The sequence below is a fragment of the Lachnoclostridium sp. An14 genome, assembly GCF_002160755.1.
Lineage (GTDB): Bacteria > Bacillota > Clostridia > Lachnospirales > Lachnospiraceae > Lachnoclostridium_A.
In genome coordinates, this window is the sequence record NZ_NFLE01000010.1 from 1 (window position 1) to 56240 (window position 56240).

The following is a 56240-nucleotide window of genomic DNA, read 5'->3' on the forward strand; positions in this document are numbered from 1 at the left end:
ATCCGTCACCGTACTTACAAAATCTAACACTTCTTTCATAACATCCCATCCTTTTTTCTTTTAGTATACCAGAAAAAAGACGGATGTTCATAATTTGTTCATTCGTGCGTTTGTCGTGTACCACAAAACGAATCTCCTCCCAGCCAAACCTACAGGGCCGAATCCCTCATTCCTTTCCCGTCCAGAGGAAAAATGCCGTCTCCTACCATCTGTACGAATCCTTTCACATAGTCCGCGGCGCCGTCCACATCCTGGTACAGAAAATAGGTGGCTCGGCGGACTGCCTGGCCCTGTCCATCCAGCATAGGACATCTCCAGAGCTCCAGCCCTTCCACCATCTCCTCTGACAAGAAACAGATGGTGTACCCCAATCCTTCCCGGACCATCTGCCAGGCACTGTCTATAAAGGACGTGGTCATAGTGATCCGCGCAGGCCGGTCATAGTGCAGGTTCCACCACTCCTCAATCCGCTGCTGGCTGGAGGTTCCGATGTCGTAGGCGATCTGCCCCAGCTCCGGCAGCCGTTTTAAATCCACCGGTTCCCGGCAGAGCACATACCCGATTTCATCGCTCAGTTTCATCCGCTCCGCCTCCCCCTCGTACTCTCCCCGCACAAAGGCCACGTCCACCTGCCCCACCTCCACCATATGGGCCAGCTTGTTGCTTTTTACGCACACCATTTCGATCTCCACCTCGGGAAACAGCTTTCGGTACTGTTTTAACAGCACCGGCAGCTGAAACCGGCTGAACGAGTAGGAAGTGCCCACGATGAGCGTTCCCTTTTGACTGTTTTGCAGGTAGTCCAGCTTATGGCGGATCTCATCCATAAACTGCACCTGTTTCTCGGCGCACTTTGCCAGGTACTCTCCCGCCGAGGTGAAAATAACGCCGTATTTTCCCCGCATGACGATCTGCACCCCAAATTCCTGTTCCATGATCTGAATGCGCTTGGTCAACGCCGGCTGGGTGATGTAAAGGGCTGATGCCGCCTTTGTGATGTTCCGGTAGTGGTACAGCTCATGCAGAATTCTCCAGTCCGTGTCTTTCATGGCAATCCTCCTTTTCCCCATGGGGGATCTCATAGTATGGCAGGCCGCCGGCGTCTCCGGTCTCGCCCATGCCGGAGCGCTGCGGCAGCCGGTTCTTCCGCGCACGGTATCATCCGCCGAAAAGTTTTGTGCCGCGGGAGACGCAATTTCCTACAGCGGAAAAAGAGCGCCAAAGCAAGCGCCCTTTTGTATCCGCTAAGCCCGGGGATCGTCCTCCCTCCAGGTTTCTCTTAAAAATCCGAAAATCAGCCGTTCTGCCTCCTCAAAACCGGGACGTCTGCGAACCACAAACCCGTGATCCGCCCCCTTTACCTGTCTGGCAGTGACCGTAACCCCCGCTTCGATGAGACGGAAGGCGAAAAACTCCGCCTCCTCTCCCAGCACATCCACCTCCGCTGTGATAATCAGAGTGGGGGGCAGCTTGGACAGCTCCTCGTCGCTGGCATATACCGGAGATGCCGTGCTCTCCTTTCTCCGCTCGGGATCAATATACCAGTCCATATACATCCGCTGATCCTTCAGAGGCGGACGCACATCCGGACGGTCCGCGTACCGCTTTTTCCCCGGATCCTTAAACAAATCCACCGGCGGATAGTCGCAGATAATCCCTGACAGCTCAAACCCGCCGTCCCTGCCGGCCAAAATCGCCGCCCCCAGGGCCAGGTTGCCTCCGGCGCTGTGCCCGCCAGCCACAAACCGGCGGTCCAGGCGCATCTCCTCCGCGTGATCCCACAGATACCGAATGGCGTCATAGACCTCGTGGAGAGCGTAGGGGTACTTTTTCTCCGGAGCGGTGTGATAATCCACATCAAAGATCACCGCTCCCGCATTCTGGCAGAGGTTCCGGCAGAATACCACGTCCTGTTCCCTGTGCCCTTTTACAAACCCGCCTCCGTGGAGATTGATAAACACCGGATACAGCTCCCGTTCTTCCTTTGGCCAGTAAGCAAATACGTGGATGTCTCCCTCCCGGCCGGGCAGGTAAAGCTCCTCCTCCCGGCCCGCTGAAAACAGCTCCAGCATCTCCTGTCCCACGGAAAGCCCTACTGCCTGGGTGCGGACCCGTTCCAATTCATTCATATCCATCCCTCTCTCCTATTGATTCAATTACCGGTTAATACAAGATTCCAAATACCACGCTGGCGATGACCAGCACGATCGCTCCTCCGATTCGGGAGGAAATGGCGGCGTAGCTCATCAGCTCCATGCGGTTGGCAGCTCCCAGAACCACCACATCCCCGCCGCCTCCGCGGTTTGCCATACAAAGGCCTGCGGTAATAGCCGCGTCAATGGGATAAAAGCCAAATACGTAGCCTGCCAGAGCCGTGGCCAGGATGGCTCCAATTACCGTTGCCAGACAGATTATCAGGGTATCTATGTTGATCACGCTGACAAACTCCGCGAAATCTGTGAGGGCAATTCCAATGCCGGCGAATACCACTCCGGCCCAGTGCCTGGTAAACATATCCGTCACCGTCTTGATTCCCGCGCGGACGCTGAGCGGTACCGCTCCCGTCACATTTAAGATGACCAGCAGAAGAACGAACCACGCGTACTCGTGGATCTGCGCCCCGCAGATTTTAGGAAATACCGGTCCGATCAGACAGGCAGCCGCATAGATGGCACCCACCCAGAGAAAGCCGTTTCCACAGTCCTTCAGCGTAGCTTTCGGCAGTTCTGCCTTCTTATCTCCGGATATGGTTTTGGATGTATCCCGCATCAGCGTGCTCCCGTCCCCGGTAAGTTTCGGCATCTGCTTGCCAAGGCCGTTTAAGAGAGCTCCGAACACGATGCAGAGGATGTTGGCAAAGGTCAGGATGGCAATGGCTTTGGCGTAATAGCTGTCCTTTCCCATTCCGGTCACCTGCTCAAAGATCTGGCTCATGGGTACAGCCCCCGCTCCGTTTCCGCCGCCCATAATGGGAAGGACGTAGTTGCAGATCAGATCCGCCGGAGTGTACCCCATGACTACGCCGCCAATCACTCCGAAAACAGCCGCTCCCGCCACGCCGGCCAGAATGGTAGGAATGTACCGGGTGACGCTGCGCACCAGGGCCTTGCTGTCAATGATCAACAGGCTGCCTGCCATCAAAAAGCAGATAAACATAGTCTGGAAACTGATGCCGTCGTAAAAGTTGGCCACCGCGTCTACATAGGGCTGGGGGATCCAGCCTCTGTACACCATGTAGGACGGGACCATCATGGCCAGCATACTTCCGCCGCCCACCCATTTGTTGAACACGGGAATCCGGTTTCCGATTTCAAACAGCAAACCTCCCATCGCCAGCAACAGAGCGATGGTGGACAGCACGTCCGTTCCCAGAACGCCTGTGTACATCCCCAGCATTACAAATACAAACATGACCAGAAACTGAGGCACTGCCGTGCCCTGAATGTCGAATAGTTTTTTCATACCCTCTCCCATAGTTTTCCTCCTGTAAAATATGAAATCAACTGTGCTGCAAGCTGTAAACCGGTTTTTGCTTTGTTGACTCTATTTTATCAGGGGCGCTTATGGGATGTAAAATAACGAAATGGAGGCCACGTATGTAAAAATGGAATGGTAGAAATCCCCTTTTATTTCCTTTCCCCCTGCTCCTCCCCATACTCCCTGGCAATGGCCATGAAGGCCTTCATATTGGACGTCAGGTACTTGCTTTTGTGGTAGACGATGTTTAGGCCGTGCCAGATGGGGGTGTGGAGAGGAATTCTGGCGATTTCTCCCCGTTCCAGGCTGTCCCGCACCAAAAGGTAAGGGAGGATCGCCACTCCCAGCCCCTTCTCCACCCCCCGGACGATGGCCTGGCTGCTGGTGCTCTCCCAGGCTGGGGAAAACCGCAGCTGGCTCATGGCAAAGTAGGCATCCATAATGTCCCGGCCGGCGCTCCCCTTTTCCCTCATTAAAATGGGGTACTGAACCAGCTGGGCCAGCTGGACCTGCCCTTCCCTGGTCAAAGGGTGCCCCACCGGCGCGATGGCGCAGAGCTCATCATCCATAAACTGCTCCGCCACGATGCCCTCCAGCTCCGGCACATTTTCAATGAGGCCGATGTCCACCAGGTTGTCCGCCAGCTCCTGCTCCACCATCCGGGAGCTGTTCACCACCGTTTTTACCACCAGCTCCGGATACAGGTTTTTTAGGCGGACCAGCAGGGTGGGGAGAATGTGGGTGCCGATGGCGATGCTGGAGCCGATGCGCAGGGTGCCGATGGCGTCCCAGTCGCGGATGCGTTTTTCCATCTCGTCAAACATCCCGTCGATGTGAACGGCATACCGGTAAAATTCCCGGCCGCAGTCTGTGGGGGAAATGGTCCGCCCGATCCGCTCAAACAGGCAGACCCCGTAGTAATCCTCCAGTTCCCGGATGGCCAGGCTCACAGAAGGCTGGGCCAGATGGAGCTCCTTGGATGCCTTTGTCACGCTTCCGTTCTGAAATACGGCCACAAAAATCCGCATATGGCGAAGGGTCATTGTTTACCTCCTTAATATATAATGAATTTATTATATTTCTTATATAATAATACTATTTTACATATATTTCAACCGTTACTATAATGAGGCACAGAGGAGGTAAGTAACTTATGGAAAACAAAAAACAAGTGCTGATCAAGCTGTTCTTCTCCACCCTGTATCTCAGCGCCTTTACCTTTGGAGGAGGATACGTGATCGTCACCCTGATGAAGAAGAAATTCGTGGATCAGTATCACTGGATCGACGAAGATGAAATGCTGGACCTGGTGGCCATCGCCCAATCCGCTCCGGGGGCCATCGCCGTCAACGGGGCCATTGTGGTGGGATACAAGCTGGCGGGCCTTGTGGGGGCCATCACCGCCATCACCGCCACCATTCTGCCGCCCTTTGTGATCATTTCTCTCATTTCCTTTGTCTACACTGCCGTGCGGGACAACGTGATTGTCAGCCAGGTGTTGGCGGGAATGCAGGCCGGAGTGGGAGCCGTGATCGCCTCTGTGGTCTTTGAGATGGGCCGCGGCATCTACCACGGGAAAAATCCCATGTCCATTCTCATTCTCATCGGTGCCTTCATCGCCTGCACCGCCGGAGTCAGCGTGATCTACGTGGTCATTGTCTGCGGCCTCATCGGGCTGATCCGCACCTGTTTCCATAATAAGAAGGAGGCCCACTCATGATTTACTTCCAGCTGTTTCTCAGCTTTTTACAGATCGGACTGTTTAGTTTCGGAGGCGGATACGCTGCCATGCCCCTGATCCAGGAGCAGGTGACGGAGCTCCACTCCTGGCTCAGTATGTCGGAGTTTACGGACCTGATCACCATTTCCCAGATGACCCCAGGTCCCATTGCCGTCAACTCCGCCACCTTTGTGGGCATCAAGATCGCAGGCGTTCCCGGCGCCCTTCTGGCCACCTTTGGCTGCATCCTGCCCTCCTGCGTCATCGTCACCCTGATCGCGAAACTCTATTTGAAGTACCGGAATATGTCCCTGCTCCAGGGCGTGTTAAACTCCCTGCGGCCAGCGGTGGTGGCCATGATTGCCTCCGCGGGCATTTCCATCCTCATCACCGCCTTCTGGGGCAGCGAAACCGCCATCTCCCTCTCCGGGACGGACTGGATCATGGTGGCCCTCTTTGGCCTGGCGGTGGTGCTCATTCAGAAAGTACAGATGAACCCCATCCTGGTCATGACGCTCATGGGCGTGGCCAAGGCAGTGCTCTATGTGGTGGGAATCTGACCGGACGGGAACCCCAAAAAATGTGCCTCCTTGCGGAGCATTCCTATGAAACAAGAACGAAGAACGTGGAAACGGTTTCAGGCAGCCGCGCCTGTAGCCGTTTTTTTATCCCCATTGACATCCCCTTCCTTTCGTGTTATCTTATAGTCAAATATTTGACTATCCAAAATCTGTCAATTTGAAATTCCCATAACAGGAGGAAATCCCATGGAACGAGAAGACGTGCGAGAGCAGGTAAACCGGTACTGCCTGCTACGGGATCAGCAGTTCGCGGCCTACGAGCTATACGCCAGAAAACACCGGCTGACGGCCAGGGAGCTGTTTGTGCTGGACATCCTTTGGTTTGCGCCGGAGGGGTGTTTGCAGTCGGACATCTGCGCCCGGCTCTCCGCTACCAGGCAGACCATCAGCGCCATCATGAAAAAATTTATGAAACTGGGCTACGTATCCCTCACCGAATCGGAGACGGACCGGCGCAACAAGATCGTCCGTTTCACCGAGGCCGGACTGGCCTACGCGGAAACCATCATCCCCCCTGCCGCCGCGGCGGAAATCGACGCCATGGGCGAGCTTTCCGGGGAGGACATCGCCCAGCTGGTGCGGCTCACCACCCTGTTTTCCAGCGCCATGGAGCGGCGGTTGGGAGAGCTGCCTTAAGGACACACGAAAAACAAAGGAAGCTGGCCCTGTTCCAGCGCACATACAAGGAGAATCTCTATGATCATCAATACAGGAGGACGGACGGACACCGTCCAGTATTACACCGCATGGCTGTTAAACCGTTTCCGCGAGGGCTATGTCCTGACCCGCAATCCCCTCTTTCCCCACAAGATCAACCGCTACGAGCTGACGCCGGAGAAGGTGGACTGCGTGGTGTTCTGTTCCAAAAACTACAGGCCCATTCTGCCGCGGCTGGAGGAGATCACCAGCCGTTTTCCCACCTATTTCCACTATACCATCACCGCCTACGGGACGGATGTGGAGCCGGGCGTCCCTTCCACCGGCGAGAGCATGGCCACTTTAAAGGAGTTTTCCCGGCTGGTGGGGAAACAGCGGATCGCCTGGCGCTACGATCCGGTCCTTCTCACGGACACCTACACCGTCCAGCGCCATCTGGAAACCTTTGAAACCATGGCGGCGGAGCTGGCCCCTTACATCGACCGCTGCATTTTCAGCTTTGTGGAAATGTACAAACGGCTGGAAACCCATATGCCGGAGCTGATTCCCCTCACCGAACAGGACCGGGACGAGCTGGCAAAGGGGTTTGGAGCCATCGCTCAGTCCCACGGGATATTCCTTCAGACCTGCGGCACCAACGGGGACTACAGCCCTTACGGCATCCACTCCTCCGGCTGCATGACCCTGGAGATATTAGGGCAGGCAAACGGCATCCAGTTCCGCTCCCTGAAACACAAGGGAATGCGGGAGGGCTGCCACTGCATGGAAAGCCGGGACATCGGCGCCTATGACACCTGCCTGAACGGCTGCAAATACTGCTACGCGAACAAACATCCTCAGAAGGCCGCGGAGAATTTCAAGCTCCACGACCCGGACTCCCCTCTGCTGCTGGGCCACGTGGGGCCGGAGGACACCATCATTCAGGGAGCGCAGAAGTCGTTCCGGAAAGGAAATTATGTCTGAACCATTGATCAAGCAAATTCCCGTGCGGAGCATTCTGTCGAAATCCAATCTGCCGGTGTGTGAATACTCCGTCAACCCTTACGTGGGCTGCACCCACGGCTGCCGGTACTGCTACGCCTCTTTCATGAAACGGTTTACCGGCCACACCGAGCCCTGGGGAACCTTTCTGGATGTGAAGCTCTGGCCGGTGATCCGCCGCCCGGAACGGTACGCGGGAAAAGAGCTGTTTATCGGCTCCGTCACCGATCCCTATCTGCCCCAGGAGGAGCAGTACGGGCGTACCAGGGAGCTGCTGACGCAGCTAAGGGGCAGCGGCGCGAAACTGAGCATCGCCACAAAAAGCGCTCTGATCCTGCGGGATTTAGACCTGATAAAGAGCTTTCCCGACGCCCGCGTCTCCTGGTCCATCAACACCCTGGACGAAGAATTCCGCCGGGACATGGATCACGCCGCCTCCATCCAGGAGCGGCTGGCGGCCATGGAGGAATTTCACCGGGCCGGCATCCGCACTACCTGCTTTATCTCCCCCATCTTTCCCGGCATCACCGACGCGGAGGCCATTATCCGCCGGGCAAAGGAGCACTGCAACTTGATCTGGCTGGAAAACCTGAACCTGCGGGGGAGCTACAAAACCGTTATCCTGGACTATATCCGGGAGCGCCATCCGCAGCTGGTTCCCCTGTACCAGGACATTTACGGGCGGGGAAACCGGGCCTACTGGGAGGCGCTGGATACCCGGCTGCGGGCCTTCACCGCAGAGCTGGGCCTGGACTACGTCACCAACGACGACAGCATGAACCGGCCCTTTGAGGCCCCGCCGGTGGTGGTCAACTATTTCTATCATGAGCAGATCAAAAAATCCGCGAAAAAATGTACACAATAGCGCACACCCGCGCCGGAGCGCGGCTGCGGCAGCAGCCAGTTTCCTCCGCGCGGAGCCCACATCAGAAAGGGGGAAGAATCCCATGCCGGAACTGCCGGAAGTAGAAACCATGAAACGGGTGCTGGAGCCTCAGCTGACGGGGCGTACCATCCGGGACGTCACCGTAAACCGCCCGGAGGTGATCGCCCATCCCGCCACGGAGACGTTCTCTGAAATCCTCGCGGGACAGACCTTTTCCGCCATGGAGCGCCGCGGGAAATTCCTTTTGTTTCTCCTGGAAAGCGGGGACCGTATCGTCCTCCATCTGCGGATGACCGGCTGCATTCTGCTGGCGCCAAACGAATTTCCCATGGAAGCGCACACCCATGCCGTTTTTCATCTGGACGGCGGCCTGGAGCTGCGGTTTTCCGACACCCGCCGGTTTGGGCGGCTGTGGCTGATCCGGGCCGGGGAGACGGACGCATTCAGCGGGATCGCGAAACTGGGGCCGGAGCCCTTTGACTCCGTCCTTTCCGGCCCGTACCTGAAAGCCCGCTTAGGAACCAGGAAAAAAGCGGTGAAGGAATGCCTGATGGACCAGGGCGTCCTCGCCGGCATCGGAAATATCTACTCCGACGAGATCCTCTTTGCCGCCCGCATCCACCCGGCCCGGCCCGCCAGGGACTTAAGCCCCGGGGAGTGGGAACGGCTGGCGGCGGCCATCCCGGAGCGCCTCTCCTATTTTATCGAGAAAGACCGGCTTACGGCGGAGGAATATCTGGAAACCAAAGGAAAGGAGTACCGAAACGGCCCTTACCTTCAGGTTTACGGCCACGAGGGCGATCCCTGTCCCCTTTGCGGAGAACGGCTCTGCCGCCGGGTGATCGGCGGGAGAAGCAGCGTGTTTTGTCCTGGCTGTCAGAAGGAATAGGAACGACAGTTTCACCAGAGCAAACGCGTATGCGGCGGGAACCCTCTGTCATTTCCCACAGGGATTCCCGCCGCATACGCTTATGTTTCACAGCATTTTTCTATCGAAGGCCTGCGCCCTCACGCCTATTTTACTTCTGTTCCCCGGACTCCCTGTTTTCACAGGCCGCCCTGGCTACGGCGCCGGCCACCACGTCGGCCACCTTTTTATTTAAGGGAGACGGAATGATGTACTCCCGGCTCAACTCCTCCTCCGGGATCATGCCCGCGATGGCGTAGGCCGCCTGGCGTTTCATCTCCTCCGTGATCTCCTTTGCCCTCACGGAAAGGGCTCCCTTGAAGATGCCCGGAAATACCAGCACATTGTTGATCTGGTTGGGATAGTCAGAGCGCCCTGTGCCCACCACGGCTGCCCCGGCCTCCAGGGCCTCCTCCGGCATGATCTCCGGCACGGGATTGGCCATGGCAAAGACGATGCCGTCCTTCATGGAGCTTACCATCTCTCCGGTCACCAGGCCGGGACGGGACACGCCGATAAAGACGTCCGCCCCCTTCATGGCATCCTTCAGACTTCCGTGCTCTCTGTGGAGATTGCTGATGTGGGAGATCTCCTCCTGTCCCGGATTCAGCCCCTCATCTCCCTCGCAGATGATTCCGTGAATGTCGCACATGATCACGTTTCCAAAGCCCATACCAAGCAGCAGCTTTCCGATGGCGATTCCCGCCGCCCCGGCCCCGTTGATCACGATCCGCAGCTCTCCCATCTTCTTTTTGGTCACCTTTATGGCGTTTAGCAGGGCCGCGGCCACCACAATGGCGGTGCCGTGCTGGTCGTCGTGAAAGACCGGGATGTCGCACAGCTCCTTTAACCGCCGTTCGATCTCAAAGCAGCGGGGGGCGGCGATGTCCTCCAGATTAATGCCTCCAAAGCTTTTGGAAATCAGGAAAATGGTCTGCACCAGGGTGTCCACATCCTTGGAATCAATGCAGATGGGGAAGGCGTCCACTCCCGCGAACTCCTTAAAGAGCACGCATTTTCCCTCCATCACCGGCATTCCCGCCGCCGGCCCGATGTCTCCAAGCCCCAGCACTGCCGTTCCGTCGGTGATGACCGCCACCAGGTTGTTCCGCCGGGTCAGCTCAAACGACTTGCTGTAGTCCGCGGCGATCTGGCGGCAGGGCTCTGCCACACCGGGGGTATAGAGCAGGGATAAATCCTCGCTGGTCTCCACCGGTTTCCGGGATACCACCTCGATTTTTCCTCCCAATTCATAATGAAGCTCCAATGATTTCTGATTTACGTCCATGTTTGTCCTCCCTTGTTCCTAAGCCATCTGTTCCGGATGAAAGACCTGGTCGAAGGTTTCCTCATCCAGAAATCCCAGGGCCACACAGGCCTCTTTCAGGGAAATGTCCTCCTGGTACGCCTTTTTGGCGGTGACTGCCGCGCGGTCGTATCCGATGTAGGGGGCCAGCGCCGTCACTAACATCAACGAACGCCGCAGGTTCTCATCCATCTTCTTCCGGTTCGCCCGGATCCCCCTCACGCAGTGGAGCTCAAAGGACCGCATGGAATCCGCCAGCAGGCTCACAGACTGGAGGAAATTGTAGATGATCACCGGCATGAACACATTCAGCTGAAAATTTCCCTGGGAGGCCGCAAACCCTATGGCGCTGTCGTTTCCCATCACCTGCACGGCCACCATGGTCACCGACTCACACTGAGTGGGGTTTACTTTTCCCGGCATGATGGAGCTGCCCGGCTCATTTTCCGGAATGGTGATCTCTCCTAAGCCGCACCGGGGGCCGCTGGCCAGCCAGCGGACGTCGTTGGCGATTTTCATCAGATCCGCTGCCAGGGCTTTCAGCGCCCCGTGGGCAAAGACGATGGCGTCCTTGCTGGTCAGGGCGTGGAATTTATTTTCCGCCGTCCGAAACTCTGCTCCCGTGATGGCGGAAACCTCCGCTGCCGCGGCCTGGTCAAACCCTTTCGGGGCGTTTAAGCCGGTGCCCACCGCCGTCCCGCCTAAGGCCAGCTCCTCCAGGCCGGAAAGGGAGGCCAGAATCATCCCACGGCTCTTTTCCAACATCCCTCTCCACCCGCTGATTTCCTGGGAAAAGCGGATGGGAGTGGCGTCCTGGAGATGGGTGCGCCCGCTCTTTACGATTCCTTCATTGTCCTTTTCCAGCTGCCGAAACCGGTCCGTCAGGCGGTCCAGCTCCGGCAGAAGGCGCTCCCTCACCTCCAGCACCGCCGCGATGTGCATGGCGGTGGGGAAGGTGTCATTGGAGCTCTGGGACATATTGACGTGGTCGTTGGGGTGGAGCAGTTTCTTTCCCGCCAGGAGATTTCCCCGGTTGGCGATCACCTCGTTCACATTCATGTTGGACTGGGTGCCGCTGCCCGTCTGCCAGACTGCCAGCGGGAAATGGCCCTCCAGCTTTCCCTCCAGGATCTCGTCACACACCTGGGAGATGTATCCCAGCCGCTCCTCATCCAGCTTTCCCAGCCGGTTGTTGGCGATGGCCGCCGCCTTCTTTAACACGGCGAAGGCACGGATCACCTCTCTGGGGATCTTTTCCGTCCCGATCTCAAAATTTTGCAGGCTCCTCTGGGTCTGGGCGCCCCAGTAGCGGTCAGCGGGCACCCGGACCTCTCCCATGGAATCCCGTTCCGTCCTGTATTCCACCTTACAGACCTCCCATCTTCTTCATCTGCTCGATTCCGGAGATGCCCGGTTCCGTCATGGAAAACGGGTCCAGGATGGCATCCAGCTGCTCCTTGGTCAGAAGCTGGCTCTTGATCACCAGCTCTCTCACCGGCGTTCCGGAGCGGATGGCTTCCTTGGCCATATCCGCCGCCTTCTCGTAGCCCACATAGGGGCAGATGGCGGTGATGATTCCCACGCTGTTTTCCACCATGTTCCGGCAGCGCTCCTCATTTGCCGTGATCCCGGCAATGCAGTTGTCCACCAGGGTGCGCACGGAGCAGGCGATGGTCTCAATGGACTGGAACAGCTTGTAGAAGATAATGGGCTCGAAGGCGTTTAACTCCAGCTGCCCCGCTTCCGCCGCCATGGCCACCGTCATGTCGTTTCCGATCACGTGGAAGGCCACCTGGTTCACCACTTCCGGGATGACCGGATTGATCTTTCCCGGCATGATGGAGGAGCCGTTCTGTTTCGCGGGAAGGTTGATCTCTCCCAGGCCCGTTCTGGGGCCGGAGGACATAAGACGCAGGTCGTTGCACATTTTGGACAGATTTACGGCACAGGATTTGGTGATTCCGGAGCAGGCCACATATCCGTCCAGGTTCTGGGTGGCGTCGATGAGGTCGTATGCCTGCACCAGCTCCAGACCGGAAATGAGGGCAATGTTTTTCACCACCCGTCTCAGATACTGCACGTCCGCGTTGAGGCCCGTGCCGATGGCCGTCCCGCCCAGATTCAGGCTCCGCATCTCCTCTTTGGCCCGGTCAAACCGGTTGATGTCCCTGCGGATGGCGGTGGCGTAGGCGTGGAATTCCTGGCCGAGGCGGATGGGCACCGCGTCCTGAAGCTGGGTTCTGCCCATTTTGATCACGTGGTCGAACTCGCTGGCCTTTTCCATCAGCGCCTTATAGAGCCGCTCCAGCTCCGCCTGGGCCTTGTACAGCAGTTTCAGGGTCGTCAGCCTTCCGCAGGAGGGAAACACGTCGTTGGTGGACTGGCCGTAGTTTACGTGGTCGTTGGGGTTGACAATGGTATAGTCCCCCTTTTCCCCTCCCAGGATCTCAATGGCCCGGTTGGCGATGACCTCGTTGGCGTTCATGTTCAGGGACGTGCCCGCGCCTCCCTGGATCGGGTCCACGATAAACTGGTCGTGGAGATTTCCCGCGATAATCTCGTCGCAGGCCTGCACGATGGCGTCCGCCCGCTTTTTGTCCAGCTGTCCCACCTCAAAGTTGGTGATGGCCGCCGCCTTTTTGATCTGGGCGAAACTGTTGATAAATTCCGGATGGATATTTAATCCGGTGATGGAAAAGTTTTCCGCTGCCCGCAGCGTCTGCACCCCGTAATAGGCGTCCTTGGGGATTTCCTTCTCCCCGATGGAATCGTGTTCCCTGCGGTATGTAATCTCTTTCGACATGGCTGATCCCCTCCTATAAGATCCCTCTGATCTCCGAAATATTGGCAATGTGATTTTCTTCCAGATAGCGCTCCATCCCGTCAATGATGTCCATGGCAATGGCAGGATTCATAAACGATGCGGCTCCCACCTGGATGACGGTGGCCCCTGCCATGATAAACTCGATGGCGTCCTGCCAGGTGGAAATCCCGCCGATGCCCATGACGGGAATCTGCACCGCGTGGGCCACCTGGTGAACCATGCGCAGGGCGATGGGCTTGATGGCCGGGCCGGAAAGGCCGGCGTAAACATTGTCAAACACCGGTTTTCTTCTGCGGATGTCAATGGCCATGGCCAAAAATGTGTTGGTGAGGGACACGCCGTCGGCTCCCTCCTCCTCGCAGGCCCTGGCCAGCCCCACGATGTCCTCCGCGTTGGGGGAGAGTTTCACCACCAGCTTGTGGCGGCACGCCTTGCGGATCTCCCGGACCACCTGTCTGGCCATCTCCGTCTTTACGCCGAAGTTCATGCCTCCCGCCTTCACGTTGGGACAGGAGATGTTCAACTCCAAAAGATCCAGGTCGCAGCCGTTTAACAGCTCCACCGCCTCCAGATAGTCCTCCATGGAATGGCCGCCCAGGTTCACGATGTTTACCAGGTCCAGGCGGTTCATCCGGTCACAGTCGCACTCCATAAAGTGCTTCACTCCCGGATTTTCCAGGCCCACGCTGTTCATCACCCCGCTGGGAGTCTCCCAGACACGGATCCCGTCGTTTCCTCCCCTCGGATGAAGGGTCAGCCCCTTGGAGCAAAGCCCGCCCAGGCGCTGTATGTCAAAGTATTCTCCCATCTCTTTTCCGAACCCGCAGGTACCGGACGCCAGCGCCACCGGATTTTTAAAATGAACGCCTGCGTAGTCGATTTCCAGCCTTTTACTCATCCCCAAACACCTCACTTCCCAGCATTACTGGCCCGTCCTTGCAGGCCCTTTTGTTTCCGGCCGTCGTTTTGCACGTGCACACCAGGCACGCTCCGATGCCGCAGGCCATCCTGTTTTCCATGGAGACGTACAGAGGCGCCTTCGCTCCCACGGATCTGCACTTTTTATAGAGCACCTTCATCATGATCTCCGGTCCGCAGGTCATGATGACGTCGTACTGCAGGGGGTCAATGTCGTCTGTCACAAAGCCGCCTACGTTTAAGGTCACCTGATCCGCCACCTTTTCGTAGGAATCCACCAGGATGGCCTGGTCACTGAATCCCAGATAAATGTCCACCTTCGAGGCGGGATTTAATTTCTTTAAGGTTTTCGCCGTCAGGTACAGAGGGGCGATGCCCACGCCTCCCCCTACCAGGGCGATCTTTCCCTCCGCCTCCGGGAATCCGTTTCCGTGGGGGCCGTCCAGCTTGATCTCCGCTCCGGCCTTCAGCCCGGCAAATATCTCTGTGCCCTTTCCCACTACCTTATACAGGAAGGAAACACTGTGCTCATCGGCGTCAAATACGCTGATGGGCCGGGAGAGCAGGGGGTATTCCCCCCACGCCCGCAGCATATAGAACTGGCCCATGACCGCGTGATTTTCCTCCTCTACCTTCATCAGGAAAAAATCCTTTGACAATCTCTCATTTGATATAATCTTTGCCATCTTCTCCTCCTCAAGCGCGCTCGCCGTTCCCCTTGGATGTCACCAGGGAGATCAGCACCGTCAGCAGAATGTTTGTAAAGAAACCCCACATAAATCCAGGCCATCCAAGGGGCTGGACGTTTAAAATTCTCGTGGCGAACAGGATCACGATTCCCGCCGTCATACCGCAGGCCGCTCCCATCCTGGTGCACTTCTTCCAGTACAGTCCTAACAAAAAGGCGGGAGCCAGCTGCGCCAGTCCGGTGTAGGCCACGTCCTGAACGATCTGAACCAGAGTCTCCGGCGGGTTCAGGGCGATGACTCCGCACACGGCGGCGATCACCAGCACAATGGTACGGGAAAGGAGCATATTTTTCTTCTCGGAAATCATGCCCTTCTTGTTTAACAGGATCAGGTCCTGGGATACGATCTGGGAAGATACCAGCAGCATGGCGTTGATGGTGGAAATTCCCGCCGCGATGGCCGCCGCCATGACTAAGGCCGCGATAAACCACTTGGAATGAATGGTCATCATCACCGGCAGCACGTTGTCCGCCGCCCCGATCTGTTCCGGAGTCAGCAGCAGATGGCCTGCGAAACCGATAAACAGGGTGGCAAAGCCGTAGATCAGGATCTGGGATACGGGAATGCTGATGGCGGATTTTGCCAGGGCATTCTCATCCTTTGCCATCAGGGACTTCATCCACACATGGGGACAGAGCCAGATGCCGAAGGGAAGGACGATAAACTGCATGAACCAGTATTTTCCCGTGTATGTACCTTTTGGGCCGGGCCGGGAGAGCAGCTCCGGAGCCGTCTCCGCCACCTGATGAAAGAGCTCCTGGATCCCTCCCACGGGAACCAGGGCAATCCAGGCGGCCACCACGATTCCCAAAAGGAGGATGATCGCCTGCACTGCGTCTAAGAGCACGACACCGCCGGCGCCGCCGATCAGCACGTAAAGCAGGGAGAAAATCACTGACACCAGAATTGCCCACTGGTAGGAAATGGCATCTCCGCTGACAATGCTCATGGCCCTCGCGTTTCCCACGTACTGCATGGCCAGGAACACCATGGTCATGAGCACGGAAACACAGGAGGCAAACACCTTGATGTATTTGCTGTCATAGCGGTCCTGGAAATAATCTCCCAGGGACATATAGCCGTTTTTGATGGCCAGCTTGCGGATCTTATTTCCAAAGTAAACCACCATCAGGGCCACCCATACCTGGCTCAGCACAATGGCAATGTAGGAAACTCCGTGGGTGTAGTACATCCCCGGCGCGCCGAGAAAGGCAAAGGTACTCTGCATCGCGGCGATCATGGTCAGGGGAAGAAGGACGGAGCTTACGCCCCGGTTGGCCAGGAAAAAGCCCTCCGCGCTTTTCTGTTTCTTTTTCCTGCCGTTTAACACCGTGATCACCAGCATGGCGATCAGGTAGAACATAATAATTCCCAAGCTTAAGATTCCCGTATTCATTCTTCTTCCTCCTCTTTGCTGGACTCCACAAACCGCTTGCATACCCACAGCACAAATATCAGATTTACGATCATCAGCACCCACCAGTAGGCCAGCGAAAGCGGCAGCCAGCCAAACAGATAGGCCTGGGCCCCTTCCGTAAACGCAAAGGGCACTGCGCCCAGCAAATACAGGATCACGAAAATAATGCCGATTAACTTATGATTCATTCCAATCCTCCTCATCTGTATATACCACTCTGCCCCGGCTGATGGTATATTTCACTTTTCCATACAATTCCATTCCGGTAAACGGGGAGTTCTCCGATTTTGAGTGGAATGTTTCCACCTTCCACTTTTCCCTCTCGTCAAAGACCACCAGGTCCGCCCTGCCGCCCACTTTGATGGACCCGCAGTCCAGATGGTAAAGGTTCGCCGGGTTTACCGTCATCTTTTCCAACAGGTGGGGCAGGGTCATATGGCCTTTCCGGACCAGGTTGGTAACGCCAAGGGCCAGGGCCGTCTCCAGACCGATCATGCCGCTGGGCGCCTCCCCGATGGGCCTCTGTTTCTCCTCCCTGCTGTGAGGGGCGTGATCTGTGGCGATCACGTCGATAACATCCTCCTTCAGCCCCAGAATGAGGGCATACCGGTCTCCCTCCGTGCGCAGAGGCGGGTTCACCTTCGCCAGGGCCCCTCGTTCCAGCACAGCCTCCTCCGTCAGGGAGAAATGCTGAGGCGTCACCTCCGCCCACACCTTGACTCCCAGTTTCTTCATCATCCGGATCAGCTCCACGGAAACCCGGCTGCTGATATGCTGGATGTTGATCGTAGCCCCGGTCTTCCTGGCCAGAAGGCAGTCTCTGGCTATGAGCGTCTCCTCTGCCAGGCTGGAGGCTCCGGCCACCCCCACCGCCTGGGAAACCGCTCCCTCATTGACACCGGCGCTTCCCAGCAGGTTGGCGTCCTCCTCGTGGAAACTGATGGGCACCCCCAGCTCCCTCGCCTGCTTCATGGCCTCCAGCACCAGTTTCACGTCGCCGATGGGCATTCCGTCATCGGTGAAACCAATGGCTCCCGCCGCCTTCAGCGTTTCCATGTCCGTCAGTTCTTTGCCTTTAAGCCCCACCGTGACCGCTGCCGTATTGAATACCTGGACGGGAAGGCTCTCCTCCCGCCGGATCAAGTCCTCCAGCACCTCTTTGCTGTCCACCACCGGGTTGGTGTTTGCCATGCAGACCACGGTGGTGTAGCCGCCGGCCGCCGCGGCCCGGGCGCCGCTTTCAATGTCTTCCTTATAGGTGTAGCCCGGATCCCGGAAATGTACGTGGATGTCCACCAGGCCGGGAGCTACAATTTTCCCTTTGGCGTCGATCACCTTCTCGTACTCGTCGCCCTTGGGGAATTTTCCCATATCCGCGATCAGGCCGTCCTTGATGATAATGTCCAGCTTTTCGTCTGTACCGGACTTGGGGTCAATGACGCGGCCGTCTTTAATCAGAATCATACCTCTCCTCCTTTCAGATACTCGTACATCACCCTGGCTCCGTCACAGATGTGGAGAATGGAGGCGAATTCCTTCCGGTTGTGAGAAATTCCCTTCATACAGGGGATGAACACCATCCCGGTATCGCAGATCGCGGCGAAGGACATGGCGTCGTGACCGGCCCCGCTGACCATCCGGCGGCTGCTGATCCCCAGCCGTCTGGCGGCCTGTTCCAGCCCGTTCTGCACCTGAGCGCTCATGTCGATGGGGGGAATGTCGCTGAGTTTCTCCTCCAGATATTCGATTCCCCGCTTTTCACAGATCTGTTTCGCCCGCTCCCGCAGGGTTTTCTCCATACGGTCCAGGCTGGCGTTTTCAATGCCCCGGATGTCCACGCCCAGCTCCACTTCCCCGGGGATTACGTTCAGGGCGTTGGGATAGTTGTTCACCACGCCTACGGTGGCCACAGACTGGTAAGCCGCCTCCTTGTTGCCGATCCGCTCCAGCTCCAGAATGATCTCCGAGGCCGCGCACATGGCATCGTTTCTCATTCCCATGGGCGTCGCTCCGGAGTGCTCCGCCATGCCCCGCAGGTACAGCTTAAACCGTCTCGGGCCGGCGATGGTCTGGACAATGCCCACGGAGGTTCCCGACTCCTCCAGCACCTTTCCCTGCTCGATGTGCAGCTCCACATACTGGCGCACGCCGGAAATTCTCGCCGGATGGAGATTCAGGTTCCGTTTCCGGAAAATCTGTTCCAGAAGCTCTCCCTCCTTGGACGCCAGACCCCCGATGTCCTGCTTGTAAATCTCCCTGGTGATCAGGCCGCTGCCTATGGTGCAGCACCCGAAGTTGCTGGATTCCTCGCAGCGGAACGCCCCCACCCGAATGGGCAGTTTCAGTCCGTCCTCCCTCGCCCATTTTAAGATCATCAGACCCGCGATGATTCCGGCCACGCCGTCGTAGCGGCCGCCTTCAATCACGGAGTCCAGATGGGAGCCGATCAGACAGTACTCCCGGTCCGGCTGATTCATCACGTAGGTATTTCCCACCTCGTCCACTTCTACCTGGCAGTGGAGTTCCTCGCCGATCTTCGCAAACATTTCGTGCATCTGATCTTCCTGTTTCGTGTACCCCAGCCTTGTTACCCCGCCGTTTTCCGTACTGCCGATGTCATAAAAGCAGTCAAACAGCCTTTCGCAATATTGGATGTCCGCAATGCCATGTTCCATTTGCCATCTCCTCCTTTCTGCCTTCATTGTAGTGGAGAGGCCGCCTGTTTTCCATGTCTGGCCAGCCAAGGTTGCGCTCGCATACTTTGTCCAAATACACAAAAATCCGTCATATTCCCCATATTTTTTATCACAAGCGACGAAAATGACCGTGGGACGCGAACCGTCAGCGCCGCAGCGCGCACTTGTGCCGGGGGCTTTGTGTCATAGAACACGCCGTTCTCATGGCGCAAAAATGCAGCATGGGGTTATCGCCATGCTGCACCGTATTCCGGACGATTCCTATTTGTCCCGGTTCATTTTTAAGGCCAAAACGGACAGATACAGCCGGAAATTGTCATCCGGGTTTTTTAGCTCCAGCCCCGTCAGCTCCTGGACCCGGTTTAACCGGTACTTTACCGTATTTTTGTGGGTATACATCTGCTCTGCCACCCGGTCCATGCTGGCTCCGCACTCATAATAGGCGATCAGCGTGTCCAGAAGTTCCTGGTTCCGGATCCCATCCAGAATATCGGTAAACACGTTTTTCGTCTCAGAAACCAGGATCTTTTCCAGCTCACAGAAGGGTTCCAGTTTCTTATAGAAGTGAAGGTACTGATCGGCAAACAGACGGTTTCCCACGTTCATCGCCTTAAAGGAAAGGCTGTAGGTGTCCCGGATCCCCTTCAGGCCCCGCTTGACCGGCCCCACGCCGCAGGAAACCTTTTGCCCTTCGATTTTCCGCATCCGCCTGACGCGGGTTTCCTCCAGCTCCGTTTCCAGGTACTGTTCCAGCAGCCGTTCTTCCTCCCCTTCCACCAACAGCAGCAGCCCTTTCTTCAGGCGGATGATGTAGCAGCCATGGATGGCCCTGCTGTCCATCATGTACCGCTGGAGCGCCTGGCACCAAAAGTGCATGGTCTTTTTCTCCTGTTCCGTGGGAGTGTATTTTTTCCGGAAGTTGAAGATCACTGCGGCAAAATAATTTTCATCTACCGCCAGCCCGAACAGTTTCCCTCTCTCCACCATGAGGATTTCGTCCGTGTAATTTTCGTATATGATGTCCCCGATGTATTTTTCCAGGATGGAGGCGGTGTTTTCCTCCTCAAAAAGCAGGTTCATAATGTTGATCAGAAGGTCGATGTAGGGAAGGTGAAACGGAATTTCCAAAATGGGAAGGCCGCAGTGATCCGCGGTTTTCTTCACCGTCTCGGAAATTTCGTCCACATACTGGCCCGTTTTTACCGCCACGCAGCAGCAGGTATCCGCCAGATCCTCGATCAGCCGGCACTGGGCCTCCTCGCTTTTGCGCACGGAATAAAAACTGGTGATCAGAAAATCATTTCCCTTCAGCCACCGCTTGATGTCCGGCACCTCCATCACCGTCACGTGCTCTACTTTCCTCTGAAGACCTGTCTCCCCTGCGACTACGCGGATGCCCTTAAACGCCGGCAGATGGAGCAGATCGCTTACCTTCGCCATCTCCTGTTCCCCCTATTTTTTCCTAATGTACTTGGAGACCTTTATTATATTCATTTTGAAACGATTTTCAACTCTTTTTTCTTGTTTTTTCAGACAAATTTTTTCTCTGAATTTTGTCCATTTGAACAGACTTTTTTCCTCTCATTGACTTTGCCGGGAAAAAGGGATAGTATAGTGCTTTCCCAATACGGTTCTGGGTACATTCAGCTGTTTTTAAGGAGGTTATGGTTTATGAACAAGAACAACGCCAACATTTCTCTTTCCTCTTACTTTAACGACATCGTCATCCATTATTATGAGGATACGGATCTTATGGAATCCATCGGAAAAAACCTGGGAGTGGACGTGAAACAGGACTTTTTCCTGGCCCTGTCCTTCCTCTACCCGTCGGACGTGGTAGTATCCTACGAGGAAAAATGCGCACTGAAAGCGATTCTGCAGCCGTTGATTTCCTACGGCCCCATAAACCGCTCCATTGACTCTCCTCAATTTATCCTGTGCGACAAAGGCGTGGCCCTCATTCTGGCCGCCCACACCAAGGAAGAACTCTCCGCGGTCACCTCGGCCGTCTGTGAGAAAGCCCTGGAGTTTCTCGGCGAGCAGCTGCCCGGCGCCTTCATCCGCATCGGCATCGGCACCATCGAAACCAGCCTGCTCGGCATTGAGCGCACGTACCAGAACAGCCTGAAAGCGGTGAACGCCGGAGAGAAGTTTAAGAAAGAGCGGCGGGTGCTGGATTTCCTGGGAATGGAGATTTACAGCGCCATCAACGCCATGGTACTGGCCTACGGCCACACCCTCATCAGCACAATCCTGTTGCAGATGACCGAGGACGAGCAGAAAATCCTGGGAAAATACTATAAATGCAAGGAAGAAATCCCCACGGTGGCCTCCGCCCTGTCCATCAGCGAACAGGATGTGGAGGACGCTTTAAGAAAAATCAAGAAAAAAACCGGCCTGGACGTCAATGACACCGAGGACAACTTCAAGCTCCATTTCGTCATGATCGCCAAGCGGGTACTGGAAAAGGAGAAACGGCGCCGGTAAGGCCCGCAGCGCACACCCGCCACGGAGCGCGGCTGCGCTGACTGCCGTTTCCCATGGGCACCCCTCCGCCGGAAATGTTTGCCTATGGGAAACGGCGTTTTTCGATATAAAAATCCCACGGACTCCAGGTTATGAAACCCTGAAGTCCGTGGGATTTTCTATGCTTTTCCTGCTTTCCTGAAACCATCTGCCCCACTGTTTCGCAGCTCGTTTTTACAGGGAGCCGCGGAAAAATTCCGCCAGACGGTCAAAGGGAATCTTATTTTCATCATCGTAGAGATCCACATGGTTGGCCTCCGGGATGATCCACAGCTCCTTCTGGCCGGTCACCGCCTCGTAGGCAGCCTCGCTAATGGGGCGGGTCTCCGCGTTTTCTCCGGCCATAAAGAGGACGGGCTGGCTGAGCTTGTCCAGGTGATTTAAGAGCTGGAAGTTATAAAAGGCCAGATTGCTGGTGGTGGTAAAGCCGCCCAGGGCCCTGGGGTGATGGCCCCGCTCCAGGCCGTAAAAGCTGTAAAACTCTGCCCAGATCCCCTCCAGCCCCTCCGGGATCTCCTCCGTGGGCTCCTCCGGGTAGGTGGGCAGGTACTGGGGCTTACCTTCGTCCACGTCGGCCCATCTCTGCGCCCCCAGAGCGGCCATCGTCTCCGCCCACTGCTCCCGGTCCAGTCCCTCACCGGAAACGCTGACATCAAACAAGCTGGCGGTGGCCACCGCCTGAATCCTGGCGTCCACCTGGGCCGCCGCCAGGGCAAAGCCGCCGCTGCCGCAGATTCCCACGGCGCCGATCCGCTCCCGGTCCACGTATTCCAGCGTTCCCAAATAGTCCACACCGGCGCTGAAATCCTCGGTGAAAATGTCCGGGGAGGACACGTGCCTGGGTTCTCCGCCGCTCTCCCCGTTAAAGGAGGGATCGAAGGCCAGGACCACAAATCCTCGCTTTGCCAGCTCGTTGGCGTAGACGCCGGGGCCCTGTTCCTTTACACCGCCGTAGGGAGGGCCGATGACGATGGCGGGATAGTCCCGGGTCTCGTCCAGCTCCTTCGCCCGGTACAGATCGCCGGAGAGGGAAATCCCGTAGCGGTTTTCATAGGTCACCGCCGTCCGCTCCACCGTTTCGTCCAGGTCAAATATGTAATGCTCCTCCCCGGCCGTCTGCCCGTCAGGCGTACCGGTCTCTGTTTCCTCCTCTTTCGCCGGTTGGGAAGACGTTTCTTCCCCTGTCTTAACGGCCGCCTCCGTCCCCGCAGTCTCCGGGGCCGTCTCCTGTCCGCCGCGGCCCCCGCAGCCCCACAGGCCGGCCGTCATGGCCAATGCCGCCGCCAGGATCATAATTTTCGTTTTTCTCATTTTGTTCCTCCTCTATTTCTCAATTTGTCTCTATTTTGAGCGCCAAAACCGGCTGCGGTCTCTCCAGCCATTCCCTTTCGCGCCAACTGTGTGCCAATCGCAGGCTCCAGACCTTCCTGCCATCCGGAACCGCCCCGTCACAGGCTTGTGAGCACCGGATGTTCCAGATAGCCGTACACCCGCCTCACCTCGCTCACCTTCCGGGTGTCCAGCATGGACGGACATCCCAGATCCAGGGCTTTGATCCGTTCCATATCCTCCCCGTCCAGGGCAAAATCCCAGATTCCCAGATTTTCCCGCATTCGCTCCGGGTGGACAGATTTTGGGATCACGATCACTCCCTGCTGGACGTTCCAGCGGAGAATGACCTGGGCGGGAGTTTTCCCGTATTTCCCAGCGATCTCCTGAAACACCGGCTCGGTAAACATCCCCTTCATTCCTTCCGCGAAGGGCGCCCACGCCTGGGGCTGCACTCCCAGCTCCCTCATCAGGTCCAGCTCCTCCTCCCGCTGATAGTGGGGATGGCGCTCAATCTGGTTGATCTGAGGGGTGACCGTCACGTTTTTGCACAGGTCCAGCAGACGGTCCGGAAGGAAGTTGCAGACTCCGATGGCCCGGATTTTGCCTTCCCTGTAAAGCTCCTCCATCGCCCGCCAGGAGCCGTAATAATCGCCGAAAGGCATATGGATGAGGTAGAGATCCAGATAATCCAGCCCCAGCTTTTCTAAGGACTGGAAAAAGGCGGCCTTGGTGGCCTCGTAGCCCATCTGATGGATGTAGGCCTTGGTGGTGATAAAAAACTCTTCCCGGCTCACGTTCCACTGCCGGATGGCCCGTCCTACGGCCTCCTCGTTTCCGTAGGAGCTGGCCGTGTCGATCAGGCGGTATCCCGCGCCGATGGCCTCCGCCACAGCCTGTTCACACTGAGTTTCATCCGTCACCTGAAATACTCCAAAGCCCTCCATGGGCATTTCCACACCGTTGTTTAACCGGATGGTTTCCATGATTTACCTCCCTTCACCTTCTGTTTCCACAGCGGATACCGTGAGAGTCCCCGCCAGTCTGGAAATATTTTCTCCCCCAGAAACGGCCGTCCCCAGTCCGTACAGGCTGCCGTTTGGGCTGCACGGGGCGTAAAACAGCACCACGTCCCCCCAGGGGGCGTAGTAGGCCAGAGAACCTGTCTCCCCGCCGCTTAAGGGCGTGTTTTCCGTGTCCAGCCTCTCCGGCGGGTAAAAGGTGATCTCGTTGCTGCTGAAGGGCTGGGCCTCCACCGTCAGCGGAAGCTGGCCGTACAGCTGGCGGGCCGCCCCGCTGCCGTTCAACTCAAAAATGACTTCATACTCTGAAGATGCTACCGATAATTTCATAACCGTCTCCTCTCCGCCTTCCGCCCTTTCCTCCGGGGCGCTTTCTGATTCCGCCTGGGACGGGATCTGTTCCGCAGGTTTTGCCGTTTCTGTCATTTCCGCTGCCTTCGCCGTCTCCGCCGCAGACACATTTTCCCATGCGCCCATTCCGCCGCAGCCGGCGGCGCAGATCCCAAGGACTGCCGCCGCCCACATTCCGATCTGATTCATAAGGTTCTCCTTTCTCATCCAAGGCTTTCCCGGAAAAATCCTTCGATTTCGTCAAAGGGGATCTTGGCCCTGTCGTCATAAAGATCCACGTGATTGCAGTCCGGCACCACCGCCATGCGTTTCGGCTCCCGGGCGCGCTCATAGGCCATATCGCTGAAAAACCGGCTCTCCGCCTGCTCTCCCACCACAAACAGCACCGGCCGCGGGGAGATCTCGTCTATGTGGTCATTGAGGGAATAATTCATAAAGCTCAGGGCGGAGGTGGTGGTGAAATTGCCTCTGGCGTTGGGATGGTGGCCCCGCCTGGTGCCGTAGAACTCAAAAAATTCTCTCCAGATGCCCTCCATCCCGTCCGGGATTTCCTCCGCCGGCTCCTCTGGAAAGGCGGGGAGGTACTCCGGAAATCCTTGTTCCACGTCCTCCCACCGCTTTCTGGAAAGCCGCTCCTTTTCCGCCTGGATCTGCTCCGGCGTAAGCCCCAGCCGGGCAGCCACGCTCATATCGTACATACTGGCCGTGACCACCGCCTTGATCCTCGTGTCCACCGCCGCCGCGGACAGAGCAAAGCCGCCGCTGCCGCAGATTCCCACGGCGCCGATCCGCTCCCGGTCCACGAAGGGCAGCAGCCCCAGATAGTCCACACCGGCGCTGATGTTCTCGCTGAACAGATCCGGGGAGGACACATGGCGGGGCTCCCCGCCGGACTCTCCCATATAGCAAGGATCAAAGGTTAGGACCACAAAGCCCCGGGCCGCCAGCTCATTGGCATAGACGGCCGGCCCCTGCTCCTTCACGCCGCCGTAGGGGGCCCCCACCACCAGGGCCATGCGGCGCTCCTCCGGGTTCAGCCCTTTTTCCATATACAGATCCCCGGCCAGGGCGATGCCGTACCTGTTTTTCCAGCGGATGTGCCGCCGTTCCACCTGTTCCTTTAAATTGCAGATATAACCGCTCATATTGACGCTCCTTTCCTGTCCGCCTTTCTTTTAAGAATGCCTGGGTGCTTTTCCTCCCCGGCGCTTTTCTTCCGCCGCCCCCTCCACGGAGCGGATCATAAAATCCACCGTATCCACCCGCCTCTGGGCCGCGTGGAGGCAGTCCATCAGTTTCTTTCTCTGACTGTTTAAAAGCCGCAGCTGCCCGGCTGTGAAATGCTGCCCGGCGTACTGGATGTACTGCTCAGCCGCCTGCTCCTCAAACCCGCAGGCCCGAAGGCTCACCTCCAGTTCTTCCCGTTCCTCCTCCATGGAACCACCCCTTTCGTCTTCTCTTTGATTATAGGTTTTGGGAGTAAAAATTACAAACAGTTGATAATCATAGCTTATCATCGTTTACAGGAATGATAAAAGCAGGTATAATATCCCTATCACTTACCAACCACCCTTTTACCAAACGGCCCACAGGGCCCATAAGGAGCGTTTCCATATGATCGAGACCAGACTGTTACACTACTTTCTCGCCATTGCCCGGGAACAGAGCATCACCGGGGCGGCCAAATCCCTGTTTGTCACCCAGTCCACCCTGTCCCGGCAGATGATGGACTTAGAAAAACAGCTGGGCAGGCAGCTGTTCATCCGGGGCAAGCGGACCATCACCCTGACGGAGGAAGGGGTTTATCTCCGAAACCGGGCCCAGGAGATTCTAGAGCTCCTTGACAACACGGAAACGGCCCTGCGCGCCAGCGAGGAGCCCCTGAGCGGGGACATCTTTATCGGCTGCGGGGAAACTGCCGCCATGGACGGGATCACCCGGCTCTTTGCCCGGTTCCGCAGCCAGTACCCCCAGGTCCGCCTTCACACCCACAGCGGGGACGCGGATATGGTCTTAGAGCGGCTGGACAAGGGGCTGGTGGATATGGGCCTTCTCCTCGGCCCCATCCGCCAGGAAAAATACGACTATCTGAACATCCACCAGAGCGACACCTTCGGCCTTCTCATGCCCAGGGACTGTCCTCTGGCCGCCCAGAAAGCCATCGCCATGGACCAGCTGAAAACCCTGCCTCTGATCCTGGCGGAGCAGACCTTTTTGGGCCACCAGGAGCTGGAGTGGTTTGGTGCCGACTACCCCTCCATGAAGATTGTCGCCACCTACAACCTGATCTACAACGCCACCTTTATGGTGGAACAGGGGATCGGCTACGCCCTGTGCATCGACCGGCTGGTGAACACCAGAGGCCGCAACCTCACCTTCCGCCCCATCGTGCCGAAGCTCTCCGTGGACCTGTACATCGTGACAAAGAAATACCAGGCCTTCTCCCCGGCGGCCAGGGAATTTCTGGAGCTTTTAAAAGAGGAATTGTAAGGGAAAACCGGCGGCCGCGCCGAATGTCTTCCTCCCTAGCACGTCAAAAGGCAGGGGACCCTATCCCGGCGTCCCCTGCCTTCCATGTTTCGTCTATCCCTGTTTCTCCCTTTCCGTTCCGTCTCTCGTCCCGTCCTACTCATCCTTCATCTTCGGCTTAAAGATCAGAGATGCCAGGTACGCGAATACCAGCGCCCCGCAGATGCCGCCGGCAGTGGCTGTGAGCCCGCCCTTAAAAAGGCCCAAAAGCCCCTCCTCTGCCAGGCCCTCCTTCACGCCCTTCCAAAGGGCGTTTCCAAAACCCAGAAGGGGGACGCCTGCCCCCGCTCCCGCCCACTTGGCGAAGGGCTCATAAAGCCCCAGAAAGCCTAAGATCCCTCCGGTCACCACCAGGCCCACCATGATCCGCCCGGGCATCAGCTTGGTGTTGTCCATCACGATCTGCACCACCAGGCAGATCAGCCCGCCCACCAGAAACGCTTTCACATAGTCCATTTTTAAGCTCCTCCTTCGTTCCAGTCCTGAACCTCCCGGTGCTCGATCACCACGCCGTGGGCGATGCCGGGGATGGTCTGCCCCTCGTTAAAGCTGACGGTGGAAAGCAGGGCCCCCGTGGGGACAAACAGCACCCGTTTCCACTCTCCTGACCGGACCCGCTCCAAAATGCTGGCCGCCAGGGTCACTGCCGCGCACCCGCAGCCGCTTCCTCCCGCGTGGGTGTCCTGGGTTTCCTTGTCATAGATTTCCATGCCGCAGTCCATGTGAAGATCTGTGAGATCCTGCCCGCCGGCCTTCATAAAGTCTAAGAGCACCGTCCGGCCCACGTCCCCCAGGTCTCCGGTGATGATCCTGTCATAGTAGGACGCCTCCACCTCAAAATCCATCAGGTTTCTGGAAATGGTGCTGTAGGCGGCGGGGGCCATGGCCGCTCCCATATTCATGGAATCCTTGGCTCCGATGTCGGCGATCTTTCCTGTGGTGATCCCGGCAATCACTGCCATGCCCTTTGTTTCCGCCGGTTTCTGCCCCAGTTTCCGGGCGGCTGCCGCCGCCAGGTCCGCCAGCACAAAGGCCCCGCTTCCCGTCACCGTCCAGGTGGCGGAGTAGGGCCGCTGGTTCCCGTACCCCAGAGGAAACCGAAACTGTTTCTCCGCCGTGGCAAAATGGCTGGAGGCCACAGAGAGCACCCGGTCGCCGTACCCGGCGGCCACCGTCATGGCCCCCAAGGACAGGGCCTCGCCGATGGTGGAACAGGCCCCGTAAAGGCCAAACATAGGGATTCCCAGCTCCGCCACCCCGAAGGAGGTGGCGATGATCTGCCCTAAAAGGTCCCCGGCAAAGAGATAGCGGATCTCCTCCTTTTTTAACCCGCCCTTTTCCAAGGCCAGGCGGCAGGCCTCCTCCTGCATGGAGCTCTCCGCCTCCTCCCACGTCTTTTTTCCCAGAGTGGCGTCCTCCTCCACCCGGTCAAAGAGGGAGCCTAAGGGTCCGTCCCCCTCCTTTTTCCCCACCACGGACGCGGCGGCCTCGATCACCGGCGGCCGTTCAAATTTCAGGCTTGCTTTTCCTCGTTTCACTGCCCGTTTCCTCCTCTCTACCATCCCAGATTCCAAAGTCCCAGCACGTAGTACAAAATCCCCAGCACCCAGGTGCTTAAGACTCCGTACAGGATCACCGGCCCGGCGATGGTGAACGCCTTGCAGCCGGTGCCAAATACCTGGCCTTCCACCTTAAATTCCAGCATGGGAGCCACCACCGAGTTGGCAAAGCCGGTGATGGGCACCAGGGCCCCGGCCCCGGCGAATTTGACGATTTTCGGGAAAATGTTAAGCCCTGTGAGCAGGATGCTTAAGCCGATCAGAAAAAGCTGATTCCAGGCCATAGCGGCCTCCTCCTCCACTCCCATCCCTTTCAGGGCGTTGATCACCGCCTGTCCCAGCACGCAGATCAGGCCTCCTACCAGAAAGGCCCACAGCAGGTTGACCCACTTGTTGTGCACCGGGGTGATTTCCTTGATATAGTTTTCATACAGTTTCTTGTTGACTTCCATACGGTTTCTTCTCCTTTCCTCCGACGTTCCTCATTCCCCAAACCGCTCCGCGAAATAGATCAGGGCGCCGGTGAGCTTTCCCAGGGCAATGGCTAAAATCACGTACTGCAGGCCCACCGCCAGGTGGATCCTCCGGCTGATGGTGGGCAGGGCCTTTAAGGTCTCCGCCAGGGACATCACCAGACAGCCCACGAAAATCCCCACCGACAGCCCGAAGGCCGCCAAAAGCGGCTCATGAACCGCCGAAAGCCCCAGGGGAATCTCCCAGATGTCGCTCACATTCCCCAGGGTGCCTCCCACGATTAATACCGTTTCGTACAGCAGAATGTGTTTCTTCGTGCCCGTCTTTCCCATGAGTCTGGGAAACACGCCGATAATGGCCAGAAAGGCGAAAATCCCTGCCGCGATCACGCCGCCGGCGGAAAACCCGATGACAGCCAGGACCGTTTCCTTAAGTAACATCAATCCCCGACTCCTTCCTGCCCGCGTTCTGGATCAGTGTCTTGCTGATGTTGTCCTCGTAGAGGCGCATTTCCACCTCCAGGGGCGTGGGATCGGTGTTGATCTTCCACTTGGAAAAATGGTTGAAAAAGCCCATAATCCCCACCGCCAGCCCTATAGAGTAGGACACCTCCAGAATGGTGAACCCGTCGGACTGCTGCCCGGTGACCACGTAATAGATCTCCCCGAACACCTTTGTCACATCCACGTCGTTGTTGAAGGTCATGATGGCAAAGGCGGCGCCGAAAAAGCAGACGGCGCAGACAAACAGGGTTTTCAGCCATTCCCAGGCATAGGACGGCCGTTTCGGTCTATGATAGTCAATGATATAGTCCACCTTTCCCACGCTGTTTACCTGGGTGCCGGGGGCCGTCTCTGAAATCAGGCGGATGATGTCCAAAACGCTCTCCACATACCTCCAGTCCTTGTCCTCCCGGATGGTTTTTATGGTCAGGGCGTTTAAGCGGTTGGCCAGATGGGAGTCCTCGCACCAGAGGTCCGCCACGTCCTTTAACTGCACCTTTTTTGTTCGGACCTCCGTGATCTCCTTTACATTCAGGTACACCTCCGTCTGGCTCACCCCGCCATCACCTCCGCGGATTCCACAAAGGTGCCCTCCATCTCCTTGGCCCCTCCGGAAAATCCGAACAGGCAGTAGCACAGCGCCGCTGCCGTCAGAATCAGGCAGGCAAACAAAGCGGCGATCCCAACCTTCTGTCTCCAGGTTTCCATACCTCTCACATCCTTTCTATGATGAAGGGGCCAAACTGCATTTTGCCCCCGCGATACCGGACTGCCGCGCTCATTCCGTTTCCGCCGTCCTCCAAACCATCCGCAATCCGTTTCCGCGAAAAATGGCGGTTTGATCCTGGTTTGACCTGGTATCCTTCTATGCAAGTAGTATGCTTTGGGATCGCCGCTTTATACTCATTTCCATTTACAGTTTTTCCCTCATGCGCCGCAGAATCTTTTTTTCCAGCCTGGACACCTGCACCTGGGAAATGGACAGATCCGCCGCGATGGCGCTCTGGGTCTGGTTGTAAAAATACCGCCGCACGATGATGTCCCTCTCCTTGGGCTCCAGCTCCAGCAAAAGCTCCTTAAGCACCATGCGGTTTAACAGGGTTTCCTCCTCGTCCTCCTTTTCCTCCAGCCGGTCCATGAGACAGAGCTCCTGGCCGTCGTTTTTGTTCACCGTTTTATAGAGGGATTCCACCTCCGCCCCCGCCTCCAGGGACGCGGCCACCTCCTCACGGCTGACCTTTAGCTCCCCGGCGATCTCCTCGATGGTGGGCTCCCGCCCCAGCACAAAGGACAGATTCTCCCTGGCCGCCCCGGCTTTTGCCCCCAGCTCCTTTACGGAGCGGCTCACCTTGATCATCCCGTCATCCCGGAGAAACCGCTTGATCTCCCCGGTGATCATGGGAACGGCGTAGGTGGAAAACCGCACGTCGTAGGAGAGGTCAAATTTATCAATGGCCTTTAACAGGCCGATGCTACCGATCTGAAACAAGTCCTCCATCTCGTGGCCCCGGTTCCCAAACCGGCGCACAATGCTCCAGATCAGCCCTACGTTTTCCTCGACCAGCCGGTCCCTGGCCGCTTTATCCCCCTCGTGAGCCATTTGAATCAATCTCATGGTCTCATCCATAGGGTCACTCTCCGATCCGTTTTTTCATCCGCACAGACGTCCCCTGACCCAGGGCGGAGCGCACCTCCACCTCGTCCATAAACGCCTCCATGAAGGAAAATCCCATGCCGGACCGCTCCCCCGACGGGTCGGAGGTGTACATGGGCTCCATGGCCTTCTCCACGTCCCCGATTCCGGCGCCCCGGTCCTCGATTTCCACGAAAAACTCCCGGCCCTCCACGGCGGCGCGGATGAAAATGGTTCCCTCTCCGCCGCCGTAGCCGTGGATCACCGCGTTGGTCACCGCCTCTGACACCGCCGTCTTGACGTCGTCCACCTCCTCCAGGGTGGGATTTAGCCTGCTTAAAAACACGGCCACCACCACCCTGGCAAATTCCTCATTCTCCGACCGGCTCTCCATTTCCAGCCGCATTTCCTCTCTCTTTGCCTGCTCCAACCTCTCTCCCCCTTCCTAGTCCGCCATGGCGGCCTCCTTTGTGTCAAAATGCTTGATCAGCCGGTAAACGCCGCCCATGGTGAGAATCCGTCTCACCTGGCTCCCGGCCCCGCAGATGGCCACCTTGCCGCCGCTGCCAGCCATCTGCTTGTAGCGGTTTAACAGCACTCCAATGCCGGAGGAGTCCATAAACTCCGTCCTGGAAAAATCAAAAATCACTTTGTTTATGTAATTCTCCGACAGCAGCAGGTCCGTCTCATACCGCAGGTTCCTGCAGTTGTGGTGATCCAGCTCCCTGGGGAGGTGGATAATGAGAATCTGGCCCCTGGCCTCGTAGGTGAATGTTTCCTTTGTCATACTGAATCTGACTCCTCTCTCAAAATTCAACGTGCCCGCAGTCCATGGTCCCGGGCGGGCCACCCCGCGCAGCCGCGCCGGAGGCTTTTGTTATCATAGGAAATAAAATTTCCCACGACAAACAAAAAGACATGGCCGTCTCCGGTCATGTCTCTTTCGTATCTTTGTTCCTGTTGTCCTGTATTTCCTGTATTAATAGCCCCTCTGCTCCCGGGACATGGTGGCGTAGTCCGTATCCGGATAGTCGTCAATGATCTGTCCGAACAGGGCGCCAGCCTCCTCGTCCTGGCCCTGGGCCTTTAAGGCCGCCGCCTTGTCGTAGAGCACCCCCGGATTGTCCCCATTGAGACGCAGGCTGGCGTCGTAGTAGACGATGGCCCCGGCGTAGTCCCCGGACCCCACCGCCTCGTCTCCCAGCTGGTCTAAAACCTGGTAGCCGTCCTCCGCCATGTCCGCCTGCACCTCCTCCAAAATGGGCTGCAGGTTGGGATCGGTGATTAGGGACGGATCCATCCCGGCGTAAATGCGGGCGGCCGACCGGAAATCGTCGTCCCGGTAAGCCTGCAAAATCCTCGCCAGAGAGGCGTACTGGCTGATGGTGCCGCCGCTGTCGCTCACCACCGACTCCAGGGAGGCCTCCGCGTTCTCCCTGGCGCCCTCCGCCTGGATCACTCTGGACTCCAGCTCGTCGATGCGGATGTTGCTCTGGCTCAGCTGCTCGCTGTATTTTAACATCTCCTGGTTGTGCTCGCTGTTTAGCTTTTCCTGAATGGAGGGCATCACCAGGGTGGTGAACACCGCCACCCCCAGCACCACTCCGATCAGAATGTGGAGCACCATCTGCCCGCCGGTGCTCTCCTTGTAGGTGGGCGGCAGAATGATGTTGTCATCCTCCAGCTTTGTGTGGGAAAAGGCGTTGTCCATCCGCTGCCGCTCGATTTCCGCCCGCCCGGTGTTCTCCTTCACAATGGACATATACCACAGGGCCTTCCGGTTGCTGCGGTCGATCTGGAGCACCTTGTGAAGGGCCTTTCCCGCCCTGGTGTAGTTCTCCTGGGAAAGGTAGAGCAGGGCTAAGAGCAGCTGGGCCTTCACGTAGTGGTCGTTTTCCTCCACCACCGACGCCAGCTGCAAAATCGCCAGGTCATAGGCCTCCGTCTGGGCGTAGACCAGGGCCTGGTTGAATTTTTTCACATTCTGGCTCACCGCCTCCAGACGGCCCGGCTTTCTCTGGATCTCGTCCAGATAGTAGTCGCAGCGGTTGTTCTCCGGCTGGAGGTTTAAGCTGATGACCCACTGGACGATGGCGTCCGCCACCTCCCCCATCTCATAGTAAATAAGCCCTAACAGATTCCTGGCGTCCGTCTGGTACTTGTAAAACCGGATGCTCTTTTTTAAGCACTCCGCCGCCCCGGACAGATCCCGGATCTGGGCCTTCTCCAGCCCCAGGTTGTAATAGCTGTTGGCAATCTGCTGGTTTCTCCTTACATAATCCATAGGTACCGCCTATCTTCGCTCCTCTTTGATCAGTTCCATCATCAGGTCCGTCATATCCGTCAGGTCACTTTTTACAATGGCGTCCTCCACCTGTTCCACATCCAGGCTGGGCTTAAACCGCTTGATTTCTTCTTCAAAATTGATCATGCTTTTCCTCCTTCAGGCATTCCTTCAGCTCCCCGATGAAGTAGAGGGAACCGGCGCAGAATAAAAGTCCGTTCCCCGCCTTCTTTTCCTTCATGGCCTCAGAAAAAGCCTCTGAAACAGAGGGAAACATCCGGATCCCCGGCCGTCTTCCTCCCGTTTCCTCCGCCTTTTCTTCTGCCCGGGCAAAGGCCGTTTCCAGCTCTCCGGCTGACAGCCCGCGGCCGTTTTCCATGTGGGCCACAAACACCTCCGCCGGCTTTAGCTCCCGCAGAAGCTCCTCCGCCATGGTCCCGTACTCCTTGTCCGACACGGCGGAAAACAGCAGATATGCCGGTTTCCCTAACAATCCCGCGATCCTGGCCGCCGCCTGGCAGAAGGCCCGGATCCCGTCCCGGTTGTGGGCCCCGTCGAAGTAAACTCCAGGCAGGACCTCCTCCATCCGTCCAACATGCCTGGCCTCTGCCAGTCCCTGAGAGACGGCGGAAACGGTGACACCTTTAAAAGGCGGAACCGTTTGCCCGTTTCCAGAATGGGAAACCTGTCCCGGCCGGAAATCTTTATCCCGTCTCCCGGCGGCCAAAACCTCCGCCGCCTTTCCCGCCAGAGCCCCGTTCCAGACCTGGTACTCCGCCGGAAAGGGCAGCCGGGCCTGGACCCGCTCTCCCAGAAAAGGAAAGGAAATCCTGGGGAAAGGGCCGTCCCAGGCCACGGACAGGGGTTCCTGCCTCACATCCCGCCAGGGCGCTCCCGCCGTTTCCGCCTGGTTTCGGATCACCGCGGCGGCTGCCGGGTCGTTTCCGTCAAACACCAGGGGGACCCCAGGCTTTATAATGCCTGCCTTCTCCCCGGCGATCTCCTCCACCGTATTTCCCAGGTACGCCATATGGTCCAGGCTGACGGAGGTGATCACCGTGAGGGCCGGGCGGCAGACGTTTGTCACGTCCCGTTTTCCGCCCATGCCGGCCTCCAGGATCACCACCTCCGGTTTTTCCTCCTGAAAACAGGCCGCCGCCATATAAAACAGGAATTCAAAAAACGTGGGATGGGTCATCCCCCGCTCTCTCTGCCTCTCCCAGGCGCGGCGCACCCGTTCAAAGCTCCTCTGAAATGCCTTTTCGTCTATCGGCTCCCCGTCCACGCAGATCCGTTCCCGGACATCTGTCAGATGGGGAGACGTAAATGTTCCTACTCGGTATCCCGACGCCTGCAGGATGGATGAAAGAAACGCGCACACGGAGCCTTTTCCGTTGGTTCCGGCCACATGGATCACCGTCCCCGGAAACGGGCTGTCCAGTTCTCTTAAGAACTCCTCCGCCTCTCTCAGGGTATGCTTCTCCCTGGCAAACTCCGGGATCCGGAGCAGGTATTCTCTCGCGCTCTCCATAATGTTCTCCTCTTTGGCATCTTTCTACCCCATCTATTATAATAGAAAACGCCAGATATGCAACCAGATAATTCCGGGAGGAATCGACGCCGCTGCCGAAAATATGCCCGAAAAGCGGCAGAAAAAGGAAAAAAGTGTGCGCCTCCCGCCGGAGGCTTCTGTGTCATAGGGGACGCAGTTCCCTATGGCACAAAAAGAGAGCGGCCTCCCATCCAGGCTGCCGCTCTCTCCACGTTATTCCGTTTCTTCTGTAAGCCGTTTTACCAGCTCCTCCACATCCGGCACGTCCCCCGCGGACGTCCCGTAATGGGCGTAGGTCACAGTCAGGTCCCGCTGGAGCACCACCGCCGCCGGCAGCTGGAGCTCCTCTCCCTCGTACTCGCCGTGGGAAAACCCTTCGGCCCTGGCCTGCGCCACCTTCTCCATGGTCCTCTCATCCAGCATTCCCTCCATGCTGGCGGCTGCCATGATCCCGTACTTCTCGTAGAGCTGCCCCTCCGGGTCGCAGATGATGTCGAAGGGAAGTTCTCCCGGTTTCACCTGGAGGGCGATGGTCTGGGGCCTGGACTGGAGCACCACCAGCGCCTGCCCGCCCGTTTCCCGGATCCTCTCATAACCGGCCGCCAGTCTGTGAATGTCTAACTGGCACAGGGTACAGCCGTAGTAGCGCAGAAACAGGATGGCCGTCCGGCCGCTGACCCGCTCTGCCGTCTCTTTTAACCTCAGTCCCGGCTCAAAGGGTGTGTCGTAGGAGAAATCGTCCAGTTTCTCCCCCACCTGAAACTTTGCCATGAAATATCCTCTTTTCCTTTTTCCTTACGCGTTGAAGACGTAGGTGTCCATTCTGCGGAATGCCTCTTTCACTCTCTCCAGGGGAAGGGCCAGGTTCAGGCGGATGGAGCAGGGCCCGTGGAACATCCGGCCGTCCTGCCAGGCAACGCCCACATCCCAGCCGGCCTTCTCCAGCTCCTCGATGGTCTTGCCGTGTTTCTCACACCACTCGGTGCAGTCTAAGAACAGCATATAGGTTCCCTCCGGTTTGGACACCTTCACGCCCTCAAAGTGGTCCTTGATGTAATCGCAGGCGTAGTTTACGTTCTCGCTGATCACCTGGCACAGCTCGTCGGCCCACTCGTATCCCTCCGGCTTGTAGGCTCCGATCAGGGCGTGCATACTGAGCACGTTCATATCGTTGTAGTGGGGAAGGGAAGACTCTTTGATGATACGGTCCCGCATCCACTTGTTGTAAATAATGTGGTAGCTGCCCACAAGACCGGCCAGGTTGAAGGTCTTGCTGGGGGCGTACATGGCGGCCGTGCGCATTTTCGCATCCTCGCTCACGGACTGGGTGGGGACGTGCTTGTGGCCGTTTAAGATGATGTCAGACCAGATCTCGTCGGACACCACGAACACATCGTACTTTTTGTACAGCTCCATGGCCTTCTCAATCTCCCATCTCTCCCATACACGGCCGCAGGGGTTGTGGGGGGAGCAGAACACGGCGGCGTGGATGTTCTGGGTCTTTAACTTCTCCTCCATGTCCTCAAAGTCCATGCGCCATACGCCGTTTTCATCCTGCTTCAGGGGGCTGAGCACCATGTCATAGCCGTTGTTCGTCATACACATGGTGAAACCGATGTAGGTGGGGGTGTGGAGCAGCACCTTGTCGCCCTTGGAGCAGAACACGTTCAGGGCGCTGATCACGCCGCCCAGCACGCCGTTCTCGTAGCCAATGCACTCCGGAGTCAGGCCCTCCACCCCGTTTCTTGTCTCGTGCCATTTGATGATGGAGTCGAAATACTCCTTTGACGGGTTGAAATAGCCGTAAGCCGGGTGTTTCGCCCTCTCGATGATGGCCTCCGGGATGGTGGGCACAGTGGGGAAGTTCATATCCGCAATCCACATGGGGATGATGTCAAACCCCTCCTTTGGCGGATCCGGCGCAAACCCCGGATTCATTCCCAGACCGTCTACCGCGATGGCGTCCCTGCCCTTCCGGTCCATAATGCTGGTAAAATCGTATTTCATACCTTGTTCCTCCTTTTCTAACATTTTTCCCTCTTTTTTATTAAGTTGCTTAACTATGTTATAACTTAATTATACAGTTTATTTTTGGATTGTCAATGTTTTTTATCCAATTTATACAAACTTTTTTTGCCCGTTGACAAACCATGTATTTTTGCATATAATGTGCACCATATTAACACACAAGGAGGAGTTTCTACATAATGGACGCTGGAGACAGTGACGCGGACCCTGAACGAACGAATATCCCTGTTTTTTTAGATACGAGCATAGGACTCAGTCTGTGCGGAGCGCGCTCCCCATGGGCTTATGTCTTGTGCTTTTTTTATGTCACAGGAAACGGTGCCTATGACGTAAAGCCTCCGGCGGGAGGCACATTCCGCGCAGAGGAAACTGGCTGCTAACTCAGCCTCGCTCCGGCACGAGTATGCACTGGAGCGCACACTTTTATCCCCCAGGAAACCGGGGACAAACACGAAAATAAAAAAGAAAAGAGGTTATCACACATTGAACGGAACCATTGGAATCTTACTGCTGATACAGGTCATCCTGATCCTGTTAAACGCCATTTTCGCCAGCGCGGAGATCGCCGTGCTCTCCATGAATGAGGCGAAACTCACCAAGCTGGCCTCCCAGGGAGATAAGCGGGCCAAACGCCTGGCCCGGCTGACGGACCGGCCGGCCAAATTCCTGGCGACCATCCAGGTGGCCATCACTCTGTCCGGCTTTCTGGGCAGCGCCTTCGCCGCCGACAATTTCTCCGACGGCCTTGTGGACTGGCTGTTAAGCCTGGGCGCCCCCATTTCCAGAAATACCCTGGACACCATCGCCGTAGTGTTTATCACCATCGTCCTCTCCTACTTCACCCTGATTTTCGGAGAGCTGGTGCCAAAGCGGATCGCCATGAAAAAATCGGAGCAGCTGGCCCTGGGGCTTTCCGGCCTGCTCTCCATGATCTCCTCCCTGTTCGCCCCCCTGGTGTGGTTTCTCTCCGCCTCCACCAACGCGGTGCTCCGCCTCTTTGGCATTGATCCCAATGAGGCCGACGAGCAGGTGAGCGAGGAGGAAATCCGCCTGCTGGTGGACGCCGGCAGCGCCAACGGAGCCATCGACCGGGAGGAAAAACAGTTTATCCAGAACGTCTTTGAATTCGACGACCTGACCGCCGGGGAGATCGCCACCCACCGCACAGACGTGCTCTTTCTCTGGATGGAGGACTCCATGGACGAGTGGGATGAGACCATCCACAGCAGCCGCCACACCCTGTACCCCGTCTGCCAGGATTTCCCGGACAACATCGTGGGCATCCTAAACGCCAAGGATTACTTCCGTCTGAAGGACAAAAGCCGGGAAAGCGTCATGGAAAATGCCGTGCGCCCCGCCCACTTCGTCCCGGAAGCCATCAAGGCGGACGTCCTCTTTCGCAATATGCGGGAAAACCGCATCCCCCTGGCGGTGGTGCTGGACGAGTACGGCGGCATCTCCGGCATCGTCACCATCCACGACCTGGTGGAGGAGCTGGTGGGCAGCTTAAAGGAGGCGGATGAGGAAAGCCTGGAGACAGAGCCTTTCGTAAAACCGCTGTCTGAGGACACCTTCGCCGTCCACGGAAATGTGACCCTGCGGGACCTGGAGGAGGCCACCGGCCTGGAGCTGGACGAGGAGGACTGCGGCACCTTCACCGGCCTGGTGTTCCACCTTCTGGGAAATGTACCCAAGGACGGGGAGCAGGAAATCCGTCTGGAGCTGCCAAAATGCAGCTTGCTTGTCACCCGCATTGAAAACCACCAGGTGGCGGAGGCCACGGTGCAGGTAAAACCGAACACGGAGACCGCGGAGGAATAGCGGCAAAAAACACCGGAACTTCTCTCCCTTCCCATGATCTGGAAGGGAGATGTGTCCGGTGTTTTTTCTGTCTTCTGTTTCCTCGTCCGCTCTGATTACTCCTGCTTTCCGCCCAGCAGCTTGACTAACACCGCCTTCTGGGCGTGGAGACGGTTTTCCGCCTCGTCGAACAGCTCTGTAGCGTGGGCCTCGAACACCTCCTCGGTGATCTCCTGGCCCCGGTAGGCCGGCAGGCAGTGCTGTACCATGGCGCCGGGATTGGCGGCCGCCAGCAGCTCATCATTTACCTGGTAGCCGGCAAAGGCCTTCAGTCTGGCCTCCTTCTCCTGCTCCTGGCCCATGGACGCCCAGGTGTCGGTGTAGACCACGTCCGCACCAGCCACCGCCTGCACCGGATCATCGGTGAGGAGGAAATTGGGATTGCCCTCGGCAAAGGCCAGGACCGACGGGTCAGGGCGGTAGCCCTCCGGGGTGGCCACCGCCACCTTCATGCCCATTTTCAGGCAGCCCACAATGAGGGAGTTGGCCATGTTGTTGCCGTCTCCGATGTAGGCCAGCTTTAAGCCATCCAGGGAGGCGTATTTTTCCCGGATAGTCATGAGATCCGCCAGCACCTGGCAGGGATGGGCGAAATCCGTCAGCCCGTTGATAATGGGGATGGAGCCGTAGGCCGCCAGATCCTCCACCTCCTTCTGGGCGAAGGTGCGGATCATAATGCCGTCCAGATAGCGGGACAGCACCCGGGCCGTATCCTGCACCGGCTCTCCGCGGCCGATCTGCAAATCGTTGGAGGACAGGAACAGGGCCTGGCCTCCCAGCTGGTACATTCCCACCTCAAAGGATACTCTCGTCCTGGTGGAGGACTTCTGGAAAATCATTCCCAGGGATTTGCCCGCCAGCAGGGGGTGGGCGATGTTGTTTTTCTTCTCATATTTTAACTGGTCTGCCAGATCCAGGATGGAGACGATCTCCTCCTTGGACAGATCCATCAGTTTCAGCAAATGTTTCATAGGATGTTTCCTCCTCGTCATAGGATGTTGCGGTCCCGCAGATGCGGGAGCTTTCAGGATGCGCCGGCGGTTTGAAACGGCGCCGGCGGCAGGTCAGATGCCCATTTCCGGCTTACTCCGCCCCGAATACCTCCTTCATGGCTGCCAGAGCCTCGTCGATCTCCTCGATGGTGATGGTGAGGGGCGGCAGAAGGCGCACCGCGTTCTTTCCAGCCGTGAGGGCCAAAACGCCGTGATCCATGAGCTGGTTCACGTACTCTCCCTGCTTTCCGTCCTCCACAATGATTCCCACCATCAGGCCCATGCCCCGGACCCCTAAAATCGCCGGGGAATTCATGGCCAGAAGTTTCTGGCGGAGATACTCGCCCTTACTGCGCACCTTCTCCAGGAATACGGGATTGGTCACCTTCTCCAGCACGGCATTGGCCGCGGCGCACACCGTGGGGGAACCGCCGAAGGTGGTGGCGTGGGTTCCGGGGGTGAGCACACCGCTGCAGGAACCGGCTGCCAGCACGGCGCCCACAGGCAGTCCGCCGCCCAGGGCCTTCGCCAGGGTCACCACATCCGGGCGGATGCCATACTGCTGGAAACAGAACAGGGAGCCCGTTCTTCCGATTCCCGTCTGCACCTCGTCAATGATGAGCAGCAGGTCCTTCTCCCGGCAGAATGCCTCCACCGCCTGCGCAAACTCCTTCTCCAGAGGCAGGACGCCGCCCTCTCCCTGGATCAGCTCCATCATCACGGCGCAGGCCGTACCGTCCGCCTTGGCCTTCACATCCTCCAGATTCCCCGCCTCCGCGTAGTCAAAGCCTTCCGTGAAGGGGAAGAAGAACTGGTGGAATTTATCCTGTCCCGTGGCCTTTAAGGTGGTCACCGTGCGGCCGTGGAAGGAGTTTTTCAGGGTGACAATCTTACTTCTGCCTTCGCCGTACTTGTCATAGCTGTATTTTCTCGCCAGCTTGATGGCCCCCTCGTTGGCCTCCGCGCCGGAGTTGGCGAAGAACACCTTTCCGCCCTCCAGGCCGGAGTGGAGCACCAGGGTCTTTGCCGTCTCCACCATGGGAGCGGTGGTGTAGAGATTGGATACGTGCATCAGCTTGGCGGCCTGATCGGAAATGGCCTTGATCAGGTCACTGTCCGAATAGCCCAGGCAGTTGACGCCGATTCCCGACGTCATGTCGATGTAGCACTTTCCCTCCACGTCCCACAGCTTTGCCCCTTCCCCGTGGTCCAAAGCCACCGGAAAACGGCCGTAGGTCGCCATAACGTAGCGTTCCTCATCCCGTTTCAGCTCTTGATATGTCATAATGGTCTCCTCCCTTTTCCTTTCCTGTTTTCGGTCTGCCACACCATTCCCGCGGCAGCAGTTCTATGGCAGCAATTCTATAGCAGTATTCCCGTTGACAAAACGGCGCCTCCGTTTCCCGCGGCGGCGCCTCCCCGTTTCCTAATGCAGCATCGTTCCCACGCCGGCGGTGGATAAAAGCTCCATCAAAATGGAGTGCTTGACACGGCCGTCCTGGATGTTGGCCCGTTCCACGCCGTTGCGGACCGCCTCCACGCAGCACTCCACCTTGGGGATCATGCCGCCGGAGATCACGCCCTCCTTCACCAGCACCGGCACCTCCGACACCTTCAGGCTGTGGATCAGGGTGGAATCATCCTTCGGGTCCCGCAAAAGCCCTCTCACGTCCGTGAGCAGGATGAGCTTTCTCGCCTTTAAGGCTATGGCCAGCTTGGCCGCCGCCGTATCCGCGTTGATATTGTAGTTGGTATCGTCGTCCACTCCCCGGGCCACGCTGGACACCACGGGAATGTAGCCGGCGTTTAACATATCCGCCACCGGTTTCGGGTTCACATCGGTGATCTCCCCCACATAGCCGTAATCCGTGCCGTCCGGGTCCGTCAGCCGTCTGGCGGAGAACAGGCCTCCGTCCATACCGCCAAGGCCCACTCCCTGGCCGCCCGCCTTCTCCAGCAGGGCCACCAGATCCTTGTTTACCTTTCCGCACAGGATCATCTGCACCACGTCCATAGTCTCCCGGTCGGTGTAGCGCAGTCCCTTTACAAAGCGGGATTCTTTTCCGATTTTCTTTAACATCCCGGAAATCTCCGGGCCCCCGCCGTGGACCACCACCACCCGCACGCCCACCAGGGACAGCAGCACGATGTCCCGGATCACCGCGTCCTTCAGTTCCTCATTGATCATGGCGTTTCCGCCGTATTTTACCACCACGGTCTGACCGTAGTACTCCTGGATATAAGGAAGGGCCTCCACCAGCACGGCGGCCCTGTCCTCCGGATTCAGAATGATCCCCTCACTCATCGCATTCTCCCCCTTACGTCCTGTAGTCTCCGTTGATCCTCACATACTCGTAGGTGAGATCACACCCCCAGGCCGTGACTGCCGATTCCCCTTCCTTCAGGGAAATGAGAATCGTCACCTCCGGCTGGGATAAAATCTCCTTGGCCTGATCCTCGTTAAACTCCACCGCCCGGCCGTCCCGGCACACGGCGATCTGCCCTGCCTGGGAGGCAAAATCCACGTCCACTCCCTCCGGGTCAAATTCAATGCCGGAGTAGCCCATGGCGCAGAGAATGCGGCCCCAGTTGGCGTCGGCCCCGAACATGGCCGCTTTTACCAGAGAGGAGGAGCAGACGGATTTGGCCAGAGTCTCCGCGGCATTCTCGTCCGCCGCCCCTGACACGGTGCAGGTCACCAGCCTTCCGGCGCCCTCTCCGTCGGCAGCGATCTTTTTCGCCAGCTCCACGCACACCATTTCCAGGGCTGCCGCGAAATTCTCATAGTCCTCGCCCTCCGCCGCGGTGATCTCCGGATTGCCCGCCTGGCCGTTTGCCAGGATGCAGCAGGTGTCGTTGGTGGAGGTATCGCCGTCCACGGAAACGCGGTTGAAGGAAACGGCCACTTTTTTTCTCAGGGTCTCCTGGAGCACCGCGTCACTGATAGCGCAGTCCGTGGTGAGAATGCAGAGCATGGTGCCCATGTTGGGGTGAATCATGCCGGAGCCCTTGCAGATGCCGCCCAGGCGGCAGGGGACTCCTCCCGCCGTAAACTCCACCGCCATGATTTTCGGCACTGTGTCCGTGGTCATAATGGCTTTGGCTGCCGCCTCGTTCCCGTCCCCGGAAAGGGTCAATGCCGGCAGGTTCTCCTCGATCACTTCCACCGGCAGCCGCACGCCGATAACGCCGGTGGAGCAGACCACCACGTCCTTCTCGTCAATTCCCAGCAGCCTGCCGCAGGCGGCCGCCTCTCTCCTGGCATTTTCCAGGCCGTCCGGGGCGCAGGCGTTGGCATTTCCGGAGTTGATGATCACTGCCTGGGCCTTTCCGTCCTCCAGGTGCTCTCTCGTCACCTGCAGGGGGGCCGCCTTCACCCGGTTTCTGGTGTAGACCGCCGCCGCCGCGCAGGGGTTTTCCGACACGATCACGGCCGTGTCATCTTTTTCAGACGTCTCCTTGATCCCGCAGCGGACCGCCCCCGCCTGGAATCCTTTGGCGGCGCAGACACCGCCCTCTATGATATGAAACATACGGTTCCTCCCTTTTTCTTTCCCTTTCGCTCTCATACGCCAGCCCGCGCCGGTTTATACCGTCAGTCCGGCAGTTTCCTCCAGTCCCAGCATCAGGTTCATATTCTGGACGGCGGCGCCGGAGGCGCCTTTTCCCAGGTTGTCAAACACGGCTGTGACGATGGCCTGATCCTCATGGCCGTTCACATACAGAACCAGGCTGTCCCGGCCGGCCATCTCATTTCCGGCCACCATGGGGCCTCCCGCCCCGAAGGGGGCCACCTGGACCATGGTCTGTCCCTCGTACCAGGCCGCCAGCTCCTCCCGGAGCCGCTCCGCCCCCAGGCCGCCGGTGAGACCGGCGGGAAGGGCCACGGTGGTCGCCATCCCCTTGTAGTAGTCATCCACCACCGGGCAGAACACGGGAGCCAGATGGAGGCCGCACACCGCCTTCATCTCCGGCAGGTGCTTGTGGTTTAAATTCAGGCCGTAGATCCTGGGGGAATTTAAGGCCGGGTCTCTCCCTTCCGCCTCGTACTCTGCGATCATCTTTTTCCCTCCCCCGGAGTATCCCGTCAGGGAAAAGCAGGTGAGAGCCGCGTCCTCTTTTAAAATTCCAAGGGCACGCAGGGGGTAGACCGACGCGATAAAGCCGGTGGCGTGGCAGCCGGGGTTTGCCACCCGCGCTGCTCCTTTCACCGCCTCCCGCCTCTCCCCGGAAAGCTCCGGAAAGCCGTACACCCAGCCTTCCGCCGTCCGGTGGGCCGTGGAGGCGTCAATCACCCTCGTGGCGGGGTTTTCGATCATGGCCACCGCTTCTTTCGCCGCCCCGTCCGGGAGGCACAGGAAGGCGATGTCCGCGGCGTTTAAAAATTTCTTTCTCTCCTCCGGGTCCTTCCGTTTCCCCTCGTCGATGAGGAGCAGCTCCAGATCCGTCCGCGCCCCCAGGCGCTCATAGATCTGCAGGCCGGTGGTGCCCTCTCTGCCGTCTATGTAAATTTTCGGTTTCCCGCTCATGAGACTTCTCCTTCCCGTTTCTCCGTTTTATGGTTATGTTGTTATATTTCCTGCTCTTTTTTTGTCAAAAACGCCTTGATCTTTCCCAGCTGCCTGGCCACTTCCTCCGGGGCCGGGCCGCCTAAGGATTTCCGCTCTTTTACGCAGGTCATTAAGTCAATGGCCTGGTACACGTCCTCCTCAAAGGCCGGGCAGATCTTCTGGTACTCCTCCAGAGGCAGGGTATCCAGGGTGTTTCCCGTCTCCATGCACACATGGACCAGGGTTCCCACCGCCTTGTAGGCATCCCGGAAGGGCAGTCCCCGTTTCGTCAGGTAGTCGGCGCAATCTGTGGCGTTTAAAAAGCCCTTTCTGGCCGCCAGCTCCATATTGGCCGGCAAAACTGTCATGGTGGCCAGCATGGGGGCAAACACCTTCAGGCAGTTTTTCACCGTGTCGATGGCGTCAAACACCGCCTCCTTATCCTCCTGCATATCCTTATTATAAGCCAGGGGCAGGCCCTTCATGAAGGTGAGCAGGGTCTGCAGGTCTCCGTAAACCCGCCCCGTCTTTCCGCGGATCAGCTCGCACACGTCCGGATTCTTCTTCTGGGGCATGATGGAGGAGCCGGTGGAATAGGCGTCGTCCAGCTCGATAAATTTAAACTCCCAGGAACACCAGAGGATGACCTCCTCCGACAGCCTGGAAAGGTGCATCATGAGAATGGAAAGGCTGGAACAGAGCTCGATGCAGTAGTCCCGGTCGGACACCCCGTCCAGGGAATTGTCCATGACGGCGGAAAATCCCAGTTCCCCGGCCACAAATTCCCGGTCGATGGGATAGGTGGTCCCGGCCAGAGCGCCGCTGCCGAGGGGCAGCTCATCCAGGCCGTCCAGGCAGTTTTCTAACCGCCTCACATCCCTCTTTAACATATTGGCATAGGCCATGAGATGGTGGGCGAAGGTGATGGGCTGCGCCCGCTGCAAATGGGTGTAGCCCGGCATCACCGTCTCCATATTGCCCTCCGCCAGGGTACAGAGCACCTCCATCAGCTCCAGCACCAGGCCGCGCAGCTCCCCGATCTGCTTTCTCACGTAAAGACGCATATCCAGGGCCACCTGGTCGTTGCGGGAGCGGGCGGTGTGGAGCCGTTTCCCCGCGTCCCCGATGCGCTCCGTGAGGAGCTGCTCATTGGCCATGTGAATATCCTCATAGGCCTCCGGGGAAAAATGGATGTTCCCCGCCTCAATATCAGCCAGAATTCCCTTCAGGCCCTCGCGGATGGCCTCCGCGTCCTCCTTTGGAATGATCCCCTGCCGGCCCAGCATGGCCGCGTGAGCCATGGAACCCTGAATGTCCTCCGCGTACATCCGGCAGTCGAACATTACTGAAGAATTAAAATCGTTTACCGTCCGGTCCGTCTCCTTCTGAAACCGTCCCGCCCAGAGCTTTGCCATCTGTCTGTCCTCCTAAATGCCTGTTTATTCTACTCCCGGGAATCCTTTTCCCGTCTTGTCTGCCAACGCCTGGTCATTTAACGCCCTCACCTTGATGGGCAGGCCGAACAGGTTGATAAATCCTTCCGAATCTGCCTGGTTGTAGGAGTGATCCTCGCCGAAGGTGGCGATGTCCTCGGAATACAGGGTGTAGGGTGAGGTCACAGACGCCGGGATGATATTTCCTTTGTAAAGTTTCAGTTTCACATCTCCGGTCACGCACTCCTGGGTGGAAGTGACGAAGGCGCTCATGGCCTTGCGCAGGGGGGTGAACCACTGCCCGTTGTACACCAGCTCCGCAAATTTTAACGCAAGCTGCTGCTTGTAGTGCTGGGTCTCCCGATCCAGGGTGATCTCCTCCAGTTTCTCGTGAGCCGCGTAGAGAATGGCTCCGCCGGGAGTCTCGTAGATGCCGCGGCTCTTCATGCCCACCAGACGGTTCTCCACGATGTCCAGAATCCCGATGCCGTTGGCTCCGCCTAAAGCGTTTAGTTTCTCAATGAGGGCTACGCTGTCTAACTCCTCCCCGTCCACGGCGGTGGGAACGCCCTTCTCAAAGTGAATGGTCACGTAGGTGGGAACGTCCGGCGCCTGCTCCGGGGAAACGCTTAACTCCAGAAAGCCCGGCTTGTTGATGGGCGCTTCGTTTGCCGGATCCTCCAGATCCAGTCCCTCGTGGGAGAGGTGCCATAAGTTCTTATCCTTGGAATAATTGGTCTCTTTGTTGATCTTTAAGGGGATGTTGTGTTTTTCCGCGTACTCGATCTCCTTCTCGCGGCTGTTTAACTCCCAGAAACGCCAGGGGGCAATCACATCCATATGAGGGGCGAAGGCCTTGATGGCCAGCTCGAAACGCACCTGGTCGTTGCCCTTTCCGGTACAGCCGTGGCAGATGGCGTCCGCTCCCTCTTTGAGGGCGATCTCCACAATCTTCTTTGCCAGGATCGGGCGGGCGAAGGAAGTGCCCAGCAGATATTTCTCATAGGTGGCTCCCGCCTGCATGGTGGGGATAATATAGTCATCCACAAACTCTTTTTTCGCGTCTACAATGTATAATTTTGAGGCGCCGGTCTTGATCGCCTTCTCCTCCAGGCCGTCCAGCTCCGTCCCCTGTCCCACGTCTCCGGACACGGCCACTACCTCGCAGCCGTAGTGCTCCTTTAACCACGGAATCAGTACAGACGTGTCAAGACCTCCGGAATATGCCAGCACAACTTTGTTATATTTCTTTTCCATAATTGTTTCCTCCTGATTGATTTCTGGTTTTCCCGGCCCGTTCGGGCCATTTCTTAAGTTGTGAATGATTATACATCTATGATTATAATTATGCAAGCATTTTTTTATAAATATTTTATTGTTTGTATTTTTATACACACATTGGGAGAATTCCTGGCCTTCGGGCTCCGGGATGGATCCTCCGGGGCCTGTCTTCCCCAGGAATCCGGCTGGTTTCCCGTCTGCCTGCCATGGCCCGTTCCGGCGGGCCTGGAATCATGACGGATGATTGGACCTGTGCGGCGGCCGGATCCCGGTTTCCCGCCGGAGGGGATTTCTTTTCTGTCCGTCGGACAAAAGATATGCTTTTTGATACGCTCTGATTCCATCTCACGGCAAATCACATAATGGTTCTTTGGCGGTGTCTCTCCCCGTTTTCTGGCTGACCGGGGATTTTTCCTGGTTGAAGGGCGTGCTGTCAGGCGACGGCGCAAAAACGCGGCCCCATTTTAGGGCCGCGTCTCCATCGGCGCGCCAGCTCAGTAGCCGCACGCAATATATTCTTCTATTAATTTGTCGAGATTGACACTGTTGAGGTAGATCTCCTCGTACTCCGCGTTCAGATCTATGCTCTCATTCAGCGCCCTCCTTGCCAGCTCAATCCTACGGATCAGCTCCTCTTTCGCGATCTCCATTTATTCATTCTCCTTTGCACCGGCCATGAACCCATGACCTCCTCCCCTGAGGGAGAGCGCCGGCCATTCCGCCGGATCAATACAGAGCGTCCCCTTTTTTGTCAGCCTCCTTACCCTTTCCGTATAATTCGGGACTTTCTTTATTTTATACTGAAAAAGGGAAAAAATCAAACAAATTCGGCCGACAGGCTATGCAAATTTTCGACACTGGCCCCGAAAATCCGCCCTATGGGACAGGAGACCGCCGGGAAACGGCTGCCGGAAGGAACCTTACGCGAGCCCGCATCGGGACAGGCCTGGTGATCCCAGACTTCTCCAAAACCTCCCGGGTATCCGGGGGGCCCGGGCCATCACGCCTCACCCGGTCCGGGGCCTTCTTGCAGCCCAGATTTCTGCCCTATCACAGAGGTTTCCTCTGAAAGCCCCGGATGGCGGCGATATAGATGGGCGCGCCCTCGCGGCAGATGGCGGGAACGCCGCAGGCGTGGAACCATCTGGCTCTCATGATTCGTGATAACCGCGTTAGCGGCCATATCCGTTTACTGCCTTGTCAAATTCCGGATTGAAGAAATAATAGTTTTTCTCGTCCAGCTTGTCCTTTGTCCGTTCCAGGGCCTCGCCGAACCGCTGGAAGTGGACGATCTCCCTGGCCCGCAGGAATTTTAACGGCTCCCGCACCTCCGGATCCCGGATGACCCGAAGAAGGTTCTCATACACGACCCGGGCTTTCTGCTCCGCCGCCAGATCTTCCGTCAGATCCGCGATGGCATCTCCCTTGGACTGAAACTCCGTGGCACAGAAGGGCAAGCTGGACGCCGCCTGCGGCCACAGGCCTGTGGTGTGATCAATATAGTAGGCGTCAAAGCCCTCCTCCTTCACCTGTTCCGGCGTCAGATTCTTCGTCAGCTGATACACCATGGCACAGATCATCTCCATGTGAGCCAGCTCCTCCGTGCCGATGTCCGTGAGCAGGCCGCCCACTGCTTTCACCGGCATACTGTAACGCTGGGACAGATACCGAAGGGAGGCGGAAAGCTCCCCGTCCGGCCCGCCGTACTGGCTGATAATGAGTTTGGCCGTCTTGGGACAGGTTTGGGTGATCTTCACCGGAAATTGCAGTCGTTTTTCATAAGTCCACATTAACAGCACCCTCCTTCCCACGGCGGCACGCCGTTCTCCCATCCATAGTCCCCGCAGAACGCCATACAGTCCCTGGTCAGGGGATAAAACCGTTTTGCGAACGTCTCCTTCAGTTCCTTTCGTTTCTGGTTGTTCTCCTGATAAATGTCCCACGCCTGTTTGTCCTCCGGGTGGGTGTCCAGATAGAGGGTTAAATCATCCAGCAGGAAACTGACTTCACAAAGCTCCTGCATCAGCTCTGCCTGGCCGTCCTCTGAGGAGGGCCGCCTGACCGGCTCCTCCAGTGAGTCTGACGCGAAAAACGGCAGATCCAGATCCTTAAACACCGTGCCCTGCCGGAATGCTGTCTCCCGGCCATAGAGCTCTCCCCAGGGCTGCACCGGCACCGCCGCAATGGCCAGAGCCCGTTTCTTTTCCTGTTTCTCCATTTGCCTCTGCTCCTTTCCGGCCTTTGAGATACCGGGTGCGGCTGCCATCGAAACAGCGGCCGGTCAACCGCGGCAACCGACCCTTCGGATCCCGCCGTCTCCACCGCTTGTCCCGGCTCCTTTCCCGCTCCCCGCAAAAGCCTGCTTTCTGTTCAGCAAACCATTTTCAAATTCCGTCTGCTGCCACCTTTAGTATGTGCCTGTTTTTCGCTGGAGCCACGGATCAAATCATGGAGAAAGCACCGTCCTGTGGCAAATATGGAAATGTATGAAATAAAAACGTGTGCGCGGCAGCGCATACGCGCGCGCCAGGGCGCGGTTTCGTCAGCTGCTGGTTTCCTTTGCGCGGAATGCGCCTTCTGCCGGAGGCTTTCTATAATAGAACTTGAGTGGCAAAAGGCCGATTGTGAAACGAAAACATGAAACATAAATATCTATTCCCAAATCAAGCAAGATTTAGTGGCATAAAGTGGGTGGAAAATTTCATAACATATGTCATATTGGCAATTAAATCCCATATTTGTGCATTTTCCTTTGGAAACGTATATTTATGAGAACATATATTTATGGGAATGTGCGTTTATGGGAGTGTACATTTATGGGAACGTACATTTATGAGCAAAAATGCCGTTTCACCTCCAAGCCGTAATAGAGGCCGCCGTTTCCGATTTCATCAAAAATTTATCCTCGCGCAGGGTTCAGCGGGACGTCTCCTCTCCCATCTGCCACCGTTTCAAATCCACCTTCTCTCCCGTCACCAGGATTCCCTCCGCCTCCAGCAAACGCTTTTGGCCTCCTGGACCGCCGAAAGTGAATTCCGGGGCCATATGGCCCTGGCCGTTCACAACCCTGTGGCAGGGAAGATCCGGATCCCGGCACTCCCGCAGAAGGTTTCCCACGGCTCTGGCGGCCCTGGGCTTTCCCGCCAGCCTGGCAATCTGCCCGTAAGTGGCCACCTTTCCCTCCGGAATCGCCGCCACGATCCGGTACACCTCCCTGGCAAACTGGGATTTCCTCCCGTTTCCGGCTACGCCGGTCCCGCCTCCCACCAGGTCGTAGCTCTCCCCGATCATCCGGCGGATCTCCTCATCCGGCACTGTGCCGTCCAGAATGATGCTGTTCCAGTGCTCCTTATTCATGTGGTAAGCCGGAACCACAGCAGAAAACGCGTTCCGCCAGAAATCCCTCCACTCCGGATCCACTTTCACATTCATCCAGATCTGCCCGTTCCTCTCATACACGCAGGCAAACATCTTTTTGGATTCCCGCCTTCGCACCACCACCCAGTTGGGGTCGTGAAACGGCATATCACTGGAGGTATTTTCAAAGGCCAGGCAGCAGGCCAAAGCCTCCTCTCTCGTTCTCATAATTCTTTCCTCCCGTTTCTCCAAGTCCTTCTCTCACGGAATGCTTTAATGGCGAACCGCAAAATACGCCGTCAGAATTCCTTTGATATGCTGATAGCGCCGGGCGTAGGAATTTTCCACCCGGATCAGCTGCAGGCCGTGACGGCTGCAGATCTCCTGTTTCTTCTGATCCCGCCGCCTCACCACCTCGTTTTCACAGTGCTCCATTCCGTCCAGCTCAATGGCCAGCACCGGAAATTTCCTCTCTCCGTGCCGCTCATAGACCACAAAGTCAAACCGGCCGGAGTAAAACAGGTCCCGGTGCACATCGCTTTCTTCAAATACCTGGGAGATGGCCACCTCTTTTTCCACGGAAAACCGGCTCTGAGTGAGCCAGATATTGTCCAGGGCATGGGTGAGAGTGGCCAAAAAAGCCTCCTCTGTGGCGGTGCTGAAGGGTTTTACCCCTAACGCCCTGGAGTCCGTCTCCCTGGGAGTCACCTCAGACTGCCCATTCGCCCGGACGTAACGGATCAGATCATACAGATCATCCGCCTCCCCCTCTTTGTGGAGACGCTCCAGGTTTTTCAAGCTGGAAAGCACTACCAGCCGGTCCTTGGCCCGGGAAACCGCCACATTGATCAGCTCCCGGTTATTTTTCAGCCACTGGTAAGTTCCCTCATAGGTCTCGTCGGTCAAAGCCGTGGAAAAAAGCACCACGTCCTTCTCATCCCCCTGGAAGGCGTGAACCGTGCCGCAGGACACATGATTCAGCCCTTCTTCCTTCAGCCGCGCCTCAATGGCCTCCTTCTGATTCACAAAGGGCGTGATGACGCCGATGGAGCGGTCCCGGTTCTGCCTGGCATAGCGGATGATGGCCTCCGCCTCCCCGGGCGCCGTATTCTTCCGGTATGCCCTGGAATCTAATACGTCAATATACTGGAGAGGCCGCCCCTCCTTTTCCTCCGTGCAGACCAGCAGGCGGGAATTGTAATATTTTCGGTTGTTGAAATCAATGATCCTCCTGGCGCACCGGTAGTGGCGGCGCAGCAGCACCTCGTCGCTCACGGAATCACAGGACAGATACGTCTTGTAAATGGAATTCTTCCGGTAATCATACTCGTCGGAAATCCCGTATTTCTGCCGCAGTTTCCGGTTTGTGCCCTCGTCCAGCAATATGACGGGATTGAGCTGCTGAGGATCTCCCACCAGCATCAGCCGCCGTCCCCGCAGGATGGGAACCAGGGAAACCGCCGTGTTGCACTGGCTGGCCTCGTCCATAATCACCATATCGAACTGGGGGGCGGGGCGTCCCAGCCGGTGGGCCGAAATGCAGGTGGTGGCTACCAGCGGAAAGATTCGCAGGAAGTTTTTCAGATTCTCCCCTTCTCCCAGGTAGGTCTGAAATTCCTCCGCCTGCTTGTCCGGATCTTCTCCGTACAGGATGGCTTTCAGCCTCTCATTTTTCGGTTCATCCAGCCTCTGTAAGTATTTGGCGGAGATATAAAACAGGTACTTTTTCAGCTCCTCCTTATCCTCGTCCAGGAGGGCAAGGGCGTCCTCCTCGGAAATTTCCCCTTCGTTCTTTAATTTCTCCTGTACCTGAGCCAGCTGGCGGCCGCCTAAATCCGCCTCAAAATTCAGCATCTGCATGGAACCGCCGTGCCCTCTCTGGTACTCCAGCAAGCGGCGGATCGTCTCCTCCCTCTCCCGCAGCTCCAGCACGTCCTCATACCTTTTCAGCAACGCGGACAGCCGTTTGGCCCGCTCCGCCTGCTCCTCCTTATTTCTCTCCAGGGTGGAGGCGTACACCTTGACAGCGGATGCCTGCTGATGCAGGGACTTCATCCGTTTCAGTGCCTCCTTCAGCTTTTCCTGATTGCCCAGCCGCACAACGGGGAGGAGAATGGGTTTTCCACGGTAAGTCAGCCCCTCCAGTTTCTTTACCACCTCGTCGATGGGATGGTTATTGTAGGAGGAGAACAGCACCGTCCTCTCATTGAAAAACGCGGTGATCACCGTATTGACAATGGTCTCCGTTTTCCCCGTGCCCGGCGGACCCTGGATATAGGCCACCGGATATTTCATCCCGTTGTGAATGGCCAAAAGCTGATCCAGATTTACCCTCCGGTCCCGCAGGGCCATGGGCGCAGGCCGGCCTCCCCTGGGCCGGTCCAGAAGATCCCCGAAAAAGGCCTTTATCGGCACCGTCACCTCCCCTCTCTGGTACATCTCCAAAATCCCGCTGTACTCCCGGTGCAGGTCCAACGGAATGTCGATGCCCAAACCGATGATATAGGGCAGATCGTCCACCGCCTGGCCCCTTGCGGCCATTTTGCTTAAGGCGTCCTTGATCCGCTCCTGATTCCCCTCAAAATCTCTTAACAGCTCATAATCTCCCCCGTCCAGAAATCTTCGGATGCTCTCCTTGGCCCCGTCAATGGTAAACTCCATACACACGGTCACACCATCCTCCGGCCGCAGGCACCTCTGTTTCACATCCAGATTCAGACGGCGGTAGGCCAGTACGTACAGCCCCTTCGCCGTGTGAAGGCTCAGCACATTCATGGCCAGGCGCTGAATCGTCACCCGGCCGGTGTCTGTCTCCTCTTTCTTCCTCTCCGCCTTCAGCTGAAAATCCCGGACAATGGCCCCAAACTGCTCCTCATCCAGGTCATAACGCCCGCCGTGAAAGCTTTCCCGGTCCAGATGTCTCACCAGAGCAAAGTCCAGCTTATAAGGGGTGGTGTCCATCCGGTTGCAGTCCTCCAGATAGTTGAGGATTTTCAGATTGGCCCCGTGGTCAAACAGCGTCCTGTATTTCTCTGGATTCAGGGCAATATCCTCCGTCAGCCTTTGGTTTACCGGACAGTATGTGCCGTCCAGCACCTGGGAAGATAAAATGGAATCAATATAGATCCGGTCAAACTGCTCTAGACAGCGTTTCCCCAGATGGAATCCCTCCACGGAAAGGGTGCGGCTCCCCGGCCACAGATCCCGGATCCCGATCCAGTATTTCGTCACCTGATCCTGAACATTCCGATATTCAATGCTCAGCCATTTCCCCTCGTGAATGGCCTGAAAGATGTCGCGGCACACGGAATTCATCGCATTTTGCTCCTTTGGCGTGTTCTCTTTGACGTGCTATGGCAGGATCTCATGCAGCCCTGCCGGATTTCCTCCCATTATACCACGCCTGTGGGGAAATTACCATGTTCTCCCGCTCCGCGCTCTTTTCCCTCTCCCTGTTCTTCTGTCCCCCGCTCCCATTTGACAGTCTCCTCCCCTCGGCAGTATAATGAGGAAATACCAGGAACAACAGGGGAAACGTCCGATGCAGGCCCGCCTGCGTGAGAATCTTTGATCTGAAACCCGTCGGAAACAGGAAAAACGTGTGCCCAATCCCACTTTCCATCCGGAGCGTGGCTGTGGGAGCAGCCATCCTCCTACAGGTGAAACGGAACTTCAACGGAGGTTTTGAGGGATCTGGAACGCCATTTCCTCTGATAAAAGCAAAGCGTCCCGGCCGTGGGATCCGGGAACCAGCGCCAGAAGGGAGTGATAGAGATGAAAAAACGCAACGAAGCAGATCTCCATGCAGAGCCGGCGGCCTGTGACACCTGCATGGAGCTCTAGCCGTCACAGGATCATGCCGGCTTTGCCGTCTGACCATCTATGGAAGGAGGAAGCCTGCATGAAATATGTGAACGCCGCAACGGTCCTTCCCGATGCGCTGGTACGGGAGCTGCAGACCTACATCCAGGGAGGCTATCTTTACATCCCCACAGAAAAGGAACGGCAAAAACGCTGGGGTGAAGTTTCCGGATACCGAAAAGAGCTGAAGGAGCGCAATCGGAATATCTCCGCTGCATACCGGAATGGCGTCTCCGTCTGGACATTGGCGGAGGAATACGGACTGTCTGTCTACGCCATCCGAAAAATCATTTATCAAAAAGAACAGATCTAATTTAGGTGCCGCTGCCGTTTCCATGGCTTGACCCATGGGAAGGACAGCGGTATTTGTGATCACATGGGATTCTGCCGTTTTACGAATATCTCCACTTTCTAAAAGAAAATTTTTAAGACACATAACCATATGGGTTCAAAGAGAAATATTGGGAATCACATTGCCATAATATGCAGTTTCAATGTACTTCTCCCACTTTATCCCATATAAATCTGTTTTTTAGGGATTTGAGTCTCACAGGATCCTGTTGCTCTTTCCTCCATTTTGCCCCGGTTCCTTTATACAAATCGCATCTGTATCAAACCGTGGCTTGAGCGGACCGCCCTGATCTTCTATGATAGAGCCAGAGGCCGGAACCCGATCCGGCCAGGAAAGAGAGGAATTAAAATGTGCACCCGATTTGTACACAACGGCCATGATATGATCACCGGCTTTAATTTTGAGATTGATCTCGCCCTGTATACCCACAAAGTCATCGCAGAGCCGGATCTGTTTGCCATCGGCATTCTCCGTCCAGACGGGAGGTGGCACACCTACCATGGCGTCAACCGCAGCGGAAACGCGGGAACCCTGCTGTACGTCCACGAAAATCCCGCCGGAGCCTACCGGGATGATCCCGCCTGCGTCACCATCGCCGATCTGACGGAACGTTTCCTCCAAGGACAGCTCTCCCTGGACGATGTCCTCCGTCTGGCCCAGTCCCGTCCCGTGGTCTATGCCCCCGACGCCACCATGCAGGCCCTGCTCTCCGACGCCTCCGGACGGGCTTTGATCCTGGAGCCGGGCATCGGCTTTCGCCTTGAACAGGCGCCCTTCTCCCTGATCACCAACTACTCTGTTCTGGCCCCGGAATCCACCCGCCCCTACCTGGTGCCGGGAGACGTGCGCTACGAACAGGCCCAGTCCCTTCTGTCCTCCTGCACCGCTGACTTTTCTGCCGTGGACGCCCTCTCCATCCTCCAGTCCGTCTGCCAGGAAGGCCTGTGGGGCACCCGGGTCTCCTTTGTCTATTCCAGGGATCAAAACACCGTCTTCTGGACGGAAAACAACCAGTTTGACCAGATTCGCTGTCACCGGTTTTCATAAAGCAAAGGGATTTTAAGCAGACTCTCTCACAAGACAGGACTTCCTGCAAACCAGAAGTTCCCTCAGACAGTGTTTTTTTAAGACGGGAAGTTTCGCAGCGCGTCGATCTTCACCAGACAGACCGTTTCGCGAAACAGAGTGTTTCGCAAACCAGAGTATTTCACAAATGGATACTCTCTATGGCAGGAACCATTTTCATAAAATAAGATGTCAAAAATCAGATACCGCAGTTATTCACCTGCAGCCATCCCAGGCTGTGCCCTTATGATACCAGGAGGAATCTTATGACCATGAACCCCAAAAAGCTCTATCCCCGCACCGGCGACCGGGAAACCATCTACCTGGCGGCCGCCATCACCGATCCCGCCATCTCTGTGGGCGATTTCACCATCTACAACGACTTCGTCCACGATCCCAGGGATTTTGAAACGAACAACGTCCTCTACCACTATGCGGTCAACAGGGACCGGCTTCAGATAGGGAAATTCTGTTCCATCGCCTGCGGGGCAAAATTCCTGTTCAACAGCGCCAATCACAGCCTGTCCTCCCTTTCCACTTACCCATTTCCCATCTTTTACGAGGAATGGGGATTGGAAAA

General features: G+C 57.2%; 57 protein-coding genes (1 of these 57 running past the window's edge). 12 read left to right on the forward strand and 45 right to left on the reverse strand.

The genetic code is table 11. From position 1 onward, the window contains the following. Positions 1-149: 149 nt before the first annotated feature. From B5E84_RS07350 to B5E84_RS07365, 4 genes are all read right to left on the reverse strand, one after another. On the reverse strand, positions 150-1049 hold the full coding sequence (locus B5E84_RS07350) for a LysR family transcriptional regulator (protein ID WP_162612822.1): 900 nt from the start codon (positions 1047-1049) through the stop codon (positions 150-152). A 195-nt stretch (positions 1050-1244) separates the two neighbouring features. Further along, entirely contained in the window at positions 1245-2129 is an 885-nt protein-coding gene (locus B5E84_RS07355) for an alpha/beta hydrolase (protein ID WP_162612823.1), read from the reverse strand. A gap of 34 nt (positions 2130-2163) precedes the next feature. Beyond that, complete coding sequence (locus B5E84_RS07360; protein ID WP_087221306.1) at positions 2164-3474, reverse strand: 2-hydroxycarboxylate transporter family protein; 1311 nt, start codon at positions 3472-3474, stop codon at positions 2164-2166. Between the two features lie 152 nt (positions 3475-3626). Then, positions 3627-4520, reverse strand: a complete 894-nt coding sequence (locus B5E84_RS07365; RefSeq protein WP_087221309.1) for a LysR family transcriptional regulator — start codon at positions 4518-4520, stop codon at positions 3627-3629. A gap of 110 nt (positions 4521-4630) precedes the next feature. Here B5E84_RS07365 and B5E84_RS07370 point away from each other — a divergent pair, with 110 nt between their 5' ends. From B5E84_RS07370 to mutM, 6 genes are all read left to right on the forward strand, one after another. Then, positions 4631-5197: a chromate transporter gene (locus B5E84_RS07370; RefSeq protein ID WP_087221312.1), complete on the forward strand. Its 567-nt coding sequence runs from the start codon at positions 4631-4633 to the stop codon at positions 5195-5197. After that, positions 5194-5757, forward strand: a complete 564-nt coding sequence (locus B5E84_RS07375; RefSeq protein WP_087221315.1) for a chromate transporter — start codon at positions 5194-5196, stop codon at positions 5755-5757. Before B5E84_RS07370 ends, B5E84_RS07375 begins: the two co-directional genes overlap by 4 nt. Positions 5758-5964: 207 nt before the next feature. Further along, positions 5965-6414, forward strand: coding sequence for a MarR family winged helix-turn-helix transcriptional regulator (locus tag B5E84_RS07380; protein ID WP_087221318.1), 450 nt, complete (start codon positions 5965-5967; stop codon positions 6412-6414). A 60-nt stretch (positions 6415-6474) separates the two neighbouring features. After that, positions 6475-7398 carry a DUF1848 domain-containing protein gene (locus tag B5E84_RS07385; RefSeq protein ID WP_087221321.1) on the forward strand — a complete coding sequence of 308 codons (924 nt, stop codon included), beginning with the start codon at positions 6475-6477 and terminating at the stop codon, positions 7396-7398. Then, positions 7391-8281: a radical SAM mobile pair protein B gene (locus tag B5E84_RS07390; protein ID WP_087221323.1), complete on the forward strand. Its 891-nt coding sequence runs from the start codon at positions 7391-7393 to the stop codon at positions 8279-8281. Before B5E84_RS07385 ends, B5E84_RS07390 begins: the two co-directional genes overlap by 8 nt. An 82-nt stretch (positions 8282-8363) precedes the next feature. After that, positions 8364-9191 (forward strand): bifunctional DNA-formamidopyrimidine glycosylase/DNA-(apurinic or apyrimidinic site) lyase, encoded by an 828-nt coding sequence (mutM, locus tag B5E84_RS07395; RefSeq protein WP_087221326.1) that lies wholly within the window; start codon positions 8364-8366, stop codon positions 9189-9191. 130 nt (positions 9192-9321) lie between these two features. On the opposite strand, the gene B5E84_RS07400 is transcribed toward mutM, so the two are convergent. From B5E84_RS07400 to B5E84_RS07445, 10 genes are all read right to left on the reverse strand, one after another. Next, on the reverse strand, positions 9322-10497 hold the full coding sequence (locus B5E84_RS07400; RefSeq protein ID WP_087221329.1) for an NAD(P)-dependent malic enzyme: 1176 nt from the start codon (positions 10495-10497) through the stop codon (positions 9322-9324). 18 nt (positions 10498-10515) lie between these two features. Then, positions 10516-11880 (reverse strand): class II fumarate hydratase, encoded by a 1365-nt coding sequence (fumC, locus tag B5E84_RS07405; protein ID WP_087221332.1) that lies wholly within the window; start codon positions 11878-11880, stop codon positions 10516-10518. Between the two features lies 1 nt (position 11881). Beyond that, entirely contained in the window at positions 11882-13318 is a 1437-nt protein-coding gene (aspA, locus tag B5E84_RS07410) for an aspartate ammonia-lyase (protein ID WP_087221335.1), read from the reverse strand. Positions 13319-13331: 13 nt separating this feature from the next. Next, complete coding sequence (locus tag B5E84_RS07415; RefSeq protein ID WP_087221338.1) at positions 13332-14237, reverse strand: dihydroorotate dehydrogenase; 906 nt, start codon at positions 14235-14237, stop codon at positions 13332-13334. Continuing rightward, positions 14230-14943, reverse strand: a complete 714-nt coding sequence (locus B5E84_RS07420) for a dihydroorotate dehydrogenase electron transfer subunit (RefSeq protein ID WP_087221341.1) — start codon at positions 14941-14943, stop codon at positions 14230-14232. The genes B5E84_RS07415 and B5E84_RS07420 overlap by 8 nt, the downstream gene beginning before the upstream one ends. A gap of 10 nt (positions 14944-14953) precedes the next feature. Then, positions 14954-16402 (reverse strand): sodium:solute symporter family protein, encoded by a 1449-nt coding sequence (locus B5E84_RS07425; protein WP_087221344.1) that lies wholly within the window; start codon positions 16400-16402, stop codon positions 14954-14956. Further along, complete coding sequence (locus tag B5E84_RS07430) at positions 16399-16611, reverse strand: hypothetical protein (protein ID WP_087221347.1); 213 nt, start codon at positions 16609-16611, stop codon at positions 16399-16401. The genes B5E84_RS07425 and B5E84_RS07430 overlap by 4 nt, the downstream gene beginning before the upstream one ends. Then, positions 16601-17887, reverse strand: a complete 1287-nt coding sequence (locus B5E84_RS07435) for a dihydroorotase (RefSeq protein WP_087221350.1) — start codon at positions 17885-17887, stop codon at positions 16601-16603. Before B5E84_RS07435 ends, B5E84_RS07430 begins: the two co-directional genes overlap by 11 nt. Beyond that, on the reverse strand, positions 17884-19098 hold the full coding sequence (locus B5E84_RS07440) for a hydantoinase/carbamoylase family amidase (protein WP_087221352.1): 1215 nt from the start codon (positions 19096-19098) through the stop codon (positions 17884-17886). Before B5E84_RS07440 ends, B5E84_RS07435 begins: the two co-directional genes overlap by 4 nt. A gap of 282 nt (positions 19099-19380) precedes the next feature. After that, positions 19381-20559, reverse strand: a complete 1179-nt coding sequence (locus tag B5E84_RS07445) for a PucR family transcriptional regulator (protein WP_087221355.1) — start codon at positions 20557-20559, stop codon at positions 19381-19383. A gap of 231 nt (positions 20560-20790) precedes the next feature. Here B5E84_RS07445 and B5E84_RS07450 point away from each other — a divergent pair, with 231 nt between their 5' ends. Continuing rightward, a complete protein-coding gene (locus B5E84_RS07450) occupies positions 20791-21606 on the forward strand; it encodes a CdaR family protein (RefSeq protein WP_087221358.1) in 816 nt (271 codons plus the stop codon). 213 nt (positions 21607-21819) lie between these two features. Here the strand turns inward: B5E84_RS07450 and B5E84_RS07455 are convergent, their stop codons facing one another. The 5 genes from B5E84_RS07455 to B5E84_RS07475 all read right to left on the reverse strand — a co-directional run bounded on the left by B5E84_RS07455 (position 21820) and on the right by B5E84_RS07475 (position 25783). Beyond that, a complete protein-coding gene (locus tag B5E84_RS07455; RefSeq protein WP_143469195.1) occupies positions 21820-22956 on the reverse strand; it encodes an alpha/beta hydrolase in 1137 nt (378 codons plus the stop codon). A 137-nt stretch (positions 22957-23093) separates the two neighbouring features. After that, complete coding sequence (locus B5E84_RS07460; protein ID WP_087221361.1) at positions 23094-23960, reverse strand: aldo/keto reductase; 867 nt, start codon at positions 23958-23960, stop codon at positions 23094-23096. 3 nt (positions 23961-23963) lie between these two features. Further along, positions 23964-24536, reverse strand: a complete 573-nt coding sequence (locus B5E84_RS07465) for a cyclophilin-like fold protein (RefSeq protein ID WP_204248557.1) — start codon at positions 24534-24536, stop codon at positions 23964-23966. 14 nt (positions 24537-24550) lie between these two features. Then, positions 24551-25492 carry an alpha/beta hydrolase gene (locus B5E84_RS07470; protein WP_087221364.1) on the reverse strand — a complete coding sequence of 314 codons (942 nt, stop codon included), beginning with the start codon at positions 25490-25492 and terminating at the stop codon, positions 24551-24553. 30 nt (positions 25493-25522) lie between these two features. Continuing rightward, positions 25523-25783 (reverse strand): hypothetical protein, encoded by a 261-nt coding sequence (locus B5E84_RS07475; protein WP_087221367.1) that lies wholly within the window; start codon positions 25781-25783, stop codon positions 25523-25525. Positions 25784-25961: 178 nt separating this feature from the next. On the opposite strand from B5E84_RS07475, the gene B5E84_RS07480 reads away from it, so the two are divergent. Then, complete coding sequence (locus B5E84_RS07480) at positions 25962-26837, forward strand: LysR family transcriptional regulator (protein WP_087221370.1); 876 nt, start codon at positions 25962-25964, stop codon at positions 26835-26837. Between the two features lie 135 nt (positions 26838-26972). Here B5E84_RS07480 and B5E84_RS07485 read toward each other — a convergent pair whose 3' ends face one another. The 14 genes from B5E84_RS07485 to B5E84_RS07540 form a co-directional block, all read right to left on the reverse strand. Next, on the reverse strand, positions 26973-27332 hold the full coding sequence (locus B5E84_RS07485) for a SpoVA/SpoVAEb family sporulation membrane protein (RefSeq protein WP_087221372.1): 360 nt from the start codon (positions 27330-27332) through the stop codon (positions 26973-26975). Positions 27333-27334: 2 nt separating this feature from the next. Beyond that, positions 27335-28438, reverse strand: coding sequence for a stage V sporulation protein AD (locus B5E84_RS07490; RefSeq protein WP_087221375.1), 1104 nt, complete (start codon positions 28436-28438; stop codon positions 27335-27337). After that, entirely contained in the window at positions 28432-28887 is a 456-nt protein-coding gene (locus tag B5E84_RS07495; protein WP_087221378.1) for a SpoVA/SpoVAEb family sporulation membrane protein, read from the reverse strand. The genes B5E84_RS07490 and B5E84_RS07495 overlap by 7 nt, the downstream gene beginning before the upstream one ends. A 30-nt stretch (positions 28888-28917) precedes the next feature. After that, entirely contained in the window at positions 28918-29352 is a 435-nt protein-coding gene (locus B5E84_RS07500; protein WP_204248558.1) for a stage V sporulation protein AB, read from the reverse strand. After that, complete coding sequence (locus B5E84_RS07505) at positions 29339-29968, reverse strand: stage V sporulation protein AA (protein ID WP_087221384.1); 630 nt, start codon at positions 29966-29968, stop codon at positions 29339-29341. The genes B5E84_RS07500 and B5E84_RS07505 overlap by 14 nt, the downstream gene beginning before the upstream one ends. Further along, positions 29965-30120, reverse strand: a complete 156-nt coding sequence (locus B5E84_RS20595) for a hypothetical protein (protein WP_162612824.1) — start codon at positions 30118-30120, stop codon at positions 29965-29967. Before B5E84_RS20595 ends, B5E84_RS07505 begins: the two co-directional genes overlap by 4 nt. Positions 30121-30325: 205 nt before the next feature. Then, positions 30326-31039 carry an RNA polymerase sporulation sigma factor SigF gene (gene sigF, locus B5E84_RS07510; protein WP_087221387.1) on the reverse strand — a complete coding sequence of 238 codons (714 nt, stop codon included), beginning with the start codon at positions 31037-31039 and terminating at the stop codon, positions 30326-30328. Positions 31040-31043: 4 nt separating this feature from the next. Further along, entirely contained in the window at positions 31044-31451 is a 408-nt protein-coding gene (gene spoIIAB / locus B5E84_RS07515) for an anti-sigma F factor (protein ID WP_087221571.1), read from the reverse strand. A gap of 39 nt (positions 31452-31490) precedes the next feature. Further along, the gene (locus B5E84_RS07520; RefSeq protein ID WP_087221390.1) at positions 31491-31832 is read right to left on the reverse strand and encodes an STAS domain-containing protein; all 342 of its coding nucleotides are present in this window, start codon (positions 31830-31832) and stop codon (positions 31491-31493) included. 192 nt (positions 31833-32024) lie between these two features. Then, on the reverse strand, positions 32025-33329 hold the full coding sequence (locus tag B5E84_RS07525) for a tetratricopeptide repeat protein (RefSeq protein WP_087221393.1): 1305 nt from the start codon (positions 33327-33329) through the stop codon (positions 32025-32027). A gap of 9 nt (positions 33330-33338) precedes the next feature. Continuing rightward, positions 33339-33476, reverse strand: a complete 138-nt coding sequence (locus B5E84_RS20810; protein WP_204248559.1) for a hypothetical protein — start codon at positions 33474-33476, stop codon at positions 33339-33341. Next, a complete protein-coding gene (locus B5E84_RS07530; RefSeq protein ID WP_087221395.1) occupies positions 33463-34860 on the reverse strand; it encodes a bifunctional folylpolyglutamate synthase/dihydrofolate synthase in 1398 nt (465 codons plus the stop codon). Before B5E84_RS07530 ends, B5E84_RS20810 begins: the two co-directional genes overlap by 14 nt. A gap of 234 nt (positions 34861-35094) precedes the next feature. After that, entirely contained in the window at positions 35095-35652 is a 558-nt protein-coding gene (locus tag B5E84_RS07535) for a redoxin domain-containing protein (protein WP_087221398.1), read from the reverse strand. Between the two features lie 24 nt (positions 35653-35676). Then, positions 35677-36888, reverse strand: coding sequence for a MalY/PatB family protein (locus tag B5E84_RS07540; protein ID WP_087221401.1), 1212 nt, complete (start codon positions 36886-36888; stop codon positions 35677-35679). Positions 36889-37392: 504 nt separating this feature from the next. Between B5E84_RS07540 and B5E84_RS07550 the strand changes: the two genes are divergently transcribed. Next, a complete protein-coding gene (locus B5E84_RS07550) occupies positions 37393-38730 on the forward strand; it encodes a hemolysin family protein (RefSeq protein ID WP_087221406.1) in 1338 nt (445 codons plus the stop codon). A 95-nt stretch (positions 38731-38825) separates the two neighbouring features. Here the strand turns inward: B5E84_RS07550 and argF are convergent, their stop codons facing one another. From argF to B5E84_RS07610, 12 genes are all read right to left on the reverse strand, one after another. Then, complete coding sequence (gene argF / locus B5E84_RS07555) at positions 38826-39740, reverse strand: ornithine carbamoyltransferase (protein WP_087221408.1); 915 nt, start codon at positions 39738-39740, stop codon at positions 38826-38828. A gap of 112 nt (positions 39741-39852) precedes the next feature. Next, positions 39853-41046 (reverse strand): aspartate aminotransferase family protein, encoded by a 1194-nt coding sequence (locus B5E84_RS07560; RefSeq protein WP_087221411.1) that lies wholly within the window; start codon positions 41044-41046, stop codon positions 39853-39855. Positions 41047-41187: 141 nt separating this feature from the next. Then, a complete protein-coding gene (gene argB, locus B5E84_RS07565; protein ID WP_087221414.1) occupies positions 41188-42066 on the reverse strand; it encodes an acetylglutamate kinase in 879 nt (292 codons plus the stop codon). Between the two features lie 13 nt (positions 42067-42079). Continuing rightward, positions 42080-43294 carry a bifunctional glutamate N-acetyltransferase/amino-acid acetyltransferase ArgJ gene (gene argJ, locus B5E84_RS07570; RefSeq protein ID WP_087221416.1) on the reverse strand — a complete coding sequence of 405 codons (1215 nt, stop codon included), beginning with the start codon at positions 43292-43294 and terminating at the stop codon, positions 42080-42082. 54 nt (positions 43295-43348) lie between these two features. Further along, a complete protein-coding gene (gene argC, locus B5E84_RS07575; protein ID WP_087221419.1) occupies positions 43349-44290 on the reverse strand; it encodes an N-acetyl-gamma-glutamyl-phosphate reductase in 942 nt (313 codons plus the stop codon). A gap of 41 nt (positions 44291-44331) precedes the next feature. Then, entirely contained in the window at positions 44332-45726 is a 1395-nt protein-coding gene (gene argH / locus B5E84_RS07580) for an argininosuccinate lyase (RefSeq protein WP_087221422.1), read from the reverse strand. A gap of 24 nt (positions 45727-45750) precedes the next feature. Beyond that, positions 45751-47001 (reverse strand): argininosuccinate synthase, encoded by a 1251-nt coding sequence (locus tag B5E84_RS07585; RefSeq protein ID WP_087221425.1) that lies wholly within the window; start codon positions 46999-47001, stop codon positions 45751-45753. Positions 47002-47519: 518 nt separating this feature from the next. Then, entirely contained in the window at positions 47520-47675 is a 156-nt protein-coding gene (locus tag B5E84_RS20375; RefSeq protein ID WP_143469196.1) for a Spo0E family sporulation regulatory protein-aspartic acid phosphatase, read from the reverse strand. Between the two features lie 522 nt (positions 47676-48197). Continuing rightward, a complete protein-coding gene (locus tag B5E84_RS07595; protein WP_087221430.1) occupies positions 48198-48815 on the reverse strand; it encodes a manganese catalase family protein in 618 nt (205 codons plus the stop codon). Then, positions 48815-49243, reverse strand: coding sequence for a spore coat protein CotJB (locus B5E84_RS21060; RefSeq protein ID WP_162612825.1), 429 nt, complete (start codon positions 49241-49243; stop codon positions 48815-48817). The genes B5E84_RS07595 and B5E84_RS21060 overlap by 1 nt, the downstream gene beginning before the upstream one ends. Before the next feature lie 698 nt (positions 49244-49941). Next, complete coding sequence (locus tag B5E84_RS07605; RefSeq protein ID WP_087221436.1) at positions 49942-50610, reverse strand: methylated-DNA--[protein]-cysteine S-methyltransferase; 669 nt, start codon at positions 50608-50610, stop codon at positions 49942-49944. 45 nt (positions 50611-50655) lie between these two features. Continuing rightward, on the reverse strand, positions 50656-53697 hold the full coding sequence (locus tag B5E84_RS07610; RefSeq protein ID WP_087221439.1) for an AAA domain-containing protein: 3042 nt from the start codon (positions 53695-53697) through the stop codon (positions 50656-50658). Between the two features lie 586 nt (positions 53698-54283). On the opposite strand from B5E84_RS07610, the gene B5E84_RS07620 reads away from it, so the two are divergent. The 3 genes from B5E84_RS07620 to B5E84_RS07630 form a co-directional block, all read left to right on the forward strand. After that, positions 54284-54556, forward strand: coding sequence for a CD3324 family protein (locus tag B5E84_RS07620; protein ID WP_087221445.1), 273 nt, complete (start codon positions 54284-54286; stop codon positions 54554-54556). 387 nt (positions 54557-54943) lie between these two features. Next, positions 54944-55642, forward strand: coding sequence for a C45 family peptidase (locus tag B5E84_RS07625; RefSeq protein ID WP_087221447.1), 699 nt, complete (start codon positions 54944-54946; stop codon positions 55640-55642). A gap of 284 nt (positions 55643-55926) precedes the next feature. Next, positions 55927-56240: the 5' portion of a CatB-related O-acetyltransferase gene (locus B5E84_RS07630; RefSeq protein ID WP_087221451.1), read on the forward strand. It continues 328 nt past the right edge of the window; the window shows 314 of its 642 coding nt (coding positions 1-314); the start codon lies at positions 55927-55929; the stop codon falls past the right edge of the window.

Bases quoted from the DNA above. Each gene is read 5' to 3' on its own strand.
- B5E84_RS07385 (WP_087221321.1), top strand. From the start codon at position 6,475: ATGATCATCAATACAGGAGGACGGACGGACACCGTCCAGTATTACACC.
- B5E84_RS07540 (WP_087221401.1), bottom strand. From the start codon at position 36,888: ATGAAATACGATTTTACCAGCATTATGGACCGGAAGGGCAGGGACGCC.
- B5E84_RS07470 (WP_087221364.1), bottom strand. From the start codon at position 25,492: ATGAGCGGTTATATCTGCAATTTAAAGGAACAGGTGGAACGGCGGCAC.
- B5E84_RS07560 (WP_087221411.1), bottom strand. From the start codon at position 41,046: ATGACATATCAAGAGCTGAAACGGGATGAGGAACGCTACGTTATGGCG.
- B5E84_RS07595 (WP_087221430.1), bottom strand. From the start codon at position 48,815: ATGTGGACTTATGAAAAACGACTGCAATTTCCGGTGAAGATCACCCAA.
- aspA (WP_087221335.1), bottom strand. From the start codon at position 13,318: ATGTCGAAAGAGATTACATACCGCAGGGAACACGATTCCATCGGGGAG.
- B5E84_RS20595 (WP_162612824.1), bottom strand. From the start codon at position 30,120: ATGGAAACCTGGAGACAGAAGGTTGGGATCGCCGCTTTGTTTGCCTGC.
- B5E84_RS07460 (WP_087221361.1), bottom strand. From the start codon at position 23,960: ATGGAAACCATCCGGTTAAACAACGGTGTGGAAATGCCCATGGAGGGC.
- B5E84_RS07365 (WP_087221309.1), bottom strand. From the start codon at position 4,520: ATGACCCTTCGCCATATGCGGATTTTTGTGGCCGTATTTCAGAACGGA.
- argJ (WP_087221416.1), bottom strand. From the start codon at position 43,294: ATGTTTCATATCATAGAGGGCGGTGTCTGCGCCGCCAAAGGATTCCAG.
- B5E84_RS07535 (WP_087221398.1), bottom strand. From the start codon at position 35,652: ATGGCAAAGTTTCAGGTGGGGGAGAAACTGGACGATTTCTCCTACGAC.
- sigF (WP_087221387.1), bottom strand. From the start codon at position 31,039: ATGGATGAGACCATGAGATTGATTCAAATGGCTCACGAGGGGGATAAA.
- B5E84_RS07375 (WP_087221315.1), top strand. From the start codon at position 5,194: ATGATTTACTTCCAGCTGTTTCTCAGCTTTTTACAGATCGGACTGTTT.
- B5E84_RS07400 (WP_087221329.1), bottom strand. From the start codon at position 10,497: ATGGACGTAAATCAGAAATCATTGGAGCTTCATTATGAATTGGGAGGA.
- B5E84_RS07380 (WP_087221318.1), top strand. From the start codon at position 5,965: ATGGAACGAGAAGACGTGCGAGAGCAGGTAAACCGGTACTGCCTGCTA.
- B5E84_RS07440 (WP_087221352.1), bottom strand. From the start codon at position 19,098: ATGGAACATGGCATTGCGGACATCCAATATTGCGAAAGGCTGTTTGAC.
- B5E84_RS07370 (WP_087221312.1), top strand. From the start codon at position 4,631: ATGGAAAACAAAAAACAAGTGCTGATCAAGCTGTTCTTCTCCACCCTG.
- B5E84_RS07605 (WP_087221436.1), bottom strand. From the start codon at position 50,610: ATGAGAACGAGAGAGGAGGCTTTGGCCTGCTGCCTGGCCTTTGAAAAT.
- argB (WP_087221414.1), bottom strand. From the start codon at position 42,066: ATGAGTGAGGGGATCATTCTGAATCCGGAGGACAGGGCCGCCGTGCTG.
- B5E84_RS21060 (WP_162612825.1), bottom strand. From the start codon at position 49,243: ATGGAGAAACAGGAAAAGAAACGGGCTCTGGCCATTGCGGCGGTGCCG.
- B5E84_RS07530 (WP_087221395.1), bottom strand. From the start codon at position 34,860: ATGGAGAGCGCGAGAGAATACCTGCTCCGGATCCCGGAGTTTGCCAGG.
- B5E84_RS07490 (WP_087221375.1), bottom strand. From the start codon at position 28,438: ATGGTAGAGAGGAGGAAACGGGCAGTGAAACGAGGAAAAGCAAGCCTG.
- B5E84_RS07585 (WP_087221425.1), bottom strand. From the start codon at position 47,001: ATGGAAAAGAAATATAACAAAGTTGTGCTGGCATATTCCGGAGGTCTT.
- B5E84_RS07420 (WP_087221341.1), bottom strand. From the start codon at position 14,943: ATGGCAAAGATTATATCAAATGAGAGATTGTCAAAGGATTTTTTCCTG.
- B5E84_RS07525 (WP_087221393.1), bottom strand. From the start codon at position 33,329: ATGGATTATGTAAGGAGAAACCAGCAGATTGCCAACAGCTATTACAAC.
- argF (WP_087221408.1), bottom strand. From the start codon at position 39,740: ATGAAACATTTGCTGAAACTGATGGATCTGTCCAAGGAGGAGATCGTC.
- B5E84_RS07425 (WP_087221344.1), bottom strand. From the start codon at position 16,402: ATGAATACGGGAATCTTAAGCTTGGGAATTATTATGTTCTACCTGATC.
- B5E84_RS07455 (WP_143469195.1), bottom strand. From the start codon at position 22,956: ATGAGAAAAACGAAAATTATGATCCTGGCGGCGGCATTGGCCATGACG.
- B5E84_RS07610 (WP_087221439.1), bottom strand. From the start codon at position 53,697: ATGAATTCCGTGTGCCGCGACATCTTTCAGGCCATTCACGAGGGGAAA.
- B5E84_RS07485 (WP_087221372.1), bottom strand. From the start codon at position 27,332: ATGGACTATGTGAAAGCGTTTCTGGTGGGCGGGCTGATCTGCCTGGTG.
- B5E84_RS07465 (WP_204248557.1), bottom strand. From the start codon at position 24,536: ATGAATCAGATCGGAATGTGGGCGGCGGCAGTCCTTGGGATCTGCGCC.
- argH (WP_087221422.1), bottom strand. From the start codon at position 45,726: ATGGCAAAGCTCTGGGCGGGACGGTTTCAGAAGGAGACGGACCGGACG.
- B5E84_RS07620 (WP_087221445.1), top strand. From the start codon at position 54,284: ATGAAATATGTGAACGCCGCAACGGTCCTTCCCGATGCGCTGGTACGG.
- argC (WP_087221419.1), bottom strand. From the start codon at position 44,290: ATGAGCGGGAAACCGAAAATTTACATAGACGGCAGAGAGGGCACCACC.
- mutM (WP_087221326.1), top strand. From the start codon at position 8,364: ATGCCGGAACTGCCGGAAGTAGAAACCATGAAACGGGTGCTGGAGCCT.
- B5E84_RS20810 (WP_204248559.1), bottom strand. From the start codon at position 33,476: ATGATCAATTTTGAAGAAGAAATCAAGCGGTTTAAGCCCAGCCTGGAT.
- B5E84_RS20375 (WP_143469196.1), bottom strand. From the start codon at position 47,675: ATGGAGATCGCGAAAGAGGAGCTGATCCGTAGGATTGAGCTGGCAAGG.
- B5E84_RS07360 (WP_087221306.1), bottom strand. From the start codon at position 3,474: ATGGGAGAGGGTATGAAAAAACTATTCGACATTCAGGGCACGGCAGTG.
- B5E84_RS07355 (WP_162612823.1), bottom strand. From the start codon at position 2,129: ATGAATGAATTGGAACGGGTCCGCACCCAGGCAGTAGGGCTTTCCGTG.
- B5E84_RS07475 (WP_087221367.1), bottom strand. From the start codon at position 25,783: ATGGAGGAGGAACGGGAAGAACTGGAGGTGAGCCTTCGGGCCTGCGGG.
- B5E84_RS07495 (WP_087221378.1), bottom strand. From the start codon at position 28,887: ATGGAAGTCAACAAGAAACTGTATGAAAACTATATCAAGGAAATCACC.
- B5E84_RS07390 (WP_087221323.1), top strand. From the start codon at position 7,391: ATGTCTGAACCATTGATCAAGCAAATTCCCGTGCGGAGCATTCTGTCG.
- B5E84_RS07625 (WP_087221447.1), top strand. From the start codon at position 54,944: ATGTGCACCCGATTTGTACACAACGGCCATGATATGATCACCGGCTTT.
- B5E84_RS07350 (WP_162612822.1), bottom strand. From the start codon at position 1,049: ATGAAAGACACGGACTGGAGAATTCTGCATGAGCTGTACCACTACCGG.
- B5E84_RS07480 (WP_087221370.1), top strand. From the start codon at position 25,962: ATGATCGAGACCAGACTGTTACACTACTTTCTCGCCATTGCCCGGGAA.
- B5E84_RS07520 (WP_087221390.1), bottom strand. From the start codon at position 31,832: ATGACAAAGGAAACATTCACCTACGAGGCCAGGGGCCAGATTCTCATT.
- B5E84_RS07430 (WP_087221347.1), bottom strand. From the start codon at position 16,611: ATGAATCATAAGTTAATCGGCATTATTTTCGTGATCCTGTATTTGCTG.
- B5E84_RS07445 (WP_087221355.1), bottom strand. From the start codon at position 20,559: ATGGCGAAGGTAAGCGATCTGCTCCATCTGCCGGCGTTTAAGGGCATC.
- B5E84_RS07435 (WP_087221350.1), bottom strand. From the start codon at position 17,887: ATGATTCTGATTAAAGACGGCCGCGTCATTGACCCCAAGTCCGGTACA.
- spoIIAB (WP_087221571.1), bottom strand. From the start codon at position 31,451: ATGCGGCTGGAAATGGAGAGCCGGTCGGAGAATGAGGAATTTGCCAGG.
- B5E84_RS07415 (WP_087221338.1), bottom strand. From the start codon at position 14,237: ATGAGTAAAAGGCTGGAAATCGACTACGCAGGCGTTCATTTTAAAAAT.
- B5E84_RS07450 (WP_087221358.1), top strand. From the start codon at position 20,791: ATGAACAAGAACAACGCCAACATTTCTCTTTCCTCTTACTTTAACGAC.